Origin of the sequence: Herbaspirillum camelliae (assembly GCF_001929405.1) — a bacterium.
GTDB lineage: Bacteria > Pseudomonadota > Gammaproteobacteria > Burkholderiales > Burkholderiaceae_D > Herbaspirillum > Herbaspirillum seropedicae.
In genome coordinates this window covers 1,485,536-1,543,206 of record NZ_KV880769.1, presented here as the reverse complement: position 1 = coordinate 1,543,206, position 57,671 = coordinate 1,485,536, and the positions used below count along the sequence as shown (strand labels likewise).

At 61.1% G+C, this 57,671-nt stretch carries 46 protein-coding genes and 1 pseudogene (2 of these 47 running past the window's edge); 27 read left to right on the top strand and 20 right to left on the bottom strand.

All coding sequences use genetic code 11. The features are described from left to right. From BGK68_RS06915 to BGK68_RS06905, 3 genes are all read right to left on the bottom strand, one after another. A protein-coding gene (locus BGK68_RS06915; RefSeq protein ID WP_075256469.1) for a methyl-accepting chemotaxis protein crosses the window boundary here: on the bottom strand, positions 1-1,505 show its 5' portion. Its footprint begins 283 nt before the window's first position; the window shows 1,505 of its 1,788 coding nt (coding positions 1-1,505); its start codon is at positions 1,503-1,505; its stop codon lies beyond the left edge, outside the window. Positions 1,506-1,701: 196 nt separating this feature from the next. Next, complete coding sequence (locus BGK68_RS06910) at positions 1,702-3,330, bottom strand: HAL/PAL/TAL family ammonia-lyase (RefSeq protein ID WP_075256468.1); 1,629 nt, start codon at positions 3,328-3,330, stop codon at positions 1,702-1,704. 42 nt (positions 3,331-3,372) lie between these two features. Beyond that, the gene (locus BGK68_RS06905; RefSeq protein ID WP_075256467.1) at positions 3,373-4,626 is read right to left on the bottom strand and encodes an allantoate amidohydrolase; all 1,254 of its coding nucleotides are present in this window, start codon (positions 4,624-4,626) and stop codon (positions 3,373-3,375) included. 166 nt (positions 4,627-4,792) lie between these two features. On the opposite strand from BGK68_RS06905, the gene dctA reads away from it, so the two are divergent. From dctA to BGK68_RS06880, 5 genes are all read left to right on the top strand, one after another. Continuing rightward, the gene (dctA, locus tag BGK68_RS06900; protein WP_075256466.1) at positions 4,793-6,127 is read left to right on the top strand and encodes a C4-dicarboxylate transporter DctA; all 1,335 of its coding nucleotides are present in this window, start codon (positions 4,793-4,795) and stop codon (positions 6,125-6,127) included. A 100-nt stretch (positions 6,128-6,227) separates the two neighbouring features. Beyond that, positions 6,228-6,914 carry a GntR family transcriptional regulator gene (locus tag BGK68_RS06895; RefSeq protein WP_069375233.1) on the top strand — a complete coding sequence of 229 codons (687 nt, stop codon included), beginning with the start codon at positions 6,228-6,230 and terminating at the stop codon, positions 6,912-6,914. 258 nt (positions 6,915-7,172) lie between these two features. Beyond that, positions 7,173-8,969 (top strand): methyl-accepting chemotaxis protein, encoded by a 1,797-nt coding sequence (locus BGK68_RS06890; RefSeq protein ID WP_075256465.1) that lies wholly within the window; start codon positions 7,173-7,175, stop codon positions 8,967-8,969. A 194-nt stretch (positions 8,970-9,163) separates the two neighbouring features. After that, a complete protein-coding gene (locus BGK68_RS06885) occupies positions 9,164-9,754 on the top strand; it encodes a biliverdin-producing heme oxygenase (protein ID WP_075256464.1) in 591 nt (196 codons plus the stop codon). Between the two features lie 7 nt (positions 9,755-9,761). Next, on the top strand, positions 9,762-10,202 hold the full coding sequence (locus BGK68_RS06880; RefSeq protein ID WP_013236464.1) for a YbaN family protein: 441 nt from the start codon (positions 9,762-9,764) through the stop codon (positions 10,200-10,202). A 60-nt stretch (positions 10,203-10,262) separates the two neighbouring features. Here BGK68_RS06880 and mgrA read toward each other — a convergent pair whose 3' ends face one another. From mgrA to BGK68_RS06860, 4 genes are all read right to left on the bottom strand, one after another. Further along, a complete protein-coding gene (mgrA, locus tag BGK68_RS06875) occupies positions 10,263-11,297 on the bottom strand; it encodes an L-glyceraldehyde 3-phosphate reductase (RefSeq protein ID WP_075256463.1) in 1,035 nt (344 codons plus the stop codon). A 165-nt stretch (positions 11,298-11,462) separates the two neighbouring features. Beyond that, positions 11,463-13,001, bottom strand: a complete 1,539-nt coding sequence (locus BGK68_RS06870; protein WP_233149247.1) for an ATP-binding protein — start codon at positions 12,999-13,001, stop codon at positions 11,463-11,465. Then, on the bottom strand, positions 12,964-13,677 hold the full coding sequence (locus BGK68_RS06865) for a response regulator (RefSeq protein ID WP_013236467.1): 714 nt from the start codon (positions 13,675-13,677) through the stop codon (positions 12,964-12,966). Before BGK68_RS06865 ends, BGK68_RS06870 begins: the two co-directional genes overlap by 38 nt. Positions 13,678-13,701: 24 nt before the next feature. Continuing rightward, positions 13,702-15,048, bottom strand: coding sequence for an ABC transporter substrate-binding protein (locus tag BGK68_RS06860; protein ID WP_075256461.1), 1,347 nt, complete (start codon positions 15,046-15,048; stop codon positions 13,702-13,704). A gap of 420 nt (positions 15,049-15,468) precedes the next feature. On the opposite strand from BGK68_RS06860, the gene BGK68_RS06855 reads away from it, so the two are divergent. The 7 genes from BGK68_RS06855 to BGK68_RS06825 all read left to right on the top strand — a co-directional run bounded on the left by BGK68_RS06855 (position 15,469) and on the right by BGK68_RS06825 (position 23,004). Next, complete coding sequence (locus BGK68_RS06855; protein ID WP_233149246.1) at positions 15,469-16,779, top strand: ABC transporter substrate-binding protein; 1,311 nt, start codon at positions 15,469-15,471, stop codon at positions 16,777-16,779. A 186-nt stretch (positions 16,780-16,965) separates the two neighbouring features. Beyond that, positions 16,966-17,880 (top strand): carbohydrate ABC transporter permease, encoded by a 915-nt coding sequence (locus BGK68_RS06850; RefSeq protein WP_075256460.1) that lies wholly within the window; start codon positions 16,966-16,968, stop codon positions 17,878-17,880. 16 nt (positions 17,881-17,896) lie between these two features. Then, positions 17,897-18,799: a carbohydrate ABC transporter permease gene (locus BGK68_RS06845; protein ID WP_083657742.1), complete on the top strand. Its 903-nt coding sequence runs from the start codon at positions 17,897-17,899 to the stop codon at positions 18,797-18,799. A 24-nt stretch (positions 18,800-18,823) separates the two neighbouring features. Continuing rightward, positions 18,824-19,957: an ABC transporter ATP-binding protein gene (locus tag BGK68_RS06840; RefSeq protein WP_075256458.1), complete on the top strand. Its 1,134-nt coding sequence runs from the start codon at positions 18,824-18,826 to the stop codon at positions 19,955-19,957. Between the two features lie 2 nt (positions 19,958-19,959). Next, positions 19,960-20,877, top strand: a complete 918-nt coding sequence (locus BGK68_RS06835) for a BadF/BadG/BcrA/BcrD ATPase family protein (protein ID WP_075256457.1) — start codon at positions 19,960-19,962, stop codon at positions 20,875-20,877. After that, on the top strand, positions 20,874-22,001 hold the full coding sequence (gene nagA / locus BGK68_RS06830) for an N-acetylglucosamine-6-phosphate deacetylase (RefSeq protein WP_075256456.1): 1,128 nt from the start codon (positions 20,874-20,876) through the stop codon (positions 21,999-22,001). The genes BGK68_RS06835 and nagA overlap by 4 nt, the downstream gene beginning before the upstream one ends. Further along, positions 21,994-23,004, top strand: coding sequence for an SIS domain-containing protein (locus BGK68_RS06825; RefSeq protein WP_198937278.1), 1,011 nt, complete (start codon positions 21,994-21,996; stop codon positions 23,002-23,004). Before nagA ends, BGK68_RS06825 begins: the two co-directional genes overlap by 8 nt. Positions 23,005-23,190: 186 nt before the next feature. Here the strand turns inward: BGK68_RS06825 and BGK68_RS06820 are convergent, their stop codons facing one another. Beyond that, positions 23,191-24,078: a LysR family transcriptional regulator gene (locus tag BGK68_RS06820; RefSeq protein ID WP_075256455.1), complete on the bottom strand. Its 888-nt coding sequence runs from the start codon at positions 24,076-24,078 to the stop codon at positions 23,191-23,193. Between the two features lie 477 nt (positions 24,079-24,555). On the opposite strand from BGK68_RS06820, the pseudogene BGK68_RS06815 reads away from it, so the two are divergent. Continuing rightward, a pseudogene (locus BGK68_RS06815) lies at positions 24,556-25,389 on the top strand (DUF3300 domain-containing protein); the annotation flags it as partial. Between the two features lie 7 nt (positions 25,390-25,396). Here BGK68_RS06815 and BGK68_RS06810 read toward each other — a convergent pair. Beyond that, complete coding sequence (locus BGK68_RS06810; RefSeq protein WP_083657723.1) at positions 25,397-26,773, bottom strand: IS30 family transposase; 1,377 nt, start codon at positions 26,771-26,773, stop codon at positions 25,397-25,399. An 80-nt stretch (positions 26,774-26,853) separates the two neighbouring features. Between BGK68_RS06810 and BGK68_RS06805 the strand changes: the two genes are divergently transcribed. The 7 genes from BGK68_RS06805 (at position 26,854) to BGK68_RS06775 (ending at position 38,557) form a co-directional block, all read left to right on the top strand. After that, positions 26,854-27,678 carry a hypothetical protein gene (locus BGK68_RS06805; RefSeq protein WP_198937168.1) on the top strand — a complete coding sequence of 275 codons (825 nt, stop codon included), beginning with the start codon at positions 26,854-26,856 and terminating at the stop codon, positions 27,676-27,678. Between the two features lie 697 nt (positions 27,679-28,375). Beyond that, entirely contained in the window at positions 28,376-30,925 is a 2,550-nt protein-coding gene (locus BGK68_RS06800; RefSeq protein WP_083657741.1) for a sigma-70 family RNA polymerase sigma factor, read from the top strand. 38 nt (positions 30,926-30,963) lie between these two features. After that, a complete protein-coding gene (locus BGK68_RS06795) occupies positions 30,964-32,409 on the top strand; it encodes an ATP-binding protein (protein WP_075256453.1) in 1,446 nt (481 codons plus the stop codon). Between the two features lie 3 nt (positions 32,410-32,412). Beyond that, a complete protein-coding gene (locus BGK68_RS06790) occupies positions 32,413-35,304 on the top strand; it encodes a Z1 domain-containing protein (protein ID WP_075256452.1) in 2,892 nt (963 codons plus the stop codon). Then, the gene (locus tag BGK68_RS06785; RefSeq protein WP_075256451.1) at positions 35,288-36,304 is read left to right on the top strand and encodes a PD-(D/E)XK motif protein; all 1,017 of its coding nucleotides are present in this window, start codon (positions 35,288-35,290) and stop codon (positions 36,302-36,304) included. The genes BGK68_RS06790 and BGK68_RS06785 overlap by 17 nt, the downstream gene beginning before the upstream one ends. Next, on the top strand, positions 36,301-38,076 hold the full coding sequence (locus BGK68_RS06780; protein WP_075256450.1) for an AIPR family protein: 1,776 nt from the start codon (positions 36,301-36,303) through the stop codon (positions 38,074-38,076). The genes BGK68_RS06785 and BGK68_RS06780 overlap by 4 nt, the downstream gene beginning before the upstream one ends. Before the next feature lie 25 nt (positions 38,077-38,101). Further along, positions 38,102-38,557, top strand: coding sequence for a very short patch repair endonuclease (locus BGK68_RS06775; RefSeq protein ID WP_075256449.1), 456 nt, complete (start codon positions 38,102-38,104; stop codon positions 38,555-38,557). A gap of 29 nt (positions 38,558-38,586) precedes the next feature. On the opposite strand, the gene BGK68_RS06770 is transcribed toward BGK68_RS06775, so the two are convergent. Together BGK68_RS06770 and BGK68_RS06765 are read right to left on the bottom strand one after the other, a co-directional pair. Continuing rightward, entirely contained in the window at positions 38,587-40,146 is a 1,560-nt protein-coding gene (locus tag BGK68_RS06770; protein WP_075256448.1) for a DNA cytosine methyltransferase, read from the bottom strand. Positions 40,147-40,319: 173 nt separating this feature from the next. Then, the gene (locus tag BGK68_RS06765; protein WP_069375242.1) at positions 40,320-40,841 is read right to left on the bottom strand and encodes a GNAT family N-acetyltransferase; all 522 of its coding nucleotides are present in this window, start codon (positions 40,839-40,841) and stop codon (positions 40,320-40,322) included. A 367-nt stretch (positions 40,842-41,208) separates the two neighbouring features. Between BGK68_RS06765 and BGK68_RS06760 the strand changes: the two genes are divergently transcribed. The 4 genes from BGK68_RS06760 to BGK68_RS06745 all read left to right on the top strand — a co-directional run bounded on the left by BGK68_RS06760 (position 41,209) and on the right by BGK68_RS06745 (position 45,613). Beyond that, positions 41,209-41,922, top strand: coding sequence for a gluconate 2-dehydrogenase subunit 3 family protein (locus BGK68_RS06760; RefSeq protein ID WP_075256447.1), 714 nt, complete (start codon positions 41,209-41,211; stop codon positions 41,920-41,922). Positions 41,923-41,973: 51 nt separating this feature from the next. Next, positions 41,974-43,746 carry a GMC family oxidoreductase gene (locus tag BGK68_RS06755; RefSeq protein ID WP_013236483.1) on the top strand — a complete coding sequence of 591 codons (1,773 nt, stop codon included), beginning with the start codon at positions 41,974-41,976 and terminating at the stop codon, positions 43,744-43,746. A gap of 12 nt (positions 43,747-43,758) precedes the next feature. After that, positions 43,759-45,030 carry a c-type cytochrome gene (locus BGK68_RS06750; protein ID WP_075256446.1) on the top strand — a complete coding sequence of 424 codons (1,272 nt, stop codon included), beginning with the start codon at positions 43,759-43,761 and terminating at the stop codon, positions 45,028-45,030. A 151-nt stretch (positions 45,031-45,181) separates the two neighbouring features. Next, positions 45,182-45,613 carry a hypothetical protein gene (locus BGK68_RS06745; protein ID WP_075259703.1) on the top strand — a complete coding sequence of 144 codons (432 nt, stop codon included), beginning with the start codon at positions 45,182-45,184 and terminating at the stop codon, positions 45,611-45,613. A 23-nt stretch (positions 45,614-45,636) separates the two neighbouring features. Here BGK68_RS06745 and BGK68_RS06740 read toward each other — a convergent pair whose 3' ends face one another. Then, positions 45,637-45,969 (bottom strand): ArsR/SmtB family transcription factor, encoded by a 333-nt coding sequence (locus BGK68_RS06740; RefSeq protein ID WP_041311346.1) that lies wholly within the window; start codon positions 45,967-45,969, stop codon positions 45,637-45,639. A 125-nt stretch (positions 45,970-46,094) separates the two neighbouring features. On the opposite strand from BGK68_RS06740, the gene BGK68_RS06735 reads away from it, so the two are divergent. Both BGK68_RS06735 and BGK68_RS27985 read left to right on the top strand, forming a co-directional pair. Beyond that, complete coding sequence (locus tag BGK68_RS06735) at positions 46,095-47,183, top strand: NADH:flavin oxidoreductase/NADH oxidase (protein WP_075256445.1); 1,089 nt, start codon at positions 46,095-46,097, stop codon at positions 47,181-47,183. A gap of 126 nt (positions 47,184-47,309) precedes the next feature. Next, positions 47,310-47,462 (top strand): hypothetical protein, encoded by a 153-nt coding sequence (locus BGK68_RS27985; protein WP_198937167.1) that lies wholly within the window; start codon positions 47,310-47,312, stop codon positions 47,460-47,462. A 243-nt stretch (positions 47,463-47,705) separates the two neighbouring features. Here BGK68_RS27985 and BGK68_RS06730 read toward each other — a convergent pair whose 3' ends face one another. Next, positions 47,706-48,329: a glutathione S-transferase family protein gene (locus BGK68_RS06730; protein ID WP_075256444.1), complete on the bottom strand. Its 624-nt coding sequence runs from the start codon at positions 48,327-48,329 to the stop codon at positions 47,706-47,708. 220 nt (positions 48,330-48,549) lie between these two features. On the opposite strand from BGK68_RS06730, the gene BGK68_RS06725 reads away from it, so the two are divergent. Next, positions 48,550-49,446: a DMT family transporter gene (locus BGK68_RS06725; protein ID WP_075256443.1), complete on the top strand. Its 897-nt coding sequence runs from the start codon at positions 48,550-48,552 to the stop codon at positions 49,444-49,446. A gap of 95 nt (positions 49,447-49,541) precedes the next feature. On the opposite strand, the gene BGK68_RS06720 is transcribed toward BGK68_RS06725, so the two are convergent. The 7 genes from BGK68_RS06720 to pncB all read right to left on the bottom strand — a co-directional run. Further along, on the bottom strand, positions 49,542-50,462 hold the full coding sequence (locus tag BGK68_RS06720) for an ornithine cyclodeaminase family protein (protein ID WP_075256442.1): 921 nt from the start codon (positions 50,460-50,462) through the stop codon (positions 49,542-49,544). A gap of 39 nt (positions 50,463-50,501) precedes the next feature. Beyond that, positions 50,502-51,434: a LysR family transcriptional regulator gene (locus tag BGK68_RS06715; RefSeq protein ID WP_013236491.1), complete on the bottom strand. Its 933-nt coding sequence runs from the start codon at positions 51,432-51,434 to the stop codon at positions 50,502-50,504. A gap of 192 nt (positions 51,435-51,626) precedes the next feature. Further along, entirely contained in the window at positions 51,627-52,781 is a 1,155-nt protein-coding gene (locus BGK68_RS06710) for a TRM11 family SAM-dependent methyltransferase (RefSeq protein WP_075256441.1), read from the bottom strand. Then, positions 52,778-53,929, bottom strand: coding sequence for a hypothetical protein (locus tag BGK68_RS06705; RefSeq protein WP_075256440.1), 1,152 nt, complete (start codon positions 53,927-53,929; stop codon positions 52,778-52,780). Before BGK68_RS06705 ends, BGK68_RS06710 begins: the two co-directional genes overlap by 4 nt. Positions 53,930-53,933: 4 nt before the next feature. Beyond that, positions 53,934-54,983: a bifunctional nicotinamide-nucleotide adenylyltransferase/Nudix hydroxylase gene (locus BGK68_RS06700; protein WP_075256439.1), complete on the bottom strand. Its 1,050-nt coding sequence runs from the start codon at positions 54,981-54,983 to the stop codon at positions 53,934-53,936. Positions 54,984-55,049: 66 nt separating this feature from the next. Then, complete coding sequence (locus tag BGK68_RS06695) at positions 55,050-56,747, bottom strand: NAD+ synthase (RefSeq protein ID WP_075256438.1); 1,698 nt, start codon at positions 56,745-56,747, stop codon at positions 55,050-55,052. Positions 56,748-56,775: 28 nt separating this feature from the next. Further along, a protein-coding gene (gene pncB, locus BGK68_RS06690; RefSeq protein ID WP_075256437.1) for a nicotinate phosphoribosyltransferase crosses the window boundary here: on the bottom strand, positions 56,776-57,671 show its 3' portion. It continues 307 nt past the right edge of the window; 896 of the gene's 1,203 nt are visible here — the last part of the coding sequence; its start codon lies off the right edge, out of view — the gene reads right to left on this strand; the stop codon is at positions 56,776-56,778.

Below are 57,671 nucleotides of genomic sequence, written 5' to 3'. Positions count from 1 at the left end.
GTCGATTGTTCCTGCAGCGATTGCGCTGCCGCAGCGGCCTCTTCGACCAGGGCAGCGTTCTGCTGCGTCACCTGATCCATCTGCGTGATGGCGTGGTTGATCTGCTCGATGCCATCGCTCTGTTCGTTGCTGGCCGCCGAAATCTCGGCCACCACATCGGTGACGCGCCGCACGCTGGCCACCACTTCGGTCATGGTCGCACCGGCCTGTTCCACCAGGCGGCTGCCATTGTCCACGCGGCTGACCGAATCATCGATGAGGGCCTTGATCTCCTTGGCGGCCGAGGCGCTGCGCTGGGCCAGCGTACGTACTTCGGAGGCCACCACCGCGAAACCGCGCCCCTGTTCACCGGCGCGCGCTGCTTCCACGGCGGCGTTCAGGGCCAGGATATTGGTCTGGAAGGCAATGCCGTCGATGACGCTGATGATGTCCACGATCTTGCGCGAAGCGTCGTTGATCTCTCCCATGGTCTGCACCACCTGCCCCACCACGCTGCCGCCCTGCACCGCCACTTCCGAAGCGGTGGCGGCGAGGCTGTTGGCCTGGCGGGCGTTGTCGGCGTTCTGCTTGACGGTGGAGGTCAGCTCTTCCATGGCCGAGGCGGTTTCTTCCAGCGCGCCGGCCTGTTCTTCGGTGCGCGACGACAGGTCGAGGTTGCCGCTGGCAATCTCGGCCGAGGCGGTATTGATGGTATCGCTGCCCTGGCGTACTTCGCTGACGATGCGGTGCAGGCTGTCATTCATGGACTTGAGGGCGGCCAGGAGCGCACCGGTCTCATCCTTGGAAGTCGCGCCGATCTGCACGGTCAGGTCGCCCGCCGCGACGGCGCTGGCCACACTGACGGCCTCATTGAGCGGACGGGTGATGGAGCGCGTGACCAGCCAGGCGGCGATGACGCACAAGGCGATGGCCACGGCCGACAGGCCCAGCATCATGGCAATGGCGGACTGGGTGGTATCGCGGCCTTCGGCCACGCTCTGCTCCATCAGCGATTTCTGGAAGGCCACGAACTGGTCGAGCACCTGGAAATACTTGTCCTGTGCCGGGATCACCTGGGTAAACAGCAGCTCGGTGGCCTCGTCCTTCTTCTGCTGCTTGATCAGCTCGCGCAGTTTGTCGCGCGGCGTATTGTAGGCTGTGCGCGCCTCCTGGATGGCCTGGAACAGTTCGCGACCACGCGCGGTCGACAATATCTTCTCCATCTTGCCCAGCGCCTCGGTAGTCTTGGCGCTGTTGGCGGCGCTGCGGTCGAGGTAGCGGGTCGCCTCTTCCAGGTTGCGGCCCAGCAGGGCGTTACGCAGGTTGCGCGCCGCGCCATTGACGTTGTCGCGGATTTCCACGGCCAGGGCAATCTTCTCGTAGCGGTCTTCCACTATCAGCGCAGAGGACTTGCTGATGCTGGAGAGGCTTTTCATCCCCACGCCGGTGATCAGACACATCACCCCAATCAATACCGCAAAGCAGACCGCCAGCCTTACGCTGATCTTGATGTCCTTGAGTTTCATTGCATTTCCCCCGGTTGAAATAGAAATAGTTGGCCAGTAGTGTCCTCTTCCCTGCGGGCCGTTGGTATCAGGCATATCCTGATGCCCGGCAGCAACATGACCAGGCAAAACAAAACCGCCGCCCAGCAAATGCTGAACGGCGGTTTTTGGAGTGGACTTTAGTTTTTGTTAACCGAAAATCACTGCATGAGAAAATTCAGACGAATTCCCCTATCGCAGCGAGCACGGCATTGCGCACCGACCCGCTGACCACGAAGCCATGCGCGGCCTGCACGTCGTCATGGAACCAGCGGTCGCCGTCCAGGCAGGCCGGGATCTGGCGGCGGATCTCTGCATAGGCGGCCTGGGTGCCCTGCCCCAGCACGAAGTCCTTGAGCAGCGCTTCGGTCATGGTCAGCGCCTGCGCGGCCAGCAGCATTTCCACACCGACGATGTACTGGGTGTTCTGCACCACCGTCATGGCCTTGCGGGCGCACCAGGTGGAGTTGGAGACGTGGTCTTCGCTATTGCCCTTGGAGGGGATGCTGTCGACGCTGCCCGGCATGCACAGGGTGCGGTTTTCCATCACCAGCGAACTCATGGAGCACTGCACCACCGGGTAACCGGTGTTGACCCCGCGCACGCCGCTCATCAGGTTGCGCGGCAGGCCCCACGACAGTGTGGGGTCGATCAGGCGCGCAATGCGGCGCTCGCAGATGCTGCCGAGATCGGTGATGGCCATGGCCAGCAGGTCCATGGCCTGGGCCAGGTACTGGCCGTGGAAGTTGCCGCCGGAAATGATTTCGAAACCGTCGCCCTCTTCCTTGTGGAAGATCAGCGGATTGTCGGTGGCGGAGTTGGTCTCCTTCTCGATGATGGTGTCGATATAGTCCAGCGCATCGAAGACCGGGCCATACACCTGCGGCGCGCAACGCAGCGAATAGACGTCCTGGATGCGGGCGGTATAGGGGATATCGGTGCGGCGCAGCTCATCGGGCAGCTGCACGGCGCGCGCTGCATGGGTGGTGCGGGTGGAGCCCTTCAAGAGCGTACGGATCACCTCGGCGGTCTTGATCTGTCCCGCATGCGGACGCGCCTGCTGGATGCGCGGATCGAAGGCCGACATCTCGGCGCGCATCGCTTCCAGCGTCAGGCCCAGCGACAGGCAAGCGTCGGTCAGCAGGTGGCGGGCGTCATGCGCGGCCAGGATGGCCACGGCCAGCGAGGCCGTGCAACCGTTGATGAGGGCCGAGGCGTCCTTGGCCTTGAGGTCGAACTTCACCGGGCCGATGCCGGCCTCTTCGATGGCCTGTGTGGCGCGCATGCGCTGGCCCTGGTACATCACCTCGGCCTCGTCGAAGCCAGCGATGGCGGCCGCCAGATAGGCCAGCGGCGCGAGGTCGCCGGAAGCGCCCACCGAGCCCTTCTGCGGCATGATGGGGTGGATGCCGGCATTGATGAAGGCCAACAGGCGGTCCACCACTTCCACACGCGGGGCCGAGTAGTTCGAGGCGAAGGCGTTGGCCCGCAGGAGCATGGTGGCGCGGCTGACTTCCTCGGAGAAAGGCTCGCCGATGCCGGCGCTGTGGGCGCGGATCAGCTGGGTCTGGAACAGCTCGATGTGCTCGACCTTGATGCGGGTGTCCTTCAACAGGCCCACGCCGGTGTTGAAGCTGTACATCATGGGCGCTTCATCGTGCATCCAGGTGCTTTCGATGTAGTCGCGGCTTTGCTTCAAGGCGGCACGGGAAGAATCGGCCAGCGCGACCTTCAGGTGCGGGGCGCGGGCCACGCTGACGACTTGCGCGGCGGTGAGGTTGAATCCGTCGATGGTAATGGTAGACATAAGGGAGGCTCGATCTTGACTGGGTGAACCTGGGCGCAGGGCTCAGGGCTGGAACTGCTCGACCAGGTGGCTGAAGACCTGGGCCGCGATGGCGGCGTCGGCTTCGGTCATGGTCTCGTCGGGGTGGTGGCTGATGCCGCCGTTGCCGCAGCGCACGAACAGCATGGCCACGCCGGTCAGGCCGGCCAGGGCCATGGCGTCGTGGCCCGCGCCGGAGGGCAGGTGGCGCACCGGCCAGCCAGCTGCGGCAATGGACTGCGCCAGCGCGGCCTGAAGGTGCGGCGCGCACGGCACGCTGGCGGCCTCATGGGTCTGGCGCAATGCGACCTGCACCTGGCGGCGCGCGGCGATGCGCTCGATCTCGGCCTTGACGTCGGCCACCGCGGCCAGGCGGTCGCCATCGTCCTCGGCGCGGATGTCGATGGAAAAGCTGGCCAGTCCCGGCACCACATTGGCCGCGCCCTGCACCACCTCCAAGAGGCCCATGGTGCCCACCAGCCCCGGCTTGATGCTGCAACGGCGTTCGATGTAGAGGCCGATCTCGGCGGCGGCCATGGCGGCGTCGCGGCGCAGGTGCATGGGCACGGTGCCGGCATGGCCGGCCAGGCCATGCACCTCGGCCATGAAGCGGCTGGCGCCGGAGATGGCGGTGACCACGCCCACCGGCAGGTCTTCATTGAGCAGCAAGGGACCTTGCTCGATATGCACTTCCACGAAGGCCACCATGGAACCGGGCTGCCAGGCATCGGCGGCAATCCCCTCAGGGTCCAGCCCGGCGGCGCGGATGGCCGCGCGCATGGTGACGCCGTCGCTGTCGCGGTTCTCCAGCACCGCCTGGTCGAAGGTGCCGGCCACGGTGCGGCTGCCCAGGAGCGTGGCCTTGAAGCGCACGCCCTCTTCCTCGGCAAAGCCGATCACCTCGATGGGAAAGGCAAAGCGCTGGCCCTGGCGATGCCAGCGGGCAATACAGGCCAGGGGCAGGACGACGCCCAGGTTGCCGTCATACCAGCCGCCATTGCGCACCGTGTCGAAGTGCGAACCGGTGACGAAGGCGGGGGCGCTTTCATGGCCGGGCGCGGCTTCGTAGCGGCCGATGACATTGCCGGCGTTGTCGCGCCGCACACGCATGCCGGCCTCTTCCATCCAGCGCGCCAGCGCGGCGGCGGCGGCCTGGTGCTGGGGGGTCAGGTAGGTCCGGGTCAGCATGCCGGGGCTTTCGGTGTGCTGGGCCAATTGCTCCGCCCACTGCATGGCCTGGCGGCCAGCCTGCTGGAACGGCTCTGGAACGGCTTTCATCGCGTCTCCTGGTGACGGCCCGGACCGGAAAGGCAGGGCCTCGAAAATTTCTGATTTTTTGATTGTATTCAAAAATTGTATGCAATATAGTCGCTTCGTGCCAACGCGAATCAAAAAATCACCTGCGCTGGCCATACTTTCCAAGAAAACAAGCCAGGAGACAGTGGTGAGCAAACTATTCAAATCCTTGTTCGGGCAGGTGGTCCTTGCCCTGATCGGCGGGATCATCATCGGGCTACTGTGGCCGGACTTCGGCCAGAACCTCAAACCCCTGGGCGATGGCTTCATCAAGCTGATCAAGATGATCATCCCGGTGATCGTGTTCTGCGTGGTGGTGCAGGGCATCTGCGGCGCCAGTGACCTGAAGAAGGTCGGCAGCGTGGGCGTGAAGGCCATCATCTACTTCGAAGTGGTGACCACCATCGCCTTGCTGCTGGGCCTGGTGCTGGCGCTGGTGGTGCAGCCGGGCGCGGGCATGAACATCGACCCCAGCAACCTGGACGCCAGCAGCCTCTCGGGCTACATGGCCAATGCCGGCAAGGTCAAGGAAACCGGCTTTGCCGAATTCATCATGAAACTGATCCCGGCCACCGCCGTGAGCGCCTTCACCTCCGGCGACGTGCTGCAGGTGCTGCTGATCTCGGTGACCTTCGGCTGCGCATTGCTGCTGATCGGCGAAAAGGGCGCGCCGGTGGTGGCGCTGGTGGCGTCGCTGTCGGACGCCTTCTTCAAGTGCATGTCCTTCTTCATCCGCCTGGCGCCCTTGGGTGTGCTGGGGGCGATTGCCTTCACGGTCGGCAAGTACGGCATCGGTTCGTTGAAGCAGCTGGCGCTGCTGGTGCTGCTGTTCTACGGCGCGGTGATCTTCTTCGTGCTGGTGGTGCTGGGCGGCATCCTGCGCGCCAGCGGGCTGTCCATCTTCAAGCTGATCCGCTACCTGCGCGAAGAGTTGATCGTGGTGCTGGCCACCACCTCCTCGGACAGCGTGCTGCCGCAGATCATGAAGAAGCTGGAGCACATGGGCATCAAGAAATCCACCGTGGGCCTGGTGATCCCGACCGGTTATTCCTTCAACCTGGACGCCTTCTCGATCTACCTGACCATGGCCGCGCTGTTCATCGCCCAGGCCACCAATACCCACCTGTCCATGGGCGACCTGGCCGCCATCCTGGCCATCGCCCTGGTGACTTCCAAGGGTGCGCACGGCGTGCCGGGCTCGGCCATCGTGATCCTGGCGGCCACGCTGACCACCATCCCGGCCATTCCCGTGGTGGGCCTGGTGCTGGTGCTGTCCATCGACTGGTTCATCGGCATCGCCCGCGCGCTGGGCAACCTGCTGGGCAATTGCGTGGCCACCGTGGTCATCGCCAGTTGGGAGAAGGATATCGACAAGGTGCGCGCCCGCGCCGTGCTCAATGGCCAGACCGTTGCGCCGCTGGTGGAGGAAAACCCGGTCATCGAACTCATGGGCGTGACCGTCAAGCCGGCCCAGCTAGGATGATCGCGAGCCGGGCGGCGGGGATGGTTGCAGCCAGTTGCAATGGTTACAATGTGCTGCGCCGCCCCCGCGTGCCCGCCCTATCCACCCACCCCTGCCAGCCATGACTGATTCCGCGCCCGCTCCCGACAGTTCCGACGCCATCGCCAGCGACATCGCCGCCAATATCGCGGCGCAACGCCTGCCGCCCGGCGCCAAGCTGCCAGAGGAAGCGCTGGCGCGGGTCTACCAGGTCAGCCGCACCAAGATCCGCGCCGCTCTGGTCATGCTGGCCAAGGACAAGCTGGTGGACCTGATCCCCGACAAGGGCGCCTTCGTCAGCAAGCCCACGGTGGAAGAAACGCGCAACATCTTCTTCGTGCGGCGCACGCTGGAGTCGGCCATGGTGCGCGAGTTCGTCGCACGCGCCACGCCGGAGGACTATGCCCGGCTGGAAGCCCACCTCGAGCTGGAACGCCAGGCTGTCTCGGATGACAACATGCAGGTGCGCTCCACCCTCCTGAGCGACTTCCATATCCTCTTGGCGCGCATCGTGGGCAACGACGTGCTCACCGACATCCTCGAAAAGCTGGCCGGCCGCAGCGCCCTCATCACCATGCTGTACCAATCCACCCGCGACGCCGCCTGTTCCAGCGAAGAACACCGCGCCTTCATCGCCGCCGCCCGCGCCGGCGACACCGAGCGCGCCATCGAACTGATGGAACACCACCTGCTGCATGTGGAACAGGCCCTGGCCTTCGAGCCCAAGGCCGGTCCGCGCAAGGATCTGCTGCGCGAACTGCTGTCCTGAAGTGGAAACGATATCAGGCTGTTACAGATAGATGACCGAAACGGCACGCATCGTGCCGCGACCCCGCGCCACACAAGGCTTTGCGGGCGGCGCAGTGCGTCCGCGCCGGCCCCGGCAAGCCTTTATTAGACGGTGAAATCCCGCTGTATTCGACCATTTCGGCCTTGCGCGCCAGGGCCACACTCATGCACCGGCCCCATCACGCCAACACAACAATCAGCCGGCGCAGCACAACAACAAAGTCATCAGGGACTCCACATGTTCAACTCCATCAAAGCACGCATCCTGTTCTATACGATCACCCTGCTCATCGCCAGCCTGGCCGTGGTCGGAACGGTCTCGTTCTTCATCATCAAGCTCGATAACGATCGCGCCATCGAACGCAACGCGGAGTCGGTGGCCAGCGGCTTCGGCTCCACCATCAATGAATGGGTCGCCGCCCGCACCGCCATGACGGTGGCCGCCGCCGATGGGGTGTTGAACGCCGATCCGGTGTTTGTCATCAAGACGCTGCAAAAGAGCGGCGGCTTCTACGTCACCACCCTGGGCAAGGAAGACAAGACCGCCTTCACCTCGGCTGCCGAAGGCCTGCCGGCGGGCTATGATCCGACCGCCCGTCCCTGGTACAAGCAGGCCGTGGCGGCGGGCAAGCCGGTGCTGACCAAGCCCTACACCGACGTTGCGACCAAGAAGCCGATGGTGTCCTTCACCGCACCGGTGATGCAGAACGGCCAGCGCGCCGGCGTGGTGGCGGCGGCCATGTTCCTGGATGGCGTCTCCGATGTGGTGCGCTCGATCCACCCGACCCCGGCCAGCTTCGCCTTCCTGGTGGACCGCGACGGCCTGATGCTGGCCCACCCCGATGGCCAGTGGGTCAACAAGCCGGCCAAGGAATGGAATGCCGAACTCACCCCCGAGCGACTCAACGCCCTGGGCGCGGATGACAAGGCCAGCGAAGTGATGCTCGAAGGCGCGGCCAAGCTGGTCAAGGGCGTGCCCATCAAGGGCACCGAATGGACCCTGATGCTGGCCATGGACAAGGCCGACGTCACCGCCGGCCTGCGCAATGCCTCGCGCTCGGCGCTCATCGCCCTGGTGCTGGTGGCCCTGGTGGCGGCCGGCATCATGAGCCTGATCACCACCGCCGTGTTCCAGCGCCTCTCGCGCGTGCGCCGCGCCATGGACAACCTGTCTTCCGGCAATGGCGACCTGACGCTGCGCCTGACCGAAGACGGCAGCGATGAAGTCACGCAGATCTCGCGCTCCTTCAACACCTTCGTCAACCAGATCACCGGCATCCTGCAGGACGTGCGCCGCAGCAGCGACACCGTCAAGATCTCCTCCACCGAGATCGCCACCGGCAACCAGGATCTCTCGGCGCGCACCGAGCAACAGGCCGGTGCGCTGGAAGAAACCGCCTCGGCCATGGAAGAGCTGACCTCGACCGTGCAGCAGAACTCCGAAAACGCCCGGCGCGCCAACGAGCTGGCCGGCAATGCCTCCAAGATCGCCGCCCAGGGCGGTGAAGTGGTCGGCAACGTGGTCTCGACCATGGAAGCCATCAATGCCTCCTCGCGCCAGATCGCCGACATCATCACGGTCATCGACGGCATCGCCTTCCAGACCAACATCCTGGCCCTGAACGCGGCCGTGGAAGCGGCCCGTGCCGGCGAGCAGGGTCGTGGATTTGCGGTGGTGGCCTCGGAAGTGCGCTCGCTGGCCCAGCGCAGCGCCCAGGCGGCCAAGGAAATCAAGGTGCTCATCGACAGCTCGGTCTCCAAGGTGGCCGATGGCGGCGTGCTGGTGACCCAGGCGGGCCAGACCATGGAACAGATCGTGGCCAGCATCCGCGACGTCAGCGTGATCGTCAGCGAGATCGCCCACGCCAGCGCCGAGCAGAACGGCGGCATCCAGGAAGTGAACCTGGCCATCACCCACATCGACGAAGGCACGCAGCAGAACGCGGCGCTGGTGGAACAGGCCGCCGCCGCAGCGCGCTCGCTGCAGGATGAAGCGCACCGGCTGTCGGTGCTGGTGGGCGGCTTCAAGATGTAAGACGTACGAGCATCCCGGCATCCCCGCATCACGCCAGCGGCCTGGCCTCGCGCAAGCGGGCCAGGCCGTTTGCGTTAAAATGCCCGCTGCAGTCAGCCACCTCCGTCCTGCTTGCAGGCCGGGTCCGCCAGCCGCCACGTCATTGCGCCTTCGTGGCCGCTGACGCCTGTCTGATGACCCGCCCAGGACCACCGATGAAACCAGTCGCCACACCCGCCCCTTCCCTGTCGGCCCGCCTCAAGGCCGACACCGCCGCGCTGCACGAACAGATGCATGCACTGATGGAACAGGCCCAGCCCTTCGCCGACCGCGCGCGCTATGCACAATTCGTGGCCGCGCAATACCACTTCCAGCGCGATGTCGAACATCTCTTCGACGACCCTGCCCTGCAGGCCGCCGTCCCCGACCTGCAGGTGCGCGGTCGCGAAGCCGACGCGCTGGCCGACCTGGCCGACCTGGGCGCCGTGGCCGGCCAGATCGACATCGCCACAGCCACGGTGCGCATGCCCGAGGCGCTGGGCTGGCTGTATGTCTCCGAAGGCTCGACCCTGGGCGCGGCCTTTCTGCTCAAGCAGGTACAGGAGCGCCTGGGCCTGGATGAGCAATTCGGCGCACGCAACCTGGCGGCCTATGCAGAAGGCCGCGCGGTGGTGTGGCGTCGCTTTGTCGGTTTCCTCGACCAGGCCGGGGGCTCGCCGCAGGTGCAGGAGGCCGTGCTGGCCGGCGCTCGCGCCGCCTTCGAACGCTTCGGTGCGCTGCTGCGCCGCCACTTCGCATTGGGCTGATCCCACCATGGAAGCTCCCGAGCAGCGCGCAAGCTCCGCGCCCAGCACCCTGGCCCCGGCGCGCACGCGCTGGCTATGGCTGCTGCTGGCCTATGCCAGCCTGGGCGTGGGCATCGTGGCGATCTTCATTCCTGGCATTCCCACCACCGAATTCGTGCTGCTCTCCGCCTGGGCCGCTGGCAAGGGATCGCCGCGCCTGCAGCGCTGGCTGGAACAGCATCGCCTGTTCGGCCCGATGATCCACAACTGGCGCCACGGCCGGGTGGTGGCGCGGCGCGCCAAGATCAGCGCGTCATTGATGATGAGCCTGTGCCTGGTCATCATGCTCTTTACCGTCAAGCGCCACTGGGTGATCGTGCTGGCCACGCTGGGCATGGCGCTGGGGGCGGCCTGGATGTGGTCGCGCCCGGAGCGCGCAGAAGACGCCGAGCCCGGCGAGCGTTCATGAAAAAAAGCCTGTCCCGCACAAACGGGACAGGCTCTTGGTCGATGCACTTGCCGGTCAGCTTCAGGTGATCGACGACGACACCTTCCACAGATCGACATCGCCATCGGTGGCGTGCTTTTCGATGCTGGCCAGTTCTTCCTGGGTGAAATCGAGCTTGTTGACCGCATCCAGCGAATCATCGAGCTGCTCGACCGTGCGTGCGCCGATCAGCGCCGAGGTCACGCGGGCATCACGCAGCACCCAGGCAATGGCCATCTGGGCCAGCGTCTGGCCGCGCTTGCTGGCGATCTCGTTGAGCGCACGGATGCGCGCCAGGTTGTCCTCCGAGAGCATGCGCTGCGGCAGCGAGGGGGCGCGCGTCACGCGTGCGCCTTCCGGCACGCCGCCCAGGTACTTGCTGGTCAACAGACCCTGCGCCAGCGGCGAGAAGCCGATGCAACCCACGCCCAGTTCTTCCAGCGCCGGCAGCAGGCCGCCTTCGATGGCGCGATTGAGCATGGAATAGTTGGGCTGGTGGATCAACAGCGGCACACCCTCGCTCTTGAGGATGGCGGCGGCCTTGCGGGTCAGCTCGGGCGAATAGGACGAGATGCCCACGTAGAGCGCCTTGCCCTGCCGATGCAGATGTGCCAGCGCGCCCATGGTTTCTTCCAGCGGCGTGTCGGCATCGACGCGGTGCGAATAGAAGATGTCCACATAGTCCAGGCCCATGCGCTTCAAGCTCTGTTCGCAACTGGCGATCAAGTGCTTGCGCGCGCCGCTGGGGCCGCCATAGGGGCCGGGCCACATCTGCCAGCCGGCCTTGCTGGAGATGACCAGCTCGTCACGGTAGGGCAGGAAATCCTTGGCCATCCAGCGGCCGAAGTTTTCCTCGGCCGAGCCGGCCGGCGGACCATAGTTGTTGGCCAGGTCGAAGTGGGTGACGCCACGGTCGAAGGCGCGGCGCAGCACGGCGCGGCCAGTCTCGAAGTTGTCGACGCCACCGAAGTTCTGCCACAGGCCCAGCGAAATGGCGGGCAGCAAGAGGCCGCTGCGGCCAGTGCGGCGATAGGGCATGCGGCCATCGTAGCGGGAGGGTTCGGCGATATAGCTCATGGGTCTCCTTGGAGAAATGTTCTGCGGAAAGAATCGAGGGGGACTGCCACTTCCTGTGTGGTCTGCAGAAGTCTACGCTTCTGGCGGTAATGCGTTCAACGCCCGATCCTGCGGGATTTGCTCAGTCTGACAGCGCCCTCTTCTTGCCCGTTCCCACGGATCTTTTCAGCGCGCCGGCAGGATGATGGTGGCCATCAGGCCGCCTTCCGGATGATTGCGCAACAACAACTCGCCGCCGTGCGCCTGCACGATGTTGCGCGAGATACCCAGGCCCAGCCCCATGCCGCCGCTGTTCTGGGCGCGTCCATGCTCCAGCCGCACATAGGGCTGGAAGAGCGTGCCCATGGCGTCTTCCGGCACGCCGGGGCCGTGGTCGCGGATCTCGATTTCCACCAGGTCGCCCTCGGCGCCGGGCGAGGGGCGGATGCTGATCTCGACCTTCTGGCCGTAATACAGGGCATTGTCGAACAGGTTGCCGATGGCGCGCTTCAGGGCCAGCGGCTTGGCGATGACATTGATGCCCGAAGGCGTGAAGGCGATCTCGTGACCGGCCAGGCGGGCGTCACGGATCATGCGCAGCACCAGCGCATCGAGGCGCACTTCGGTGCGGTTCTCGTGGATGTCACTGTCCTTGACCGATTGCAGCGCACCCTTGACCATCATGTCCAGCTCATCGAGATCGTCATGGAAATCGGTGCGCATGGCGTCGTCATCCATCAGCTCGGTGCGCAGCTTCAGGCGCGTGATGGGCGTGCGCAGGTCGTGCGAGATGGAGACGAAGAGACGCTCGCGGTCTTCCAGGTAGCGCTTGATGCGCTCGCGCATGCCGGAGAAAGCACGCGCGGTCTTGACGTATTCGCGGCTGCCGGTCTCGGGCAGGCTGGGCACGGTCTCGCCCTTGCCGAAGGCTTCGGCGGCATCGGCCAGCGCGGCCAGCGGACGGGTGGTCCAGCGCACCACGAGGATGGTCAGCAAAAGGATCGCCGCCAGCGACAAACCCTGCAGCACCAGCCGGTCCAGCCACAGCGGATTGTCGCTGTCCAGGAAGTAGGGATTGGGCATCAGCGCGGCCAGGTAGATCCAGCGTCCACTCTCGACCTGCATCTGGATCACCAGCACCGGCGCCGAGTTGGGCTTGGTCATCAGGATGTGCTGCACCCAGTTGTCGGGCAGATCGTTGACGGTGAGGCCATCGCTGGCCACCGGCAAGCCGTCCGGCCACGCGAAGGCCAGCCGCGCTTCCGGCAGGAAGGGCAGGTCTTCGCGCAGGGTCTGTGCAGCCACGTCGATGGCCAGCTTGGCCAGGCGACTGTCGCCGATCGACTTGACCGCCACAGCGCTGCTGTTGGCGTTGATGAAGAAGCGTGTACCCCCCATTTCGCGCAGCTGCTGGATCATCAGCGGGCGATAGTTGGGCGGCAGCGTCATGAAGTAGCGGATGGCCGAGGCGGCGCTATGGGCCAGGTGCTGCGCGGCAGTGCGGGTCTCGACCTCGGACTTGCTGCGCAGTTGCACGGCCCAGATCAGGCCGCCGGCCACCTGCGTGACCAGCACCCCGAAGATCATCACCACCGACAGACGGCCCAGCAGGGAATCCGGCAGCAGCCAGTCCAGCAAGGCCGCCAGCCGCCCGCGCGGGCTGGGGGCGGCTGGCGGGACGACGGCCTCAGGCGGCTGCGGCACTGACGTCAGCCGAGAAGACATAGCCGGCGCCACGCACGGTCTTGATCAGGTGTGGTTGCCGTCCGCCGTCATTCAAGCGCAGGCGCAGCTTGCTGATCTGCACATCCAGCGAGCGGTCCAGCGGGCCGGCATCGCGCCCACGGGTTTCTTCGCACAGCACATTGCGGTCCAGCACGTCGCCGGGATGCTCGACGAAATACTTCAGCAGCTGGTAGTCCATGCCAGTCAGCGGCACGATGTCGCCCTGGCTGTCCACCAGGGTGCGTTCCACCGTATCGAGCGAGAAGCCGGCAAAGCGGTAGTAGCGCGGCGCGGCGCTGCTGTCGATGCCGATGCGGCGGTGGATGGCCTTGATGCGCGCCAGCAGCTCGCGCGGGCTGTAGGGCTTGGCGATGTAGTCATCGGCGCCCAGCTCCAGGCCGACCACGCGGTCGGTCTCGTCCGAGCTGGCGGTGAGCATGATGACCGGCACATTGGATTTGCGCCGCACCGCCTTGCACAGCGCGAAGCCGTCCGTGTCGGGCAGCATCACATCCAGAATCACCAGCGAGAGCTCATCGGCCAGGCGCTGGAATTCGGCGAGGAAGGTGGCGCCGTCGTGCGCCAGCCGCACCTCGTACTGGTTCTTTTCCAGATAGGCCTTGAGAAGGGTGCGGGTCTTCTGGTCGTCATCGACGATCAATATCTTGCGCGTCATGTTGCTGCTCCATCTCCGTATTTCTTAATCACTGCGATTGCGCGACAGGGTACGCGCAATCGTGGCAAGCCGTTTCTGCGTCTGTTCCTCGCTGATGCTGCGGTCCATGAAGAAGCGCTGCACCTCGGCCACGATGGCGTCCTTGGTGGTGTCGTCGGTGGCCATGCGGTGCACCAGGCTGGGCGCCTGCCACATCGGCCCCTTGCTGAAGGTGCGCCAGGAATCGCGCGCGCAGCGGTCCATGTGCGGATCGGCCGCGCGCAGCACGGGAATCGAACCCTTGATCTTATTGTATTCGGACTGCACGGCCGGCGACATGGTCAGCCGCGCCAGCGTTTCCTGCATCGGCTGGTGCGCGTAGTTGCCGGCGAACATGGCCAGGGTGTCGGTACTGTAGAGGTGGTACTCGCCGGTGCCAGGCGCAGGGGCGCAGCCGAACTGCTGGTCCACTTCCATGCCCCAGGCATTGAGTTCGCCCTTGGCCCAGTCGCCCATGATGAGCATGGCCGCCTCGCCGCTGACCATGCTGCGCGCCACTTCGGTCCAGGGGCGCTCGCGCACCGGCTGGGCCATCGCCCCCGCCAGAGCGCGCAGGCGCTTGAGGATGTGCAGCATGCGCGCATCCAGATAGGCGGCCGGGCTCATCTCCACGAACAGCTTGCGGTAATACGCCGGGCCGCTCTCGGCCAGCGCCAGGTTCTCGAACAGGGTCGCCAGTTGCCAGGCCTCGGCGCTCTGCGCCAGCGGGACCACGCCGCTGCCTTGCAGCTTCTTGACGATCTGGTCGAACTCGTCCCAGGTCTTGGGCGGGCTGAGGTTGTAACGCTTGAAGACGGCGACGTTGTAGTACAGCGAATTGATGCGGTGGATGCCCAGCGGGGCGGCCACGACGTGACCATGATTGTTGAGCAGCGACCAGACCGTGGGGAACATCTGCTTTTCCCAGTTGCCCTGCACGGCTACATTGTCCAGCTCCAGCAGCAGGCCCAGGTCGGCCCATTCGCCGAAGACCACGCCATTCAGCTGCGTCACTTCCGGCGCGCGGTTGGCCAGCACCATGCTCTTCAAGACCTTGGCCGCGCCCATGCCGGCGCCGCCGGGGATGGCCACGTCGCGCCACTGGATGTCCTGTCTGGCCAGTTGATTGACCACCACGTTGATGGCCTGCCGTTCGCTGGCCGAGGTCCACCAGTGCAGCACCTGCAGGGAACCCGTAGTGGTCGCCGGTGAGGAAGACGAGGACGGCGCCTGCGCCTGCGCCTGCGCCGGCGGCCCGCCCAGCCACAGCGTCAGCGCGAACAGGCAGACCGCCGCCAGCCCGCAGCGGGCCGGGCCGGTGCGTGCATTCGCGGGCCGTTTCGTTTTTATCATGGGGGTGCCTGTCTCCAAACCGGAACAGACTATAGCCGGGTGCCTGCCAATGCGCAATTTGCAGCTGGCACGGCAGAGCTGGCCGACCTGCCTTGGGGATCTTTAAAACGATGAACCCGGTTTAGCTCTTGTTAAGAAATGTAAGACTGGCTCTGCTTATCTTATCCACAGGCCAGCCCGCATACTGCGCCACAAGCTCCCCGGTCACGATGGAAAACGGCCCTCCCGGTGCTGCAGGGCCTGTAAGGATATGTAATGGCCGGGCCGCTAGCAGATCCCTTTTATTCCTTTTGAATCAACAACTTGCAGGAATACGCCAGGCCCGCATGGCCAGGCTCGCATCACATGGGCGGCGCTGCTAATGTCACGGCGTTTCGTCGCGCTCCACCATCGACGATCCCCATAACACCAAGGAGACCCATGATGCAGACCGAACAAAAGGCTGGTGGTTTTTCCCTCTTCTCTGCCCTGCCCGTCTTTCCGCGCCGTCCCCTGCTGGCCGCCTGCGCCCTGGCCCTGAGCCTGGGCTCCCTGGCCGCCGCGCCCAGCCAGGCCGGTACGCTGACCATCGAAAGCTGGCGCGTGGATGACCTGCCGCTCTGGCAGGAAGTGTTGATCCCGGCCTTCCAGCGCAGCAATCCGGGCATCACCGTCAAGTTCTCGCCCACCGCCCCCACCGAATACGACTCCAGCCTGGCCGCACGCATGGCTGGCGGCACGGCGGGCGACCTGGTGGCCTGCCGCCCGTTCGACGTCTCGCTCTCGCTCTACAACAAGGGCCATCTGGAAAAACTGGATGGCAAGCCCGGCATGGAATTCTTCGCGCCTGCGGCCAAGGCCGCCTGGCAGACCGATGACGGCCGCGACACCTTCTGTATGCCGATGGCCTCGGTGATCCATGGTTTCTTCTACAACACCAAGATCTTCAAGGAACTGAACCTGGAGCCGCCCAAGACCGAGGCGGAATTCTTCAAGCTGCTCGACACCGTCAAGGCCAACGGCAAGTATGCGCCGCTGGTGATGGGCACGGCCGAACAGTGGGAGTCGCACCAGGTGCTCTTCACCAGTATCGGCCCCAACTACTGGAAGGGTGAGGAAGGCCGCAAGGCGCTCATCGCCGGCAAAGCCAAGTTCACCGATCCGCAATTCGTGGCGGCCTGGGACTATGAAGCCAAGCTCGGCAAGTACCTGCCCAAGGGCGCTTCGGCCCAGACCTACAGCGACAGCCAGAACATGTTCGCCCTCGGCAAGGGCGCGGTCTATCCGGCTGGCTCCTGGGATATCGCCTACTTCAACGGCAAGATGGACTTTGCCGCCTTCCCGCCGCCGGTGCCCAAGAATGGCGACGCCTGCTACATCTCCGACCATAACGACATCGGCATGGGCATCAACAAGAAGTCCAAGAACAAGGAAGACGCCTACAAGTTCCTGGCCTGGCTGGGCTCGCAGGAGTTTGCCGATCTCTATACCAACAAGGTCACCGGTTTCTTCTCGCTGTCGAACCACCTGATCTCGGTGAAGGACCCGATTGCCAAGCAGATGATGGGCTGGCGCAAGAACTGCGCCTCCACCATCCGCGTCAATTCGCAGATCCTCAACCGTGGCACGCCCAGCATGGAAAACGAGATGTGGAACGTCAATGCCCAGGTGTTGAACGGCAAGATGAGTCCGCAGGATGCGGCGGCCAAGATCCAGAGCGGTTTTGCCAAGTGGTACAAGCCGCAGCAGTAAGGCTGCTTGACTGACGTAGGCAATACCCGCCCGTTCGGGCTGAGTAGCGGCAACGCCGCGTATCGAAGCCTGACCTGAGCCCGTCGAAGGGCGCTTCGTCCGCGCGCCTTCGATACGGCCCTCGCGGGCCTACTCAGTCCGAACGGAAGTAGATGTCCGCGCTCCCCCTTCAGGAACAGGAGACCCATGAAAACCATCCGCGCCTGGCAACTGGCGGTGCTGCTGGCCCCCGCCGTGCTGATCTACGCCCTCTTCAGCGCCCTGCCCCTGCTCGATACCCTGCGCCTCGGATTCTATACCGCCAATGATGCGGGCGTGCGCAGCTTCGTGGGCCTGGACAACTATCGCACCATCCTCTTCGATCCCGACTGGTCGGCGGCCTTCTGGAATGCGATGTGGAACAACGTCAAGTTCTTCTGCATCCACATGGCCCTGCAGAATCCCATCGGCCTGTTGCTGGCTACTCTCTTCAGCCTCAAGGGCCTGCGTGGCGCGCGCACCTACCGCACGCTGATCTTCCTGCCCACGCTGCTGTCGGTGGTCATCATCGGCTTCATCTGGCAATTGATCCTCTCGCCGCTGTGGGGCGTGAGCGAGAAGCTGCTGGGCACAGTCGGCCTGGCCGACTGGTTCGCGCCCTGGCTGGGGCAGGAATCCACGGCGCTGCTGACGCTGTCGCTGATCTCGGTGTGGCAATACGTGGGCATCCCCATGATGCTGATCTACGCCGCCCTGCTGGCCGTGCCCGAAGAAGTGCTGGAGGCGGCCCATGCCGAGGGCGCCAGCGCCCTGCGCATCTTCTGGCAGATCAAGCTGCCGCTGATCTATCCGACCCTGGGGCTGGTGACCATCCTCACCTTCGTGGCCAACTTCAATGCCTTCGACCTGATCTATTCGGTCAAGGGCGCGCTGGCCGGTCCCAACTATGCCTCCGACCTGCTGGGCACCTATTTCTATCGCACCTTCTTCGGCTACCAGGCGCAGATCGGCAGCCCGACCATGGGCGCGGCGGTGGCGACCCTCATGTTCCTGGTGATCCTGGGCGGCGTGGGCGCCTACTTCGTCCTGGTGCAGCGGCGCTTGACGCGCTATGCCATGTGAGCGGCGGGAGGACGACATGCTGGCTTCTTCTTCCCTTTCGACTTCGTCCACTTCTGCCACCATCATGCGCAAACCTACGCTGATCCAACGCAGCTTCGGCCAGGCCGGCCATCTCTGGGTGCATGCGGTGCTGTGCCTGTATGCGGTGATCGCGCTGTTTCCGATTGCGCTCATCCTCATCAATTCGGTCAAGACCCGCAACGCCATCTTCGAAGGCCCGATGGCCCTGCCCACCGCCGAGACGCTGACCTTCGCCGGCTTCCAGAAGGTGCTGGCGGGCACGCACTTCCTGCTCTACTTCGGCAACAGCCTGGCGGTCACGCTGACGGCGCTTTTTCTGATCCTGCTGTTCGGCGCCATGGCGGCCTGGGCGCTGACCGAGTACCGTTTCTTCGGCAACCGCGCGCTCAATTTCTTCATCGCCATCGGCATCATGATCCCGATCCGGCTGGGCACGGTCTCCATCCTGCAACTGGTGGTGGCGCTGGATCTCATCAATACGCGCACCGCGCTGGTGCTGGTCTATACCGCACAAGGGCTGCCGCTGGCGGTGATGATCCTCTCCGAATTCATGCGCCAGATTCCCGGTGAATTGAAGGACGCGGCGCGCTGCGATGGCGTGGGCGAGCTCAGCATCTTCTTCCGCGTGATCCTGCCGCTGCTGCGTCCGGCCATCGCCACGGTGGCCGTGTTCACCATGATCCCGGCCTGGAACGACCTGTGGTTCCCGCTCATCCTCGCCCCCGGCGAAGACACCCGCACCGTCACGCTGGGCGTGCAGCAATTCATCGGGCAATACGCCACCGACTGGAATTCGGTGCTGGCTGCCTTGTCGATGGCGGTCATTCCGGTGCTGCTGCTGTACATGGCCTTCTCGCGCCAGCTCATCCGTGGCCTGACCTCGGGCGCCGTCAAATAATCCCCCGCATCCAAAGGAGACTTCATGGCACACGTCAACATCAAGCAATTGCGCAAGACCTACGATGGCCGCGCCGATGTGCTGGCCGGGCTCAACCTCGATATCCGCGATGGCGAATTCTGCGTGCTGGTCGGCCCCTCCGGCTGCGGCAAGTCCACCCTCTTGCGCATGCTGTGCGGACTGGAAGAGATCAGCGGCGGCGAGCTGGCCATCGGTGGTGAGGTGGTCAATCATCTGCCGCCCGCCGAACGCGGCATCGCCATGGTGTTCCAGAGCTATGCGCTGTATCCGCACATGAACGTGTACAAGAACATGGCCTTTGGCCTCAAGGTAGCCGGCAACAGCAAGAGCGACATCGACGCGCGCATCCGCCATGCGGCGTCCATCCTCAAGATCGACCATCTGCTGCAGCGCCTGCCGCGCGAACTCTCGGGCGGACAACGCCAGCGCGTGGCCATTGGCCGCGCCATCGTGCGCCAGCCGCGCCTGTTCCTGTTCGACGAGCCACTCTCCAACCTGGATGCGGCGCTGCGCGTGCAGACCCGGCTGGAGATCGCCAAGCTGCACCGGCAACTGGCCGCCACCATCGTCTACGTCACCCACGACCAGGTCGAAGCCATGACCCTGGGCGACAAGATCGTGGTCATGCACGAAGGCCGCATCCAGCAGGCCGGCACGCCGCTGGAGCTGTACCAGCAGCCGCAGAACCTGTTCGTGGCCGGCTTCATCGGTTCGCCGAAGATGAATTTCTTCCAGGGTGTGGTGACCCGCTGCGATGACAGCGGCGTGCAGGTCGAGATCGCCGGCGGCCTGCGCCTGCTGGCCGATGTCGATCCGCTGGGCGTGACGCCCGGCGCTGCGGTCACGCTGGGCCTGCGCGCCGAACAGATCCGCGAAGGCCTGGGCGATGGCCAGCCGCTGCACGGCGTGGTCAATCTGGTGGAACACCTGGGCGAGGCCAATTTCCTCTACGTGACGCTGGACGGCGGCCACGACATCGTGGTGCGCGGCGATGGCAACCGCAATGTCGATATCGGCCAGCCGATCGCCCTGTCGGTGCACAGCCACGCCTTCCACCTCTTCGATGCGCAAGGCCAGGCGCTGCGCCGGCGCACGCCCGGCAACCTGCAGGCGGCGCGCCGCCACGGTCAGGCCTGATCATGGACGGCATCGCCTATCTGGTCGGCGTGGATGGCGGCGGCACCAAGACCCTGGTGCGGCTGGCCAGCCTGCAAGGCAGGACGCTGGCGCAGGCCAGCGGTCCCGGCTCGGCGCTGCGTAACGGCGCTGCGCACGCCTGGCGCGTGATCGGCCGGACCATCGAAGAAACGTTTGCAGCCGCCGGGATCAAACGTCCCGCCGATCAGGCATTGGCCGTGGGCATCGGCATCGCGGGCGAGAACGTGGCGCAATGGTCCGCCGATTTCCGCACCATGGCCCCGGCCTTCGGCGCGCTGGAGATCGTCAACGATGGCGTGGCCACGCTGCTGGGCGCACATGGCGGCGCACCCGGCGCAATCGTGGCGGTGGGCACCGGCACCATCGGCCTAGCCCTGGATATCGACGGCAGCCGCCGCGTGGTCGATGGCTGGGGCTTTCCCAGCGGCGACGATGGCAGCGGCGGCTGGATGGGCCTGCGCGCCCTGCATCACACCCAATTGGCGCTGGATGGCCGCAGCCCGCGCGGCCCGCTGGCCGAGGCGGTGCTGGCGCTGTGCCGCGCCGAACTGTCCGCCGCCCCCGAGCGTGACGAGCGCGCTACACTGCTGGACTGGCTGTCCCAGGCCGACCAGGCCGCCTTTGCCCGCGCCGCCCGGCCCGTGGTGGCGCATGCCGCCAACGACGAAGCCGCGCGCGCCATCCTGCAAGCGGCGGCGGCCGAGATCAGCCTGATGATCGCCACCCTCGACCCCGCGCAGCGCCTGCCGCTGGCCCTGTGCGGTGGACTGGCAGCGGCCCTGCAAGCCTACCTGGACCCACACCAGCAGGCGCGCATCGTGCCGCCCCAGGCCGATGCGGTCGATGGCGCCCTGCTGCTGGCGCAGCGCGCCCTGCAAGCAAAGGAAACCCCGGCATGAACGCACTGACCGAACTGCACGGCAACGTGCTGACCCCGCAAGGCTGGACCCATGGCAGCATGGTGTTCGACCAGCGCATCCGCTCCATCGACGGCAGGCCGCTGCGGCGCGAGCCGCGCCTGATCGACGAGGGCGACTACATCCTGCCCGGCTTCATCGACCTGCATGTGCATGGCGGCGGCGGGCGCGACGTGATGGAAGGCGGCGACGCGGTCCAGGTGCTGGCGCGCCTGCATGCGCGGCACGGCACCACCAGCCTGCTGGCCACCACCATGACGGCGCCGCTGGCAGAACTCGAAGTGGCCCTCAAGGCCATCCGCACGGCCACCGATACGCGCCCGCCCGGCCATGCGCGGGTGCTGGGCGTGCATCTGGAAGGCCCCTACATCAACCCCGGCAAGCTGGGCGCCCAGCCCGACTTCGCCATCGAGGCGTCGCTCGATCAGGTCGATCACCTCAACAGCCTGGCCCCGATCCGGCTCATCACCATCGCCCCGGAAGTGGACGGTCACCTGAAGCTGGTCTGCAAGCTGGTCCATCGCGGCATGAAGGTGCAGATCGGCCACACCGACGGCAGCTATGACGACGGCGTGGCGGCGCTGGCGCATGGGGCCTCGGGCTTCACGCATCTCTTCAACGCCATGAGCGGCTTTCATCACCGCGCTCCCGGCATGGTCGGCGCAGCATTGGCCCATGCCCAGTATGCCGAGCTGATCCCCGACCTGCTGCACGTCCACCCCGGCGCGATCCGCGCGGCGCTGCGCGCCATCCCGCGCCTGTTCTGCGTGACCGATTCGACGGCGGCCGCCGGCATGCCCGATGGCGACTATGCGCTGGGCCGGCAAGTGGTCCACAAGTGCGCCGGCGGCGTGCGGCTGGACGACGGCACCCTGGCCGGCAGCATCCTGACCATGGACCAGGCCCTGCGCAACCTGATCTCGCTGGGCATGGACGTGGCCGAGGCATCGCTACGCACCTCGACCTATGCCGCCGATTACCTGGGCCTGGCCGACCGGGGCCGGCTGGCCACTGGCTGCCATGCCGACGTGGTGGTGCTGGATCGGCAGTTCGCCCTCAAGGCTGTCTATGTGGAAGGAGAAGAGATTGACCTCGCTGATGCTTAAGGAAGCCCGCTCCGCCGCCGATTACGTGGCCGTGCAGCTGACCCGCGACCAGGATCGCTATGCCGCGCTGGGAGCGCGCCTGCGCGCCGCACCGCCCGCCAACATCGTCACGGTGGCGCGCGGCAGTTCGGACCATGCGGCGGCCTATTGCGCCTATCTCATCATGGCGCGCCTGGGCCGTATCGTGGCCTCGCTGCCGATGTCGCTGGTCACGCTGAACCATGCACCGTTGCAAGTGCGCGATGCACTGGCCATCGCCATCTCGCAATCGGGACAGAGCCCGGACGTGGTGGAGCCGATCCGCTACTTCCACACCCAGGGCGCAGCCACGGTGGCGCTGGTCAACCAGGCCGATTCGCCGCTGGCCAGCGCGGCGCAATGGAGCCTGCCATTGCATGCCGGGGTGGAGTCCAGCGTAGCGGCCACCAAGAGCTTCATTGCCAGCCTGGTCGCCAGCGCCTTGCTGGTGGCGCACTGGCAGGATGACGCCGCGCTGCTGAACGCACTGGCGCAGTTGCCCGACGCCTTGCGCGCCGCCAGCGCATGCGACTGGTCCGAAGCGGTACAGGCGTTGACGCCGGCCGACCGGCTCATGGTCGTGGGACGCGGCATCGGTTTCCCGCTGGCGCTGGAAGCGGCCTTGAAGTGCAAGGAAACCTGCGCCATCCAGGCCGAGGCCTTCAGCGGCGCGGAAATCAAGCATGGACCGATGGCCTTGATCGAAGAGGGTTATCCCTTGCTCATGTTCGCCATCCGCGGACCGTCGCAGGCGGGCATGCTGGCGCTGGCCGCCGAGATGCGGGTGCGCGGCGCCAAGGTCTTGCTGGCCGCGCCGGAGGATGTGGTGGAGCGCGACCTCACCTTGCCGGTGGCGGCCACGCCGGACCTCGATCCCATCGTGGCGATTCAGGCCTTCTACGTGATGGCGGCGCAATTGTCGGCAGCACGCGGGATGGACGCGGACCGGCCACGGCATCTCAACAAAGTCACAAAGACGAACTAAGTACAAACCGGGGCGCGTTCCGCTCCGGCACCCTGACTACCGTTCGGCCTGAGTAGGCCCGCCAGGGCCGTATCGAAGGTTCTCTAGCCTTTGTACGCAGGCACTCCCTTTCGACAGGCTCAGGACAGACTTCGATACGCTACTGCGCTGCTACGCAGTCCAAACGGAAGACGAACCGCCCGACGCTCATGCCTGCGCCTGCCGCGCCTCGTCGATAAAGGCGCGCAGGTAATCGATCTCCACATCGCTCTCGCGCGCACCCAGGTAGATGTGCTTGGCAATGCCCTGCTTGCCCAGCCGCACCGGCACCACCTCCATCTGCTCGGCATATTCCAGCACCAGCCAGCGCGGCAGGGCGGCCACACCGCGCCCGCTGGCCACCATCTGCAGCATGATGTCGGTGGTCTCGATGGTCTTGTGACGGCGCGGCACGATGCCCGCCGGGGCCAGGAACTGGGTGTAGATGTCGAGCCGGTCCACCGGCACCGGATAGGTCACCAGCACCTCATTGCTCAACTGCTTCGGCTTGACGTAATCGGCGCCGGCCAGCGGATGATCGCTTGCCACCACCAGCACCTGTTCATAATCGAACACCGGCTCGAACACCAGGCCCGGCTTGTCCAGCGGATCGGGTGTGACCAGCAGGTCGATCTCGTAGCCGAACAGCGCACCGATGCCGCCGAACTGGAATTTCTGCTTCACGTCCACATCCACATCCGGCCACGCCGCCAGATAGGGCGAGACCACCTTCAACAGCCATTGGTAACAAGGGTGACATTCCATGCCGATGCGCAATGCGCCGCGCTCGCCCTGGGCGAACTGGCGCAAGCGCTCCTCGGCCAGGCTCAGTTGCGGCAGCACGCGATTGGCCACGGCCAGCAGGTATTGGCCGGCTTGCGTGAGGCGCAAATGGCGTCCTTCGCGCAGCCAGATATCGGTGCCCAGCTGCTGCTCCAGCTTCTTCATGCTGTGGCTGAGCGCGGATTGCGTAACATGCAGCACGCCGGCTGCCGCAGTGAGCGAGCCCTGGCGTTCGACTTCCTGCACGATGGAGAGGTGGATGCGGTCCAGCATAGGATGAATGGAACTCATGAAAGGAGGAGATTGCATCATTTTATGTCATACACCTGGCCAGCGGAATCACGGCAACTCCAGTGCGATTCCGGGTAGAAAATCATGCCGCTGTTTCTTTTTAAAAACTTAGTTTTTTCTTTCCCTCTTCTTTTTCCATTGCAGATTTTGACCCACGTCCTTTCTCCTTTCCTTGCAAATCGCTGACAGCATGCATTTTCCGATAGCCCGCTTCTGGAGCGGCTTTGCAGTCAGCACTCTGTCAGTTTCCCGCACGGCGCGATCTTCCGTTTCGGATGGGCGCGATCCAGAACCTTTCACCAATGCGGTGCTCGAATCCTAACAATGCCCCGCAGCGCCCAGCCAGCGGCGCTGTTACATCCCATCACAATTGCAAGGTCAACTGGGCATCGCCGCGTGCCGTTAGCCAGCTTATCGCAAGCTCATTTCCGGGCTTTGCCTTGGATCGAGGACTTCATCATGACAACAAGAAACAGATCTTCCGCCATCATCGTCTCGGCCTCGCTGCTCGGTGCGGTGCTGGCGCTCTCGGCCTGCCAGAAGCAGGATGCGCCACCGCCCACAGCCGCCGGGGCGCCGACCGCCCCCACTGCTGCCGCCACGCCGCCTTACACACCGCCGACCGCCGAGCAGCTTTCGCAGATGGTCGCGCCCATCGCCCTGTTCCCCGACAAGCTGGTGGCGCAGGTATTGGCCGGGGCCACCTATCCGGACCAGGTGGTCGCCGCCAACCAGTGGCTGGGACAGAACAGCGCCCTCAAGGGCGACATCCTCCAGGCCGCAGAAGACAAGCAACCCTGGGACGTCAGCGTGAAGTCACTGACGATGTTCCCGGCGGTGCTCTCGCAGATGGCCGCCAATCCGGACTGGACGCGCGCCCTGGGCGATGCCTTCGTCAACGATCCCAACGACGTCATGAACGCCATCCAGGCATTGCGCCTGAAGGCGCAGCAAGCCGGCCACCTGAAGAGTTCGCCGCAGCTGCGCGTCTCTACCACCGAACGCAGCACCAGCACGGTCCGCTACGAAACACCGCAACCGGTCTACGCCGGCGCACCAGTGATCGCCCCGCCGCCCCAGACCATCGTCATCGAATCCAGCCAGCCCGATACCGTCTATGTGCCGCGCTACGACCCGGCCGTGGTCTATGGCGCGCCGGTGCCGGTCTACCCCGGCTATGTCTACCGCCCGCCCAGCCATGTGGCCGATGAAGTGGTGGTCGGCGCGCTGTCCTTTGGCGTGGGCGTATTCGTGGGCGAAGCCATCAGCCATCATTCCGACTGGGGCTGGCATGGTAGATTCAACCGGTCGTCGCAACACCAGATTGTTGAACAGATTTTAGATACTCGTCCAGTGCTTCGGCCGGTGTCTTCCAACCAAGCGTTTTTCGAGGTCTGGAGTTGAGTGTATTAGCAACGGCCTGGATCTCGCGAACGCTCCACCGAGACAAGTCGGTACCCTTTGGGAAGTATTGTCGCAAAAGACCGTTCGTATTTTCGTTTGTGCCACGCTGCCATGGACTGTACGGGTCGGCAAAAAATACCTTTACCCCGGATTCGACCGTGAAGCGGGCGTGATCAGATAGTTCTTTGCCACGATCCCAGGTCAATGATTGCCACAAAAGAGCAGGCATGTCAGCCACTGCATTTCTGAGCGCATTAGCCATCGTAACAGCTCCGTAGCCAGCCAGCGCAGGACCATTTTTCGTCCTTGGTATCAATCCGTAGCCTTCCTCGCGCGGTAGGTGGACGAGCATAGTGAATCGGCTTGATCGCTCGACCAGCGTCCCGATTGCAGACCGGTTCAGGCCAATGATCAGATCCCCTTCCCAATGCCCTGGTACGGCACGATCTTGGGCTTCTGCAGGACGGTTAGTGATCATTACATCCTCGCTAACGTGCGCCCAAACTTTGGCTTGTGCTCTAGCCCTCGGCACGCGCAACGCCCGACCAGTGCGCAGACAGCTAACTAGCTCTCGCTTAAGAGCTCCTCGACCCTGGATATAAAGTGCTTGGTAAATGGCTTCGTGAGAGATTCGCATGGACTTGTCATTCGGAAAGTCGATTTGCAGCCGGTTGGAAATCTGCTCAGGCGACCAACCATTGACCCATTTACGGTCACCGCGATGCGGCTTGTTTCTGCCTATGAACGGCGCTTGCCGAGGACCAGAAACGTCACGGCCATCAGCACCGCGAACCTTGCCCTCCAGACGGTCTTGGACGTAATCGTGCAACCGTGGATTAGTTACTAGCTTCGAAGGCTTGGGTCTCTTTGCGACGAGTTCAGTCTTCCACTGCGCCACCGACGCTCGATACTCAAGTCGACCAGCACGAGTTGCAACGTTGCGTTTCAGCTCCCGGGAAACCGTCGACGCGCTGCGCCCAATACGGCGAGCAATCGCTCTTACTCCGATGCCTTGGCACGAAAGAAGTCCGATCTCTTCTCGCTCTGAAAACGACAAGTATCTCCCGGATAACGGGCTTAACATAGAAAGTGGCATACCACCATTGTGACGGAACCAACGCGTCCCTACTGCCGGTGACACACCGACCGCCTCAGCAGCCTTCTCACTCGTAATACCTGTTGCGATTTGCTCCCAGAATCGCCGCTCGGTGTCCCGGCGATGCGACGGCGCACCTGGTGATCGCATCGCCCCTCGCCCCGTCAACTTGTACATCCATCCCACTGGTCGTCCCATAAACACCTCTTTGATTAAAGGTGTTGCGACCACCGATTGAATCTGCCCATGACTGGGGCATGCACTGGGGCGGACCGGTGCAACAGGACCAGCCGGCAGTGGTGTACAAGAACACCAGCTATGTGTCGCATTCGACCACGGTGATCAATCGCGTGACCAATAATGTCATCGTCAATAACAACAATCGCACGGTCAACAACATCAGCAACGTCAACAACGTTAGTAACGTCAATAACGTCAACAACACCCGCAATGTCGTCAACGAGAACCGTGTCGACCGTCGCGTCACCGTCAACAATGTCGACCAGCGCCGCGAAGCCGTGCAGGCGGCCCCGGCAGCCATGAGCATGCCGCACTTCACGGCCAGCGACACCCGCATGGGCGCCGCCCCGCACGCACCGGCGCCACAGCAGATGGCGGCGCTGCACGAGCATGTTGCACCGGCTGCGCCGGAACACGCCAGTGCGCAGCACGACGCCAGGGCGAGGGCCGAGGAAAAGAAGATGGCGGAAGAGAGGAAGATGCCGCCGATGCAGCAGATGCAGAAGGAAGCGGCCAAGCCTGCCATGACGCGAATGGACAACAAGGAAGCGCCCGCCGCACACATGACGCCGCCGGTCGCTCATGCGCAGCCAGCACCGCAGCGCGAAGAGAAGATGAGCATGCCTGCGCATGCGGCGTCGATGCAACAGCATGAGACGCAAGCGCGTGCACCGGTGCCGCATCCGCCTGCGCAGCATGCAGCCGATGCGCATGAGGTGGAAAAACATGAGGCGCAGCAGCATCAGGCCGAGAAGCAGGTGGAACAGAAACACGCTGCTGACAAGCATGAGGCTGAAAAGCATGAAGGCGAGAAGCTCGAGACGCAGCATCACAACGGTTGAGGGCGCTCAGGCGATCAGAGGGTTGAAAATCCTTGGGTAGCTGGTTCGATTCTGCACCGAGCGCCAAGACTTCAGCGTTACCAGAATTGGCAGCCGCGCCGCTCGGGGTGGCTGCCTTTTTAGTTTCTTCCACAGCCGTCATCAGAGTTAGCATTTTTCCGCTCAATGGGGGCGCAGAAGAGCATTAGAAGATAGAGAGTCTTCACTAGGTCATTACAAAGCCCCGATATTTTCTGATGAATCAATTTTTCGGTGGAAAAGTCCACACTTGGCGAATATTTCTTTGGTCGATGTCGAGCATGCACGCCATCATCGATACGTCCATACCACCGTACTTCGAACGCCATTTATAAACCGTCACCTAGTTCGCGACAGATGTCCGGGATGCCAAGGCCAGCCCCAACACTCTTGATCGCCTAGATAATCTGGCTATCCTTGAATTCAATCTCTTCATTTCTAGAATTTCCCTGTGAGAATATTCTACTTCTGACGGCGCTGGTTTTAAGGGAGGATTACCTAGTCACATCCTCCTGTAGAATTACAAAAAAACAATTTTTCTCAATAATACGATTTATCTCACATGAATATCGGAAAAATGAGAGGCGATCACAAACGTCTGATCGGGGGATCATTCTTTAACTGGCTGATCGAGACTGGAAAATCACGCCTTGGTGAAGCGCTCTGAAGGGGTGGCAACATGCGTCCTCTCAATAAATTTTTAAAGATGGCCGTCATGGGCGAGGTCAAAAGCGCCGCGCAACTTCATATCGACCGAGGCGATGATCTCAATGCACGTGACTCAAACGGGCTCACTCTGCTCATGCTTTTGGCGGCAAAAAATAAAACAGCCATGTGTCAATTTCTGCTGGAAGCTGGAGCCGATCCCTCTTTGCTGGATCCCTCCGGTAGGACAGCTTACGCTATTGCAATTTCCGCAGGAGCTCAGCAAGTCGCAGACGTACTGAAGCCCATCACGTCGGCTCCGGCCATTTCGGAAATATTGGTAACCGAGCAAACGCCGATGACAAATATCGGGACAGCTCTTTCTCAAGATGAGAGGAATAATACTGAATCGCCAGTAGAGGCATCCTCTATGAACGAAACCGTCTGTACGCCGGCTTTGTTATCTGTAATCCCAGTAACTATAGATTACGATGAATGCAGTTTTGAGTTATCTGATTGGGTCGCAGAGGAAGAACTCCCACCTCCGGAACCAGATTTTTCTATCGTTGCTGACGCAAGTGCAATACAAATAGCTATATCTGACTATAAACCTATCGACTCATCAATAGATTGGGATGATGTTGAGGCCTTCCTCCCCGATCAATCAGCTCCATTTTCGCGCAAGGAAAACCTTGAAACCAGGGGACGCTTACGCCTCGCTCTCATAAGAGCAATTCGAGAAGGCAGCGTGCCTGAAATGGAAATCGAGTCCTTGTCCGTTGATGAAGATGGGAACTACAACCAAGAATTCAAAGAACTGCTAACGTTAGTTATCAACGACTTAGGAGCAGAAGTCGATGAACGATTTGAATATATCACCTGGGATGAAAATTTCTCTGTCCACATTTCGAAAGAAGAGGCTGCTGACGAAGAAGAGGTTATAGACACTGCTATACGCTTCATCGACAGTGTGACATCGCGTCGCGCAGAACCGCTACGCATATATCTAAGAGATATCCAAAAGGTCAAACTAATCACCGGCGAAGAGGAAGTAATCTTCTCTCAGCGTATGGAAGAGCAGCATAGACGGGCGCTAGACGCATTGGCACAATGGCCTCGAGGCCTCAACCTGCTACTTGATGCCGGCCGATTGGTACAAAAGCAGCAAAGAGCTATTTCTTCGATATCCCTAGGTCCAGTTGAAAAGCAGCCGAATTTGGATGACCCCTCCACAGAAACGATCATTTTTTCTACACAGGATCCCACGAGTGATGATAGCGAGGATGAGGTAGATGAGCCGACATCATCGCCAGATAACTCCACTTCTGTTTTCCTGGGTACCTTACTTCACCTGACTTCGCTGGTGGAGAAATCGCCATCGGAGAATCTCAATAAAGAGATCAGAAAACAGATCGACCTGCTTCGCCTCAACAGCATTTTTCTGTTTGATCTCTTAAGTTCGGCGCTCCAAGATCAAGGCGAAGCAGCTTTCGAATTTTCCGCTGCGATGAAATGCTACATGGACGCTCGTGAACGGATGGCCACTGCAAATCTAAAACTGGTCTTCCATATCGCAAAAAAATTTATGTATAGCGGTTTGTCATTGGAAGATCTAACGCAAGAAGGAAACATCGGTTTGCTGAAGGCTGTTGAGCGTTTCGATTGGCGGCGTGGATATAAATTCTCCACCTATGCAACCTGGTGGATTCGCCAGCAAATTGGACGTGCTATCGCAGATTCGGCTCGCACCATACGAATTCCTGTTCATATGCATGAGAAGCTTCAGCGATTACACAAAGAGACGCTGGCCTTTGAAGAGGAAACCAGACGGCCTCCAGAGCCCGAAGAAATAGTAGCTCGCCTTGGCATATCGATACGCAATTGGGAGACCTTGCAACGAGTCCCCTCCGAGCCGATGTCTATCAATGATTTTTTCAACGATGACCTGATCGATCCGATTGCTGGCGACAATATCGTATCTCCTGATCCGTTCGATTCGTACGCAGAATTACAACTCTGCGAAACGGTGAACAATGTGATTTCGACGCTCAAACCTAAAGAAGAAAAAGTGCTTCGTATGCGCTTCGGCATTGGAATTACTAATGCGCTTACTCTCGAAGAAGCAGGCGCTACTTATGGTTTGACTAGAGAACGAATCCGTCAGATCGAAGCCAAGGCTTTACGCCGGTTATCAACTGCAGAGAAATTTAATCAGCTTTCAATTGCATCGTTTGGTTATGTCCCCACAGGGAACTCAGCTTCTGCGAAACCCGTTGACCACGATGAAACAATGATAGTGGTCAAACAAACTATTGACGACGGAACCGATATTGAATCGCATAATGCCGCAGCGGCCATGATCGATCGCGAACAGAATCCACATGTTGTGCAATCAAAGGCGCTGAATCGCCTCCTCTTGCAACTCGAAGATGCCGGGATTCGCGTGGTGGACGAGCGAACGGCAACGTCAGGGAAAGTATGGGTCGAAATTGCTGAAATGAATGACACAAGAGATCGCAAGTTCATTCGCAAAATGTTGGACATCGGCTTTTCTTTTATACCAGGGCGAGGGTACTGGAAATGACATCAAGAACACGCAATGCACCTCCACATGCAATGGCCATGCTTGAAGCTCTTCGTGGCTTAGGGTATTCAACCGGTGCAGCGCTGGCAGACATCATCGACAACAGCATCTCAGCAGGAGCCAACAATGTTTATGTTGATTTCACGTGGGATGGCGCCCAGAGCCGAATTTCTATCTTAGACAATGGCACTGGAATGTCAGACAGTGAACTAGAAAGCGCAATGCGTTTGGGTGACAAAAATCCTCTTGACGTCCGCTCAGCTCATGATCTAGGCCGATTTGGCATGGGATTAAAAACAGCGTCTTTCTCGCAATGCCGCCGCTTGACCGTGAAAACGATAAAGAATGGTAGAGAGAGTTGCCTACGGTGGGACTTAGGCGAGTTAGCCAAGAATCCAGAGAGAGGCTGGCTGTTATTCGAAGGGGCTGCCGAGGAATCTCACCCATTCGTTGCCTCATTAAGTGGGACGAACCCCGGCACACTGGTACTCTGGGAATTAATGGATCGCATCGTTACTGATGGCTATACGGCAAATAACTTTATCGATCTTATCGATGCCGTTGAATCTCATTTGGCAATGGTATTTCATCGGTTTCTAAAAGGACCGCACGCCAATTTAAATCTCTACTTGAATGGTAGACCTGTTTCTGCGTGGGATCCATTTATGTCAGGACATCCCGCAAAACCGTGGACCTCTCCGGTCACCAGTCATCAAAACGCCTATGGAAATGTCACAGTCCAATGCCATGTATTGCCACATCGCGACAAACTTACCGCAACCGAATTTGAGGAAAATGCGGGCCCCGAAGGTTGGACTGCACAGCAAGGATTCTATGTTTACCGTAACGAGCGCCTGCTTGTCGCTGGCGGATGGCTAGGTTTAGGCAACTCGCGAGTATGGAATCGAGAAGAAGCCCATCGCCTTGCCCGCATTCGACTGGACATTCCCAATACAGCAGATGCCGACTGGAAAATTGATGTTCGCAAATCTATAGCACGCCCACCTGTGTCACTTCGCCCTTGGTTAATATCGCTAGCGGAAAACACGCGAGAGCGAGCGCGGCGCGTATTTGCTTATCGAGGCACGCCTATGCCGGTGCAGGGCAATACCACAATTGAGCAAGCTTGGCGTATCGACCGACTCAAATCTGGAATGCGTTACAAGATAGACCATAACCACCCGTCTGTTGCAGCCGTCATGTCTAGTGCCAGCGAACTTAAGCCGCTTATTCAATCGATGCTTCGCGTAATCGAAGAAACAGTGCCGGTACAACGCATCTGGCTTGATACCGCTGAAAGCAAAGAAACTCCTCGAACTGGCTTTGAAGGTGAAACCAATGCAACCATTATCGAGGTCGCGAGTGTTCTTTTTAACGATCTCATTGAACGTAAAGGTCTTAGCATCGATGAAGCACGTAAGTCCATGCTTCGCACTGAACCATTCCAGAAATATCCATCACTCGTAGCAAAACTTGGGAGCTAAAGAATGACAGTAGCTGAGGAGATCGCAGTCCAAAATGAGATAGCCGAAAACATTATCGCTACCGCACAGCGGCTGATTCGCGCCGAGAAGGATAAGTCCAAAGTTACGCCCACATATATTGCAGCCAAAGTACAGATGGCGACCGAGATATTTAACAGAGATGGAGCCGTCACCGTCGACCAGCAAGCCATTATCGCTACGTTGATTCAACGATTTAGCCATTGGATTGGTAAATCCACTGCCATCATGGACAACACCAACCACAAAGACTGGTTGAATGCTGCACGTAAAAAGGACTGGCACTATTGGCGACGCTACCGAGACTTCCTAGAATCAAAGCTGTCTGATACGGTTGTGGATGGTTTAGATGAGGCCACAGATAGCGTCTTAGAGCTATTAGAAGATCCGCAGCGAGTAGATCAATGGGATAGACGCGGCCTCGTTGTAGGCCATGTCCAATCAGGTAAGACAAGTAATTATTCCGGCCTAATTTGCAAAGCTGCTGACGCCGGCTACAAAATTATTATCGTTCTTGCGGGTCTTCACAATAATCTGAGGTCTCAAACACAGATGCGACTCGAAGAGAGTTTTCTAGGGTATGAGACAACCTCGGATCGCGACCCAGGCTTACCTATTGGTGTCGCAGAATTTGGGGAAGATTTAAAAACAAATTCTGCAACAACACGTGCTGAAAACGGCGACTTCAGTAAGGCTATTGCAAAACACTTCCACGGAATCTCCCCTGAAGAGCGCCCTTGGTTATTCGTTGTTAAAAAGCAGAAGACAGTTCTCACAGCCTTACTCAACTGGATTCAAACCCGTGTCGCCGATACTACAGATGCAGATGATGGGCGAAAGCTGGTAACCAAGTTGCCCCTACTCGTCATTGATGACGAAGCCGATAACGCATCCGTAGATACCGGCGAAGATATTGTGGATGAAAATGGGCAGCCAAATGAAGAGTACAGCCCGAAGACCATCAACCGTCTCATTCGTCAGATCTTGCACGCGTTTAGCCGTAAGGCTTATGTCGGCTATACAGCAACGCCATTTGCAAATATATTCATTCACCAAAAAGGCACAACAAAGAAAGAAGGTGCGGACCTCTTCCCCAAAGCATTCATTATCAACCTCTCCGCACCATCAAACTACGTCGGCCCAGCCCGCATGTTCGGCAAGATGACAAAAGAGGGCCGAGAAGGAGCACTACCTTTATCACGCGCAATCGAAGATCATTATGATGAAGAAGCTGAATCAGGCTGGATGCCACCCAAACATAAAAAGGATCATTGTCCTCTTTTCGGAGGACAAAGTACTGCTCCGCCATCTCTACACGAAGCCATCCACGCATTTGTTTTAGCTTGCGCCGTTCGTGAACTTCGAGGTCAAGGAACGCAGCATAGCTCTATGCTCGTCCACGTCACCCGTTATGTTGATGTGCAAAACCATGTAAAAGCGCAGGTTGAAGAAGTCGTCCGCCGAATGCGACAGCGAATTAAGCGGGGAATGGATGTTGAGGCTCTACGAGAACAACTTCACGAACTTTGGAAAAGCGACTTTATTATTACTCGAGATAAGGTTGCAGCATTATCCACTGCAGAGGAATGCCCACCAGTACTACCGGTATGGGATGACGTACTTGCGAAATTGCCCGACGTCCTGGATGACATACAAATCCGCTCTGTAAATGGAACAGCTAAAGATGCCTTGGAATACTCCACGCCCGGTTCGGCGTTAAAGGTAATCGCAGTCGGCGGTGATAAGCTTGCACGAGGCCTGACTCTAGAGGGGCTTTGCGTTAGCTACTTTGTTCGGACAACAAAGATGTATGACACCCTCATGCAGATGGGGCGTTGGTTCGGATATCGGCCAGGATATCTAGACTTATGCCGCCTCTACACTTCCAACGATCTGGTGAAATGGTTTGAGCATATCGCAGATGCCTCGGAAGAATTACGCGAAGAATTTGACTTTATGGCGCAAACAGGACTGACACCTGAGCAGTACGGCCTGAAAGTCAAATCACATGAGGTCCTTACCGTGACATCTCCGTTAAAAATGAGGAACTCAGAGACACTTTCACTAAGCTATAGCGGGACACGGCCACAAACCATTCTTTTCCATCGGAACAAGCAAATACAACAGAACAATCTTAGGGCCGCTGAATCACTGATTAGCGACCTCGGCTCTCCAGCGGCGAAGAACATAACTTACGACCGTAATGGAGAGACGCAGAGCTGGCCGAACAGTGCTCTGTGGAGGAATGTTGAAGCGGCGAAGATACTTAGGTTCCTTGAAGACTATACGACGCATCCAAATGCGACGAGTGCTAAAGCAAGCGTACTTTCAGACTTCATTAAGAAGATGACAGAGATAGGGCAACTTGCCCAATGGAGCGTGGGGCTTATAGGAAGTGGCAGCATTGAAGGGCCTAGCCATAAATTTGGGGAGAGCGAAGTCAAAACCTTCCCTATGCGCAAATACGATGCATCTGGTGACAAATTCTCTATCAGGGTTCTGACTGATCCTAAAGACGAAGGGATGGATTTAAATGATGACCAATGGCGTAAAGCGCTCGAATTGACTTTGGATGCATGGAAACCTGATCCAGCTCGCTCCCCGCCGCGGATTGATCCACCGGTCGAACCAAGTGGGAAAGGTATTCGAGAAATGCGCAAAAACCTAGGCGGAAGTTCAGAGAGAGGTTTGCTTTTACTGTACCCACTATCGCCCTACGTTATCAGCGAAAACAAAGATCGAAGTCTGGTCATACCTGAGTGGGAAAAGCCCGTAATGGCCTTTGCGATCGCATTTCCGTCGAGTGATAACGCCATCACTGTTTCTTACAAAGTCAACCTCCTATACTGGATCCAAGAATATGGCCCGTCAGAGTGATGAGTTCGTGATGGCTTGGTCCTCTCTACATGGGTTAGGTGATGAGGCGGGCTGGCAAGCCATTCCAATTGCGCCAGCATCACCTCTGGAGCTGCAGGCGGGTCGTCGCTCTCCAGACAACTCCGAGGCTGTGCTACTTGGCTTCCCATCTATACGTCTATCAGCATCGGATAAACTACCGGAAGGACAGGGTTTTGCAGTGGAACGTATAGACCCGCAAGGCGACAACAAGCTGTGGCTAGCACTGACACGAAAGACTGCTGGGAGCGGAGATTTGTTCGCAAGCATGGTATCCGATGTAGTAGGAGCACTTGATGACGCTGTTATTGCTGGCTCAAATGAACAGAAGCTCCTTCATGTATTCATCAGTCGCGTGGGAGCCTGGCAGGAGTTCATGAGAAAAGGTCTTCAAGCCCTGAGTCCTGAAGCAGAAATCGGCTTGGTTGGCGAACTTGCAGTGCTTCGATCAATTATCGATGCAGGTGTACCTGCACCACTTGCGATTGAATCATGGCGTGGCCCATTAGATGCTATTCAGGATTTCGAACTGGGAAGCGGAGCACTAGAGGTGAAGTCCACACTATCGACGATTGGATTTCCTGCAAAGATTGGATCTCTTGAACAGCTTGAAGACTCTGTGCGTCAACCGTTGTTTGTCGTAAGTGTCCGACTGAAACAAGCTACTACTGGGAAAACCCTTTCCGAAATCGTCGCTGAGGTGCAGTGCATCGTCAAAGGTGAAGCAGAAGCAAAGCGCCTCTTGGAGGAAAGATTACTCGCTGCGGGATTTATAGACAAACACGGAGACCGTTATCCTAGGCGATTTATTCTCGCCAACATGCGGTTCCTCGAAGTAGATAAAGACTTCCCACGTCTGACACTAGGCAATGTGCCAACAGGCATTACGAAAGCAAGTTATGAAATCGATCTTGACAAAACAATTGGTACGGCAATAGAGATTGATGAAGCATTAAAGAAACTAGGGGCAATGAAACTATGAACTTGGGTGATTTTCTTCTTGAAACACAAGCTGGTGTTCGCTCCCAGATGCGAGAGGGAGCACTATATGAGGAGCTGGTCTTCTCCGGTATTGTGATGGATCACATGGCCGAAATTGGCATGACATTTGAACCTGTCGAATGCCACTTCGAGGGAAAATTCGGCTCTGCCAACCTCCGGCTCAGTGGCTATGGTATCTCGGAAGATCTAGATCAATTGGATTTGTTTGTCAGCCTCTATGCAGGGGTCGATATTCCCACCGCAATCCCTGACTCCGAAACAAAAACTGCAGTTGAGCAGTGCTTAAGATTTTTGACACTCTGTGCCGAAGGAAAGATGGCACCAAAGCTCGACCCATCCACTGACGTTCGATCCCTTGCTGAGACGCTACAAACAATTTACAACGATCTGGAGCAGATTCGTGTTTATGTCATCACCGATAAGGTAGCGAAGTCCAAGAGTTTCAAGACTCGGGAAGTCGGCGGGAAAGCAGTTCGCCTTGAAGTAATGGACATCGAAAGACTGCATCGCCACTGGTCTGAAGGAAAACCACGTGATGAACTGGTGGTTGACTTCAATGAGGTATCTGGCGCTCCGCTACCATGCGTCTTCGTTCCTGGTGAAAACGACGATTACGACTATGCACTCACCGCCGTTCCTGGTGAAGCTCTACGTCTTCTCTATGAACGGTTTGGTGCCAGACTTCTTGAGGCTAATGTACGCTCCTTCCTCAGCGTTAAAGGCAAAGGCGTCAATGCTGGCATACAAAGTACTCTCAGATCTGCACCAGAGCGTTTCATGGCCTATAACAACGGTATCGTCGTCGTTGCCGATGAGATGATACTTGGCACAACGAATAACGGTTCTTCTGGTATTACATGGCTTAAAGGACTACAGATCGTCAATGGTGGCCAAACAACAGCCTCTCTCTACTTCACCAAGAAAAGATATCCAACAACGGATCTAAGCCATGTACGTATTCCGGCGAAGATTATCGTCATGAAGACAACTGATCCAGCGAAAGAAGAGGCGCTTGTTTCTGACATCTCTCGATACGCAAACAGCCAAAATGCGGTCAAGCAGTCTGATCTTTCAGCCAATAAACCTTTCCACATCGAGATCGAAAAACTGTCTCGCTCTATTTACTGCCCGGATGGTGTCGGGCAATGGTTCTACGAGCGGGCATCTGGCAGCTACAATACGCTGCTCAGCAGGGAAGGCTCTACGCCTGCGAAGCTCAAGGCACTCAAGGAGTCCATTCCGACCTCGCGCCGCATCACAAAGACTGATTTGGCGAAGTATGTAACTGCGTGGGACTGCAAACCCGATATCGTTAGCCTCGGATCACAAAAGAACTTTGATCGCTTTATGGCGAACTTAGCTCCATCTGATGGCCAAGAAATCCCGCTGCCAAGTGTTCAGGACTTCAAGGCGATGATTGCTAAAGCGAAGATCTATCGAGAAGCCCAAAAGCGTCTACGGCCAATGTTCCCTGCGTTCCAAGCCAACGTTACGGCCTACACTGTGTCACTCTTGGCTGAAAAACTTGGAAACCGCATTGACTTGGAGAGAATCTGGAACAAGCAAGCCGTCTCCCCAGAATTACTCGACCAAATCGCCGTATGGGCAAAAGAGGTGAATGAAGTGCTACACAATTCCTCTGGTGGACGTATGGTATCGGAATGGGCCAAGAAGCCTGAGTGTAAGGAAGCGGTTATCGAGGCAATTTATTCAGCACCGGCCGACAATATTCCTGAGCTCAAGGCGGTATAAACCATTAATTACGGAAAGGATATTGATGGCAGACATCGTTCAACCTCAAGTGCGAAGTCGGATGATGTCTGGGATTAGAGGAAAAAACTCCAAACCAGAGATTCTGGTGAGGCGCCTGTTGTTTGCGGCGGGTTTTCGTTTTCGACTCCACCGTCGGGATCTAGCTGGAACCCCAGACATTGTCCTACCAAGTAGAAAGATTGCCATTTTTGTGCATGGGTGTTTTTGGCATGCGCATAATGAATGCCGTTATTTCAAGCTGCCCTCAACGCGGCCGGAGTTTTGGAAAGCGAAACTTCAAGGGAATGCCAAAAGAGATCAACGAGCGATCGCCAGCTTGATCTCTTCTGGCTGGCGGGTATTAAGCATTTGGGAGTGTGCTACTCGAGAATTTCAAGAGCAATCTCTAGGGGAGGAAATTATTTCCTGGATCAATGGCGATGAGCTATCAGGGGAAATCGGAAGCGTTACCAATAATTAGTTTGACAACGCCTCACGATGTTTTAGCTTCTATTGTTGATCCCTAGATGCCAAGAATTTATAGATGACCTTGGCAATCTTTCGTGCCAACAGCGGTGGCACGGCATTGCCAATCTGTCCGTATTGCTCCGTACGATTTCCTTCGAAGAAATAGTTATCAGGAAACGTCTGCAAACGAGCCGCTTCGCGGACTGTCAAACTACGACATTGAGATGGATCAGGATGGATATAGTAATGGCCATCCTTCTTGATATGGGCCACAACCGTCGAAGAGGGAAGCCCACCGACCTGTACTCGGAATCGATCTGCAAAAGGTATTTTCTCCTCTTCAACGTTCGTGTGATCAGGTAGTAGCTTCGGTGGAAAATCATACAATGTCGGAGCATACCCTTCTTCTTTTGCAAAGGCTGATGCGAATAAATATCGGTGCAAGTCGGATCTCATGTGGCTACGAGTCTCGTGCTGAAGCACACCACCAAGTCTTGCATCCAAATACCATGATTTAAGCTCTTTCGACATGGAGGCACTTGGGGTAACCGCCATTGGGATAAAAGTGCCACCAAAAGAAACCAGCTTCTTTGCCCGCTCTAATGCGCGCTCCATACGCTCTTCAACTTGTGGTCGATTATCTGCCCGCCAATAAGCGAGATTCTTTGGTGCGCCAGCTAACGCAGCCAACCACGCCTCGTGAGAATCTGGCTCTTGAGATAATCGACTACGTAAAGGGGGAAGGCCGGATAAAGCCGTCATTACGCCAGTCTGAGGAGTGATTGCTCTCAGTACGAATCGGTGCGGATGATTCAGTAGAGCAGAGGTCTGCTCCGCAACATCAGAACGAATTCCAAAAAGAATGACTCTATGACGACTTTGAGGAACTCCATAGGCATCCGCCTCAATCACATAATCATTCGGAGACAGCTTATCTGTATGCACCACCAGCGAGCGAATTTTGTAAGTTAATCCTTCGCGGGGATTCGTCAGGTCCGCCAAAATTCGCTCAAAGATTCTGCTTCCACCGTGCTTTGAACTCAACATTCCTTTGACGTTTTCCATCACGAAAACTGAAGGAGAGAATCGCTGAATAATTCGTAGATACTCTGTGTAAAGGAAATGTCGCTCGTCGTTCTCGAAAGCTTCCGGGTCTTTCCCGCGTAAACGAGAACGACCAGCCGTGGAATATGCTTGGCAAGGAGGCCCCCCGATTAAAACCCAATCGGAAGCATCACCAATCCCCTCTTGAATCCATCCGTCAATGATATCAACAGGGGTAACACCCAATTCGGCACAACGCACTTCATGGGCCGCTTTCTCTGCGGCGTCCTTGATGTCCTCATGAGCAAGGAATTGTTCGCGTGTGATGTTGCCACGAACATAGTCATAATAGGCTTCAGGTGCTTTTCCCTTGGGGAATTTTCGAAATAGGGCGCGAAGCATCAAGGTCCTGTATGCCACCGGATCCTTTTCAATAGAGACCTTAACATCAAAACGGGCATTTCCGCGGTCGTCCCGGACTGAAGAGAACCCCTCGCAAAGCCCCCCTGGCCCTGCAAACAGATCAATTACTGGTATTTTTGCGAGCTTCTCTTCCATTAATTATTTATCATTTAATACAGGCTTGGGATTGCCGAACGAAGCAAGACTATATTTCTTGCTCTTTTCTCAAAACTTCCTATTTTATCTTGTAGTTGCCCTTGCAATTCAGGACATTCAGACATCGTTAAGTTACTGATGCAGCCCGTCCACCCCGGGCCACCAAAACGAAATTACCCCCCAATACGATCCGGCTCCGTCCGCCCATCCAACATCAGTTGCAGAAAAGCCAGATCCAGCCACTTGCCGAACTTGGTGCCGACCTGCGGCAGATAGCCCACCTGCTCAAACCCCAGCTTCTTGTGCAGGCTGATGGAGCCGCTATTGCTGGCGTCGATGCCGGCCACCATCACATGCTTGCCCAGCGCGCGGGCGCGGGCGATCAGGGCTTCCATCAGCGCCCGCCCCAGGCCTTCGCCGCGATGATCCTTGTGGACGTAGACCGAATGCTCCACGGTGTGACGATAGCCATCGAAAGCGCGCCAGTCGCCAAAGCTGGCATAGCCCAGCACCTTGCCGTCGGCCACCGCTACCAGCACGGGATAGCCGCTCTGGCGGCGTGCGGTCAGCCAGTCTTCGCGGTTGCGGTCGTCAACCAGGGTCTCGTTCCAGATGGCCGTGGTGTTGGCCACCGCGTCGTTGTAAATCGGGGTGATGCCGGCAATGTCGGCCAGCTCGGCGTCGCGGATCTGCATGGTGTCGGGAATGTAGAAGATAGAAAGAAATAGAACGGCGTAGAAGAAAAGCGCAGCGGCACAGTGTAGCCGATGTGGAACAGTCGCATGCGTTACCGCCCTTGTGTTAAGACATCTGACATATACATGTGTTACCATTCGGCAAGCCCGTCAGTGGCTTCCCGTGCATGCCTGGCCTGGCCGAGCGCGACGGAGAACAAGCATGCCCTCGCATGTCTGCAAGACCGGAGACGAGTTGCGTTGTCTGAACTCCACGATCCCGGCACATGACCATTTCCCCATTGCCCGCCATTGACTTGCTGTCACGCATGACCTTGCGTCATGAGGCAGGCGCTGGTGTCTCCTATCCACCTCCACTGTATTGACCATGACCTCCAAGTTCAGTCCCTCGCGTCGTGCCGTCCTGGCCGCTACCGCAGCGGCCGTTCCTCTCGTCTCGATCCCTTTGCTCAAACAGGCCAAGGCCGATGGCCTGGAAGGCATCGAGCTGCAGCACTACAAGCCGGTGTTCTTCGACAATGCCCAATGGCTCTTCATCCTGGCCGCCTGTGATCGCCTGATCCCCGCCGAAGGGCGCGGACCGGGTGCGCTGGAAACCAATGTTCCGGTCTTCATCGACCAGCAGTTGCATGCCGGTCTCGGTAGCGACATCTATCAGCAGGGGCCGCACCAGACGGATGCGCCGGCCACGCTGGGTTTCCAGATTCCCTATGCGCCGCAGGATGTCTATCGCATCGGTATCAGCCTGACCCAGCAGATCAGCCAGCAACAGCATGGCAAGCGCTTCGAGCAGCTGGACGCCAAGGACAAGGACGCCTTGCTGACGGCGCTGCAAAAGAATGGCGTGGATTTCGCTGCGCTGGGCGAGACGTCGATGCGGCCTTCGCAATTCTTCGGGCAGTTGCTGGGCGATACCAAGAATGGCTACCTGGCCGATCCCATGTACGGCGGCAACAAGGACATGAAGGCCTGGGTCGCCATCGGCTTCCCCGGTGCGCGTGCGGCCTACACCGAATGGGTGGACCAGCACAACGTGAAGTACCCGCTCGGCCCGGTCAGCCTGTCGGGCAAACGCGCCTGAACGGCGCTGCCTGGACTGCTTGCCTCCCTGTCACTTTCTGATTGAATACTCATGCCTGATATCACCAACGACGACGTCGATGTCGTCATCGTCGGCCTCGGTTGGGCCGGTTCCCTGATGGCTATCGAACTGGCCCAGGCCGGCCTGAAGGTGCGCGCCCTGGAGCGCGGCCCGGACCGCCCGCCCGAAGACTTCGCCTATCCCAAGCCGGCCGACCAGTACGGTTACGCGACCCGCAACAAGGTCTTCGCCACGCCGCGCGACGCCGCCCTGACGGTGCGCTACAACACGGCGCAGCAGGCGCTGCCCACCCGCAAGTGGGGCGCCTTTGCGCCCGGCACTGGCGTGGGCGGCTCGGGCCTGCACTGGACTGCGGTGCTCATCCGCGCTACGCCCACCGACCTCAAGCTCAAGACCTACGCGGACCAGGCCTACAAGCACAGCAATCTCGATCCCGAGATGCGCATCAAGGATTTCCCGTTCACCTGGAACGAGATCGAGCCGCACTACGATTTCTTCGACAAGGTCTGCGGCCTGTCTGGCACGACCGGCAACCTGCGCGGCCAGATCCAGCCGGGCGGCGATCCCTTCGAAGGTCCGCGCTCGAACCCCTATCCGCTGCCGGCGCTGCACGATACCTACAACAACACCCTGTTCGCCGATGTGGCTCGCAAGCTGGGCTACCATCCCTTCCCCAATCCCTCGGCCAATGTCTCGCAGGCCTGGACCAATCCGTATGGCGCGCAGATCGCGCCTTGCAACTATTGCGGTTTCTGCAGCAAGTATCCTTGCCTGAACTACTCCAAGGCCTCGCCGCAGACCACCATCCTCGATGTGGTCAAGCGCCTGCCCAACTTCGACTACAAGGTCAACGCCAATGTCATCCGCGTGGACCTGCACGCCGACAAGAAGACCGCGCGCGGCGTGACCTATGTCGATGAGAACATGAAGGAAGTGTTCCAGCCGGCCAAGATCGTGATCCTCTCCAGCTTCCAGTTCGCCAACGTGCGACTGATGCTGCTCTCGGGGATCGGCAAGCCCTATGACCCGATCACCGAGACCGGCGTCATCGGCCGCAACTACGCCTTCCTCTCCAATGGTGGGGCGACGCTGTTCTTCAAGGACAAGCACTTCAATTCCTTCGCCACCGCAGGGGCCACGGGCGAGATGTTCAACGACATCTCGCCGGGCAACTTCGACGATGGCGTCAAGCTGGGCTTCATCGGCGGCGCCAAGATCCATAGCTCGCAGGCTTCGGGCGCACCGATCGGCACCGCGCTGCCGCCGGGCACGCCGAGCTGGGGCCGGGGCTGGAAGGAAGGCATGATCGACTGGTACGACCATTCCATGAAGATCAGCATCACCACCACCTGCATGTCCTATCGCGGTCACTTCCTGGACCTGGACCCGAACTACAAGGACCCGTGGGGCCAGCCGCTGTTGCGCATGACCTTCGACTGGCGTCAGAACGAGCTGAAGCTGCAGCGCTACCTGCGCGACATCGTGCTGAAGATTTCCAAGGAGCTCAATCCCGATCACATGTCGGAAAGCTTCCTGGCGCTGGATTCGCACTGGGACATCACCAAGTACGTCTCCACCCACAACGTCGGTGGCGCGATCATGGGCGATTCGCCGCGTGACTCGGCGTTGAACAAGTACCTGCAATCCTGGGATGTGCACAACGTCTTCGTCCCTGGCGGCAATGCCTTCCCGCAGAACTTCCAGGCCAATCCGACGGCCACCATCGGCGCCATCACGCTCATGGCCGCGCACGCCATCAAGACGCAGTATCTGAAGAACCCCGGTCCGCTGGTCCAGGCGTAAGGGGAAGAGAACATGAAAAAACTGACTTCATTGTTTGCCGCCCTGGCCTGGTCGCTAGTTGCTCTGGGTACGTTGACCACAGCGCAGGCGGCCGATCAGGATCTGGTGGCGCGCGGCCAATACCTGGCGCGCGCGGGCGACTGCATGGCCTGCCACAGCGCTGCGGGCAAGCCGGCCTATTCTGGCGGGCTGGCCATCGACAGCGGCCACGGCATCATCTATTCCACCAACATCACGCCGGACAAGGAACACGGCATCGGCAACTACAGCGAGGCGCAGTTCTCCGCTGCCGTACGCCATGGCGTGCGCGCCGATGGTACGCAACTCTATCCGGCCATGCCCTACCCCAGCTATGCCAAGGTGAGTGACGAGGACATCCACGCCCTCTACACCTACTTCATGCAGGGGGTCAAACCGGTGGCCAGCACGCCGCCGGCCAGCAGCATGAGCTTCCCCTTCAATATCCGCTGGGGGATGAAGCTGTGGAATGTCTTCTTCGCCAATGACAAGCCCTTCAGGGAGCAGGATGGCTGGAGCGCCGAGATCAAGCGCGGCGCCTACCTGGTCGAGGGCCTGGGCCATTGCGGCAGCTGTCACACGCCGCGCGGCTTTGCGATGAACGAGAAGGCCAGTGACAGCGGCCAGGCGCAGTTCCTCTCGGGCGGCGACCTCAATGGCTGGGCCGTGCCCTCGCTGCGCGGCATGCCGCACTGGAGCGCGCAGGACATCGTCGACTACCTGCAGACCGGTCGCAACAAGACCGCATCGGTGGCCGGCGAGATGAGCCTGGTGGTGGAACATAGCACTGCACACCTGAAGCCGGAGGACTTGCAGGCCATGGCGGCCTACCTGAAGACACTCTCGCCGGTGGCTTCCAGCGGCAGTGGCCGTGTCATCCCACAGGGTGTCGACGCGACGGTCAGCAAGCTCACCGCAGCCAAGGACCTGACGCTGGGCGAGCGGCTCTACCTCGACAATTGCGCGGCCTGCCACTTCGTCAATGGGCGGGGTGCGCCGGGCATCTTCCCGGTGCTCGATGGCGCCACCGTGGTCAATGCCGAGAACCCCAGCGCCTTGCTGCATGTGATCCTGGCCGGGGCGCGCACGCCGTCCACCGAGAAGGCGCCGTCGATCCTGGTCATGCCGGGCTTCGCGCATCGCCTCTCCGACGAGGAAGCGGCCGCGCTGGCCACCTTCGTGCGCCAGGGCTGGGGCAACCAGGCCGGCAAGGTATCCGAACGCGAAGTGGGCAAGCTGCGGGCGGGGATGGACAAGCAGCACTGACGACGATCCGCCTGACTGCAGGATGCAACAAGGAAAGGACTGGCATGGAAACATGCCGGTCCTTTTTTACGTGACTGACATGCAAGGATAGTTGACCCGGCAGCACGATGGCCGCACTATCGCAGCTGATACCGATTTTCTCTTCAGTCCCATGACCCACCACTACGGCGCCACCTATCGCGGCAAGCAGATCAGCGTAGAGAGCATCGAGCAGCGCAACGGCGATGTCCTCTGCAAGGTCAGCATCGATGACGAGCCTGCGCCGCACCTGCGCGGCAATCCCTTCTCGTCGCTGGCGGCGGCCCACGTAACGGCGGTCGGCTACGCCCGCGCCGTCATCGATACCCTGCTGGACAATGACGTGGCCGAGCATCACGGCTACTTCATCCGGGTCAGCAGCACGGAACAGATCGACGGTACCTGGGTAGGCAATTACCAGCTGCATCGCAATGACAATCCAGTGGCCTTCCGGCGCGTGGCGTGCGAGGACTTTCGCGGCAATACCTCGGTGGAGGCGGAACAGTACGCAATGGCGACGGCCTTTGTTGCGATCGACGCCGACATTGCCGCCGGCAAGCTCTGAACCTCGGCCTTGCTCAGTCTTTCTCAGGCGGCCTTCTTGCGACGGCTGGGCAGCTTGTCCTGCTGGGCCAGGATGGCCGATAGCAGGCCGGGGAAGCGCTGTTCGATATCGGCGCTGCGCAAGGTGTTGATGTGGGCGGTGCCGTTGCTCTCGGTACGCACCAGCCCGGCTTCGCGCAAGACCTTGAAGTGATGCGAGACGGTGGACTTGGGGCGTCCGCCATCGAGTTCGCCGCAGGTCGCACATTCCACGCGCGCCAGATGGCGCACGATCTCCAGGCGGATCGAATCGCTCAGCGCATAGAGCACGCGCTCAAGCACGAATTCATCAGTGGCGGGGTGTTTGTAGGGACGCATCTGCAGGATGATACACCCTGGGTTATACTCCCTTCCATTGTTCGAATATATTCGAATCAACGAAGCAGCCGCTGGCCATGAACCTGCGCGCTGCATGCCTTTTCACTCTGACAAGAAAACTGATCATGTCCGCACTGTTCCAACCCTTCAAGCTCAAGGATGTGAGCTTGCGCAACCGTATCGCCGTCCCGCCGATGTGCCAGTACATGGCCGTGGAGGGCAAGGTCAACGACTGGCACCTGTCGCATTACGCCAGCATCGCCCGTGGCGGCGCTGGCCTTGTCATCGTCGAGGCCACTGCAGTCTCGCCGGAAGGCCGCATCACGCCGGGCTGCACCGGCATCTGGTCCGATGCGCTGGGGCAGGCCTTCGTGCCGGTGGTGCAGGCCATCAAGGCCGCCGGCGCCGTGCCTGGCATCCAGATCGGCCACGCCGGCCGCAAGGCCAGCGCCAACCGTCCCTGGGAAGGCGACGACCATATCGCCGCCGATGATGCGCGCGGCTGGGACACCCTCTCGCCCTCGGCCATCGCCTATGGTCGTGGCTTGCCCAAGGTCCCCAAGGCCATGAGCCTGGACGACATCGCCCGGGTGCGCCAGGACTTCGTGAATGCGGCCGTGCGTGCGCGTGAAGCCGGCTTCGAATGGCTGGAACTGCATTTCGCCCATGGCTACCTGGGGCAGAGCTTCTTCTCGGCGCATGCCAACCAGCGTGACGACCTCTACGGCGGCAGCGTAGAAAACCGCGCCCGCTTCCTCATCGAAACCCTGCGCGCAGTGCGCGAAGTGTGGCCGGAACACCTGGCCCTGACGGTGCGTTTCGGCGTGCTGGAATACGATGGCCGCGATGAAGAAACGCTGATGGAATCCATCGGCGTGGTGCGCCAGTTCAAGGACAGCGGCATGGACATGATCAGCGTGACCATCGGCTTCACCATCCCCGAGGTACAGATCCCCTGGGGTCCGGCCTTCCTCGGTCCGATCGCCAAGCGGGTGCGCGACGAAGCCGCCGTGCCGGTGTCCTCGGCCTGGGGCTTCGGCACGCCGGCGCTGGCTGAGCAGGCGGTCAAGGATGGTCAGCTCGATCTGGTGATGGTGGGCCGTTCGCACCTGGTCAATCCGCACTGGACCTACCAGGCGGCCAAGGAGCTGGGCGTGGAGCGTCCTTCATGGACGCTGCCGGCGCCGTATGCGCACTGGCTGGAACGTTATTGAAGCAGCATTGACAGGCAGGCAAGCCGCTCAGGAATTCCCTGAGCGGCTTGCCCGTTTTCTAGGGAAATCCACTAAAGCCAACGCCAGGGTGATCTCCTAAGATGGAATCGTCTTGAGGAGATCACCATGTTCACCACCTTCCTGCTGACCGTCGTTGTCTCTGTCCTGATGACTGTCTTGCTTTCTTCGCTAGGGATCTATCTGTTCGCCGAAGCGAAATGGCGTCATCACCCGCTGGCCCGCGATACCCGCCTGCCTGGACAGCGTCTGCCGATCTGATGTCTCCCTGAATCCTGGTGGATTTGGTGTTGGCCCCACGGTCTTTGACCGCGGGGCTTTTTTTTATGCGGCCAGGTGTGATCAGTAGAACAGCAAGGACACCAGCGGCACACTGGCCAGCAACAGACAGCCCAGGAAGGCGGCAAGGAAGAGCAGTTTTTTCTTACGGGTGGCCATGATGAACCTGCAGGACGGGAATGGGCGCGGCATGCGCAAGGCGGCAGTGTACCGCGCCCGAGGCGATCAGGCCATGCCGTTGCGTCCGTAGCGGCGGAAGCCCTCGCGTTCGGTCAGGCGGTCATAGTAGGCAGTGACCGCCGGCAGGGACGGATGCTCAAAGGGCGTGCCAAACCAGCGGTTCACCGACAGGCCCACGGGAATATCGGCCAGCGTGAACTCGGCCCCGGCCACATACCCACCGCTGTGCTGCAACTGCTGCTCCAGCACTTCCATGAAGCGGGTCCAGTCAGCGATGGAGGCCGCCACCTGCTGGGCATTGCCATGCGCGGGCGACTTGCGCACCAGGGTCAGGTAGGCATAGCTCCAGGCACGGTTGAGGTCGCTGGCCTGCCAGTCTATCCACTGATCCACCCGGGCGCGCGCCTGCGCCTGCACCGGGTAGAGCGCCGAACCGCCGTAGCGGTTGGCCAGGTAGCGGATGATCGCGTTCGATTCCCACAGCACGAAGCCGTCATCCTCGATCACCGGCACCATGGCATTGGGATTCATGGTCAGGAAGGCGGGCTCGCTGGTGGGCCTAAAGCCCGCGCCCCAGTCTTCGCGTTCGAAGGCAATGCCCAGCTCGGCGCAGGCCCACAGCACCTTGCGTACGTTGATGGAACTGTCCCGACCGTAGATCTTGAGCATGCACGTTCTCCTGATGTCCTGATGAAATGACTGTACAGGCTAGCAGCAGCTCACTGTCTGCGCCATGTACAGTTGGCCCGTCGGGAAGCGTATCACTGTTGCGTCCGGCAACTGGCCCGGTCCAGTAAGGGCAACTGTACCGGGACGGCGTGCGCAAGTGGGTTTAGACTCATGGTCCGACTGGTTCTGCCTGGCTGCGCCTGGGGCGCGCCCTGTCCTCATGTCCTCATCCAATCTCTGCAAGCTGCTCCTGCTGGCCGCCATCTGGGGCACCAGCTTCATGCTCATGCGCATTGCCGCGCCGGTCTTCGGTCCCATGCTGACCACCTTTGGCCGCGCCTCGCTGGCCACGCTGGCGCTGCTGGCCTTTGCGCGCGTGCGCGGGGTGCCCATGCAATGGCGCAGCAACTGGCTGCCCTACCTGGTGATCGGCATCTTCAATACTGCCCTGCCCTTTGCGCTGTTTGCCTGGTCGGCGCTGCACATCCCCTCGGCCTACATGGCCACGATGAATTCGCTGGCGCCGGTGTTTACGGCCATGTTCGGTTTCCTGCTGATGGGCGAACGGTTGAGCCTGGTGCGCTGCGCCGCCTTCGTGCTGGGCCTGGTGGGGGTGGCGGTGCTGGTGGGCATCGGCCCTGCCCCGGCCGATGCGATGGTGATTGCAGGTGTGCTGGCGGCCATGGGCGCGGCGGTCAGCTATGGCTTTGCGGCCACCTTCACGCGCATGCGCGCTGGCGGCATCTCCCCCATCGCCCTGGCCACTGGCAGCCAGTTCGCCGCCGCCCTGTGCCTGCTGCCCCTGGCCGCGCCATCGATGCCGCATGCGCTGCAGGCTGGTACGCTGCCCGCGCTGCTGGCGGTGCTGGTGCTGGGGGTGGTCTGTACGGGGATCGCCTATGCGCTGTTCTTCCAGCTCATCGCTGCCGAAGGGGCCACCAAGGCCATCACGGTGACCTTCCTGGTGCCGATGACGGCCTCGCTGTGGGCCTGGCTGTTGCTGGATGAACCGGTGACCCTGGGCACCGTGACCGGCATCGCCATCGTGCTGGTGGCCACGGCCACCGCCTTGCGGGCCAAGCCGGCGGTGGCTGCGCGGACAAAGGCGACGGCCTAGCTCAGCAACGGCGGTGGATAAGACAAGAAGAGAATAAGACAAAGGCGCTGCAGAACCTGCGCAGCGCCTTTGTCATCAGGACATGCGGCCGGTGCTTACCAGCCGTATCGTGCGCACGCCTTGCGATAGGCCAATCCCGCCAGCGCCACATCTTCCAGGCCGATGCCGATGCCCTTGTAGATGACGATGTCGTCGGGACGGCGCTGGTAGGGCATGCTGCCATCGACGGCCTGGGCCAGTTCCATCACCTGGGCCCAGTCGAACACGCCGGGCGCGCATTGGACCAGGTCGCCGGCTTCCTGCTGGGCCTGCGGCTTCCATTCCACGAACAGCGCGGCAGCCCGGCCGATGGCGGCATCGTCGAGCTCGCGCACATTGGCCTTGGACGCGCCCACGGCGGCCACGAAGGCGCCGGGGCGCAAGAGCTTGCCGTCGAAGAGCGGTGTGGCCGAGCGCGTCACGGTGACCAGTACGTCGGCCTGGGCGGCGGCCTCGTCGATGCTGACCATGCGCGCCGGCACGCCCAGGGTGCGGGTGACTTCCTCGGCCAGCGCCTGCTGGCCGGAACGGCCGGCGATCAGCACGTCCTTGAAGGGCCGCACCTGCAGCAGCGCCGGGATGTGCGAACGCGCCTGTACGCCCGTGCCGATCACGGCCAGGACCTGGGCATCGGGGCGCGCCAGCGCATCGCAGGCCACGGCGGTGGCGGCGGCGGTGCGCAGGCCGGTCATGGCGTCGCCTTCCATGGTGCACAGCGGTGCGCCGGTCTCGGTCGAGAAGAGCTGGATGACGAAGCGGAACTGCCCCTTGATGGTGGTGTAGACCTTGGCCCCGGCAATGCCAGCAGCGGGGATCACCGCGCCCATCATAGAGAGCATCACGCCATTGGAAGCGCTGGTGCGCACGCGTCCCTGGTGCGCGCCCTCGGCGGCGCTGGCGAAGGCCTCGCGCATGGCGGCGATGGCGTCTTCGGTGGTCAGCAGTTCGCTGATCTGCTGGTTGCTCAGGAATTTCATTGCTACATCCTTCATGGGTTCACTGGGTACGAAAATCGGCTAGCCGTGTTCGGCCTTGAGATAGTTCCAGATACGGTCGATGTCGGGATTGGCGCCATCCAGGCGGCGATAGACGCGGATGTCCATCTCGTCGCACCACAGGCCCTGCTCCAGCGCTTCGCTGTCGGTGGGGGCGATGGCCAGGGTCAGCTTGCCTTCGGCGATCTCGCGCGCCACGGCGCTGGCGGGCAGCCAGGCGATGCCATGGCCTTCGACGGCCATGCTCTTCAAGCCCTCGGCCAGGTCGGTCTCGAAGCGGCGGAACAGATGCACCTGGCGCGGACTGGAATGCAGCGCCTTCTCGACGATGCGCGACAGCGACGAATACGGCGAATAGCTGAGGAAAGGCTGGGGATCATTGGGCGCGCCGGGCAGCACATACTTGGGCAGGCCATTGGGCAGCGTCTTCACGTAGGGCCGCAAGGGCTCCTTGCCCAGCGAGAGCACGTCGTAGCGCTCGGTATCGAGGGCGATGCCCTGCTGGCGGTGGTCATAGCACAGCAGCAGGTCGCAGTTGCGCTCGACCAGGGCCATGACGGCGTCATGCACATTGCCGGCCATGACGGTAGTGGAGATGGCGCCGATGGACTTCTCGATCTCGGAGAGCAGCTTGGGAAAGACCGTCAGCAGCAGCGTATGCGGCATGGCCAGGCGCACCGCCGACTGCGCCCCGGCCAGCTGGCCGCGCAGCACCAGCCGCGCCTGCATGGACTGGTTCAGCATTTCCTTGGCGATGGGGACGAAGGATTCGCCGGCCTGGGTCAGCGTACAGGGATAGGAAGAGCGGTCGAACAGCTCTGCGCCCAGCCAGGTTTCGAGCGAACGGATACGGCGTCCGAAGGCCGGCTGCGTCACATTGCGCAGCTTGGCCGAGCGGCTGAAGTTGAGCGTCTCGACCACGGAGAGGAAGTCCTCTACCCATTTGATTTCCATTGTTGCCCCTGCCCCTATTGTGTGGCCGCGCTGGTCCGACGGCTTGTCTCTGGCGCCGGCCACGTTGTGCCTGGCGGCGACCTTCTCTTGGAACGTCAGCCACTATACCGAAACGGCATGGGCCGCACCCCATGCCATTTTGGCATAGGGCGCACGGGAAGAGGTAGACAGTCGGCGGCAAAACCGTGGAGCTCAGGAAGCGTCCCGCAGCAGCTCGGCAGGCATCAGCGGCAGGCCGGCCTGGATGACGGCACGCGGGAGAAGGCGGGCGGCGTCATGGCGTTCGTCGCGCAGGCACAGGTCCAGCCGTACCAGACGGCCTTCACGGTCGAGCCGGACGGCGCGCAGGTAGTGCCGCTGCGGCAACAGCGCGGCGCCAGCGGCGGCCATGGCGGCTGAAAACGGTGCTCCCCAGCAAGTGAGCGCAAAGCCCTGCTGCTCCAGCCAATGGCAGAGCGCCACCAGCAGTTGCGGATCATCCGGCAGCAGCAGATCGGCATCGGCCGGCGCATGCGCGAGCGGCAGACCGTGCAGCCAGCGCGCGAAGCTGCCGTAGACCACAAAGCCAGGATGGGCGCTCTGCATGGCCTGCAGCACGGCCAGGGTCTGCGCCGTGTCGATGGCAGGGGGAAGATGACGCGCCAGCAGCGCGTATTCATGGGCGCGGTTGCTGCGCATCTGCCCGGGGGCTGCGGGCTGGCTGGCGCGGTCATAGATCAGGATGCGTTCTTCCACGAAGCAGAAGCGGTCGGCCATCAGCCGCGCCAGGTCCCAGGCCAGCGGCACGAAGTGTTCGCCCACCCGCAGGTTCTCGGCGCACAGCACCAGCCAGCCGCCGGGGCGCAGGCAACAGCGCAGTCCGGCCAGCAGGCGCTCCAGCATGCCCAGGAAACCTGCATAGGTCTGGCTGGCGTAGAGCTGGCCGGGTTGTGCCGCTGTGGCTTGGTCGGGCCAGCGGCAGCCGAAGTAAGGGACGTTGCTCAACACCAGATCGACCGGCGGCAGCTGCGGCAGGATGGCGGTGGCCTCACCGTGGATGACCTGCTGCTGCGCAGCCTGCGGTGACAGGCGCTGCAGGCGCTGGCGCGTCAATGCCACCCGGCTGCCATCGACCTCGATGCCGATGCCGGCGCGGCCCTGGCTGTGCGCCGCCACCAGGGTGCTGCCAAAGCCGCAGAACGGGTCCAGCACCCGGCCCTCGGGCGGGCACAGGTGGGCGATGAAGGGTTGCATCTGCTCCACCCAGCCGCAATCGCGCGCGCCAAAGCTATCGACGCCGGCCAGGTCGGCGGGCAGGGTCCATGCCGGATCTTGCGCAGTGAGGTGCAGCCAGCTGTTGTCGTTCATGACGGGCTCCGGAGTGCGGGCATGAGCGGCATCACGGTACGGCTACGCGGGGTCACGGGAGCCTCGGCCTCCAGCAGGACATGCTCATCGGGATTCCATCCGCCGCACAGACGGCCATTGGCATGGAACACCAGCTTGTAGACGCGGCCGCTGGCGTGGCGCTGGTGCATGCGCACGTAGTCCGAGGCTTCGAAGGTGAGCTGCATGCCGCGCCAGTGCAGCAACACATTCCAGAAGTAATAACCCGAGGTGGCATGCATCAACTGCGCCTCGGCGCTGAATTCGGGATCGGCCAGGCAGGCCGCCAGCAACTCAGCGACATCGATGCGGGCGGCGCCGATATAGCGGGCGGTGACGTTGTCGCGATACTGCGGACCCAGCTGCGAGAACTCGCGCAGGATCACCGCCGCCACGCCCTGTCGCTGCGCCCAGCGCAGGTAGGCCTTGAGCGCCGACAGTCCGTCGATGCCGCCTTGCTGCACGATGCACACCAGCTTGACCGGCAGCTGCGACCTCGCTTGCGTCAGTTGCGCCAGCACGCCTTCGATGCCCTCTTGCGTGGCCACTGCCTGCCCACTGCGAAAGCGCATGATGGCCTGGTTGGCGGCCGCCTCGTGATGATGGCGCGACAGCTCCACCCAGCCGAGACCAAAGTCCTGCAGGCGCGCTACCAGCGCCGTGCCCGGTGAGCCGACCAGGCCGGCGCCATTGGTGTAGAGCACGCTACCCTGCACCGGCGAATGACGGGCGTGCTCCTGCAGCACATCGAGCATGGACAGCATCCAGCCTGCATCATCGGTGGTCTCCAGGCCCGACAGCGACCACGACAGCGGCAGGCCGCGCAAGGCCGCCAGCGCCTGGCGCAATTGCGCGGCGTAGTGCGGGCCGGGACGCAGCGCCGCCGCATGCGCTCCGCCATCGTTGAGCGTCTCGGAACAGAAACGGCAGCGCGCCGAGCAGGGCCGCGCCGAGGCATAGGGCGTGAAGGTCACCGGCTGGGCGATCTGCACGGTGCGCCCGCCCATCTCCCAGTGACGCCAGCGGCTGGCGTCGTCCTCATCGGGCTCGCGCTGGATCACGCGGGGCAGTCGCGCTTGCAGCAGTCGCTGCAGGCTGGCCGGCATCAGGGCGGGCAATGCGGTCGCCATGGTCTCAGTCGGCGCCGGTGAGGTTGAGGAAGGTATCGAGGATGTGGAAGTGGTCATCGAAGAAACTCGCTTCCATGGCGGCCAGCTGGTCGATGGGCGTCCAGACGGCCTGGGCGGCGTCGTCAGCAGCCTCGACCTCGGGCAGGTGTTCCAGCCGCAGGTCGAAATAATAGGCGTGGGTGATGGTGCGTCCGCGTGCGCTGCGGTCGGGATGATCGAAGATCTTGACGTCCACCAGCGCCTCTTCCAGGGTGACGTCGAGCACGGCCAGGTTGGTTTCCTCGGCCAGTTCGCGCAGGGCGGCCTGCATCAGCCGTTCGCGCTGGTCCAGGAAGCCGCCAGGAATGGCCCATAGGCCGCGCCCCGGAAAGCCCTTGCGCTGCACCAGCAGCACATGGTCCGCGGCGCGGATGACCGCATCGACGGTGGTGAACACCGGCGGATACGGGGCGGCGGCCCAGGCGGCGTGATACTTGCGCAACTGGCGATGTTCTTCCACCAGCGCGGCGTAATGCGGCAGCAGCGACCAGGCGCGCAGGTAGTGGCGCACGCTGGGCGGCACCATCGGGTCCAGGACGTCGAGGCTGACTTCCAGGTCCTCGGCCTCGAACCAGACGTTGCGGATGTCGGTGGCATCGATGTCGTCGGCGCGCGGCAGGGTTTCCAGCTGCCATTGCGGGAAGTGGCGCAGGTAGTAGCTGGAAGCATCCTTGAAATGCCCCACCAGCAGGACACGCGCCTGGCTGCCCGCTTCGGCGGCGACCTGGCGGCGCACTTCGGCTGACCAGCGGCGGTCGTCGTAGTAATCGCGGGTGGCGACGAAGCGCAGGCGCTCGCGCTGGCCCGGCGGCATGGCCCCGGCGATCATGGCGGCGCGCTCTTCCCAGGTGAAGGGGTTCTTGGTGTTGCGGGCGTGGAAGGCCGAGCCCAGCACCACGATCACCATGGCCGCGCGTTCCAGCGCGTGATGCAAGAGGTGCAGGTGACCGTTGTGGACGGGCTGGAAACGGCCGATCACCACGGCGGCATCGTATTGCGGAGTCAAGATGGGCATGCGCCTTCCTTTATTTTTTCAACAGGGTTCAACGGCAGTCGAGGTCCGGTATCGCCACGCCGCGCCTCAGTAGCGCACGGCAATGGGAATCTGCCGCCCGCTGCCGAAGGCGCGCGAGCGCAGGCGGATCACGGGCGGCGACTGGCGGCGCTTGTATTCATTGCGCGCCACCATGCGGCAGATGCGTTCGACCAGGGCAGCCCCGGTGTCGGTTCCGCTGAGCTGCTCCACCGTACGCGCTGCGGCCTGGGCTTCATCGGCGGGCAGGCGGCTGCCCTCGATGTGCCACTTGAGGATCTCGTCGAGCACCTCGTAGGGCGGCAGGCTGTCGGTGTCGCGCTGGTCGGGCGCCAGTTCGGCGGACGGCGCCTTGTCGATGATGGCGGCGGGGATGATCTCGCGGCCTGCCTGGGCATTGAGGTGGCGCGCCAGCGCATAGACCTCGGTCTTGTAGAGATCGCCGATCAGGCCCAGCCCGCCGTTGGTATCGCCGTACAGGGTGCAATAGCCCACCGAGATCTCGCTCTTGTTGCCGGTGGTCAGCAGCAGGGCGTCATAGCCGTTGGAATATTCCATCAGGATGGCGCCGCGCACCCGCGCCTGCAGGTTTTCCAGCGGCAGTCCGCGCAGGGGTGCGCCGAAGGCGGTGGCAAAGCCATCCTCGAATTCGCGCACCAGGTCGGCGATGGGGTGGCGGAACAGCGTCACGCCCAGGGCCTGGCACAGCGTTTCTGAATCATCGACCGAGCCGGCGCTGGAAAACATCGACGGCATGGTCACCGCCACCACGTTCTGCGCACCGAGCGCCTCGGCGGCCAGAGCGATGGTCACGGCCGAATCGATGCCGCCCGAGGAGCCCACCACCACCTTGCCGAAACCGCAGCGGCGCGCATAGTCGCGCAGGCCCAGCAAGATCTGGCGGCGATGGAATTCGGGCGTGGCCAGGGTCTGGTCGATGCACTGCGGCGCGCCCACGCCATCGCTGCGCAGGAAGCGTCCGCCTTCGAAAGCCAGCACCTGGAAGTCCTCGGCCAGGCGCGCGGCTTCGAAGGCCAGCCCTTGCAAGGGCGACATGGCGAAGGAGCCGCCGTCATAGACCAACTGGTCCTGGCCGCCGACCTGGTTGACGTAGAGCAGCGCCATCTGGCGGCGCAGGCAGGCGGCCTGGAACAGGGCGTGGCGCTGGCTGCGCTTGCCTACATCGGAGGGGCTGGCGTTGATGGAGACCACCAGTTGCGCATCGGCCTGGGCCAGCTTCTCGAAGGGGTTGACGCGGTAGCTGCGCAGGTCATCGTTCCAGCCATCCTCGCAGATCAGGAAGCCCACGCGCATGCCCTTGAGCGGCAAGACGCAGGCGATTTCCGGGCCGGCCTCGAAGTGACGGCCATCATCGAAGACGCCATACACCGGCAGCAATTGCTTGTGGTATTCGGCCACGATGAGGCCCTCGCGTACGGCCAGCAGGGCATTGAAGAGTGGCTTGCCCGGACCGGGATTGCGGCGCGGTGCGCCGATCACGGCGGTCAGCCCGGGCAGGCGGCGGGTGGCGTCGATCACGTCTTGCAGGGTCGCTTCGGCGCGGGCCAGGAAACGGGATTCTTCCAGCAGATCGCCGGGGTAATAACCGCAGATCGACAGCTCCGGGAAGACCACCAGGTCGGCCCCGGCCTGGGCGGCGCGTTGCAGGCCATCGAGGTGCAACCCGAGATTGCCCTCGAAGTCGCCGATGGTGGGGTTGCATTGGGCGATGGCGATGCGAAGCATGATGCGTCCTTTCTGCCGCCGCAGCGGCTCAAGCAGGGAGGGCCGGCGCGGCGATGCCGAACAGCTGGCGCAGGTAGGCCAGGAAGGTTTCGTCCTTGCACAAGGTCTTGCCCGGCGAATCGGACAGCTTGGCCACGGCCTGGCCATTGCAGGACGACAGCTTCATGACGATGTTCAGCGGCGCGATGCCGGTGTCGTTGCTCAGGTTGGTGCCGATGCCGAAACCGGTCATGGCGCGGTCGGAAAAGTGCCGATAGAGGCGCAGCGCCTGCGGCAGGTCCAGGCCATCGGAAAACACCAGGCGCTTGGTGTTGGCGTCCAGCCTCAGCTTGCGGTAATGCGCCAGGGCCTTCTCGCCCCATTCGAAGGGGTCGCCGGAGTCGTGGCGCAGGCCGTCGAAGAGCTTGGCGAAGTACAGGTCGAAGTCGGCCAGGAAGGCGTCCATACCGACCACGTCGGTGAGCGCCACGCCGAGGTCGCCGCGGTATTCCTGCACCCAGGCCTCCAGCGCGGCCTTCTGGAAATCGCGCAGGCGCACGCCGAAGGACTGGTAGGACTGCAGGTATTCATGGGCCATGGTGCCGATGGGCACGAGCTGGTACTGCTTGGCCAGCCACACATTGGAGCTGCCCTTGAAATACTGCGGCACTTCGCGCGCCAGCGTGGCCACCACTTCTTCCTGCCAGGCGCCGCTGTAACGACGGCGCACGCCGAAGTCGAAGAACTCGAAGGGATGGCGGCCCGCAGGCTCGCTGGCAAAGGACTTCAGCAGTGCGATCTTGTCCTGCAGGCGACGCCTTGCCTCGTCGATGGCGCCGGCATGGCCGACACGGCGGAAGTACAGTTCATTGACGATGTAGAGCACGAAGATCTCGAAGCCCATCACATGCACCTGCGGCCCCCGGGCCACGATGCACAGGCGGT

Bases quoted from the DNA above. Each gene is read 5' to 3' on its own strand.
- BGK68_RS06770 (WP_075256448.1), bottom strand. From the start codon at position 40,146: ATGGAAGAGAAGCTCGCAAAAATACCAGTAATTGATCTGTTTGCAGGG.
- BGK68_RS06730 (WP_075256444.1), bottom strand. From the start codon at position 48,329: ATGCTCAAGATCTACGGTCGGGACAGTTCCATCAACGTACGCAAGGTG.
- BGK68_RS06865 (WP_013236467.1), bottom strand. From the start codon at position 13,677: ATGACGCGCAAGATATTGATCGTCGATGACGACCAGAAGACCCGCACC.
- BGK68_RS06835 (WP_075256457.1), top strand. From the start codon at position 19,960: ATGGACGGCATCGCCTATCTGGTCGGCGTGGATGGCGGCGGCACCAAG.
- BGK68_RS06855 (WP_233149246.1), top strand. From the start codon at position 15,469: ATGATGCAGACCGAACAAAAGGCTGGTGGTTTTTCCCTCTTCTCTGCC.
- BGK68_RS06810 (WP_083657723.1), bottom strand. From the start codon at position 26,773: ATGTACAAGTTGACGGGGCGAGGGGCGATGCGATCACCAGGTGCGCCG.
- BGK68_RS06735 (WP_075256445.1), top strand. From the start codon at position 46,095: ATGTCCGCACTGTTCCAACCCTTCAAGCTCAAGGATGTGAGCTTGCGC.
- BGK68_RS06910 (WP_075256468.1), bottom strand. From the start codon at position 3,330: ATGTCTACCATTACCATCGACGGATTCAACCTCACCGCCGCGCAAGTC.
- BGK68_RS06760 (WP_075256447.1), top strand. From the start codon at position 41,209: ATGACCTCCAAGTTCAGTCCCTCGCGTCGTGCCGTCCTGGCCGCTACC.
- BGK68_RS06705 (WP_075256440.1), bottom strand. From the start codon at position 53,929: ATGGCGACCGCATTGCCCGCCCTGATGCCGGCCAGCCTGCAGCGACTG.
- BGK68_RS06870 (WP_233149247.1), bottom strand. From the start codon at position 13,001: ATGTCTTCTCGGCTGACGTCAGTGCCGCAGCCGCCTGAGGCCGTCGTC.
- BGK68_RS06720 (WP_075256442.1), bottom strand. From the start codon at position 50,462: ATGAAATTCCTGAGCAACCAGCAGATCAGCGAACTGCTGACCACCGAA.
- BGK68_RS06800 (WP_083657741.1), top strand. From the start codon at position 28,376: ATGCGTCCTCTCAATAAATTTTTAAAGATGGCCGTCATGGGCGAGGTC.
- BGK68_RS06905 (WP_075256467.1), bottom strand. From the start codon at position 4,626: ATGAAAGCCGTTCCAGAGCCGTTCCAGCAGGCTGGCCGCCAGGCCATG.
- BGK68_RS27985 (WP_198937167.1), top strand. From the start codon at position 47,310: ATGTTCACCACCTTCCTGCTGACCGTCGTTGTCTCTGTCCTGATGACT.
- BGK68_RS06745 (WP_075259703.1), top strand. From the start codon at position 45,182: ATGACCCACCACTACGGCGCCACCTATCGCGGCAAGCAGATCAGCGTA.
- BGK68_RS06820 (WP_075256455.1), bottom strand. From the start codon at position 24,078: ATGCTGGACCGCATCCACCTCTCCATCGTGCAGGAAGTCGAACGCCAG.
- BGK68_RS06795 (WP_075256453.1), top strand. From the start codon at position 30,964: ATGCTTGAAGCTCTTCGTGGCTTAGGGTATTCAACCGGTGCAGCGCTG.
- BGK68_RS06790 (WP_075256452.1), top strand. From the start codon at position 32,413: ATGACAGTAGCTGAGGAGATCGCAGTCCAAAATGAGATAGCCGAAAAC.
- BGK68_RS06885 (WP_075256464.1), top strand. From the start codon at position 9,164: ATGAAACCAGTCGCCACACCCGCCCCTTCCCTGTCGGCCCGCCTCAAG.
- BGK68_RS06750 (WP_075256446.1), top strand. From the start codon at position 43,759: ATGAAAAAACTGACTTCATTGTTTGCCGCCCTGGCCTGGTCGCTAGTT.
- nagA (WP_075256456.1), top strand. From the start codon at position 20,874: ATGAACGCACTGACCGAACTGCACGGCAACGTGCTGACCCCGCAAGGC.
- BGK68_RS06805 (WP_198937168.1), top strand. From the start codon at position 26,854: ATGCACTGGGGCGGACCGGTGCAACAGGACCAGCCGGCAGTGGTGTAC.
- BGK68_RS06780 (WP_075256450.1), top strand. From the start codon at position 36,301: ATGAACTTGGGTGATTTTCTTCTTGAAACACAAGCTGGTGTTCGCTCC.
- BGK68_RS06695 (WP_075256438.1), bottom strand. From the start codon at position 56,747: ATGCTTCGCATCGCCATCGCCCAATGCAACCCCACCATCGGCGACTTC.
- BGK68_RS06740 (WP_041311346.1), bottom strand. From the start codon at position 45,969: ATGCGTCCCTACAAACACCCCGCCACTGATGAATTCGTGCTTGAGCGC.
- BGK68_RS06825 (WP_198937278.1), top strand. From the start codon at position 21,994: ATGCTTAAGGAAGCCCGCTCCGCCGCCGATTACGTGGCCGTGCAGCTG.
- BGK68_RS06785 (WP_075256451.1), top strand. From the start codon at position 35,288: ATGGCCCGTCAGAGTGATGAGTTCGTGATGGCTTGGTCCTCTCTACAT.
- BGK68_RS06765 (WP_069375242.1), bottom strand. From the start codon at position 40,841: ATGCAGATCCGCGACGCCGAGCTGGCCGACATTGCCGGCATCACCCCG.
- BGK68_RS06755 (WP_013236483.1), top strand. From the start codon at position 41,974: ATGCCTGATATCACCAACGACGACGTCGATGTCGTCATCGTCGGCCTC.
- BGK68_RS06710 (WP_075256441.1), bottom strand. From the start codon at position 52,781: ATGAACGACAACAGCTGGCTGCACCTCACTGCGCAAGATCCGGCATGG.
- mgrA (WP_075256463.1), bottom strand. From the start codon at position 11,297: ATGAGCTATATCGCCGAACCCTCCCGCTACGATGGCCGCATGCCCTAT.
- BGK68_RS06845 (WP_083657742.1), top strand. From the start codon at position 17,897: ATGCTGGCTTCTTCTTCCCTTTCGACTTCGTCCACTTCTGCCACCATC.
- BGK68_RS06860 (WP_075256461.1), bottom strand. From the start codon at position 15,048: ATGATAAAAACGAAACGGCCCGCGAATGCACGCACCGGCCCGGCCCGC.
- BGK68_RS06850 (WP_075256460.1), top strand. From the start codon at position 16,966: ATGAAAACCATCCGCGCCTGGCAACTGGCGGTGCTGCTGGCCCCCGCC.
- BGK68_RS06880 (WP_013236464.1), top strand. From the start codon at position 9,762: ATGGAAGCTCCCGAGCAGCGCGCAAGCTCCGCGCCCAGCACCCTGGCC.
- BGK68_RS06700 (WP_075256439.1), bottom strand. From the start codon at position 54,983: ATGCCCATCTTGACTCCGCAATACGATGCCGCCGTGGTGATCGGCCGT.
- BGK68_RS06840 (WP_075256458.1), top strand. From the start codon at position 18,824: ATGGCACACGTCAACATCAAGCAATTGCGCAAGACCTACGATGGCCGC.
- BGK68_RS06725 (WP_075256443.1), top strand. From the start codon at position 48,550: ATGTCCTCATCCAATCTCTGCAAGCTGCTCCTGCTGGCCGCCATCTGG.
- BGK68_RS06895 (WP_069375233.1), top strand. From the start codon at position 6,228: ATGACTGATTCCGCGCCCGCTCCCGACAGTTCCGACGCCATCGCCAGC.
- BGK68_RS06890 (WP_075256465.1), top strand. From the start codon at position 7,173: ATGTTCAACTCCATCAAAGCACGCATCCTGTTCTATACGATCACCCTG.
- BGK68_RS06775 (WP_075256449.1), top strand. From the start codon at position 38,102: ATGGCAGACATCGTTCAACCTCAAGTGCGAAGTCGGATGATGTCTGGG.
- BGK68_RS06715 (WP_013236491.1), bottom strand. From the start codon at position 51,434: ATGGAAATCAAATGGGTAGAGGACTTCCTCTCCGTGGTCGAGACGCTC.